At 38.0% G+C, this 56909-nt stretch carries 59 protein-coding genes and 1 pseudogene (1 of these 60 cut by a window edge); 37 read left to right on the top strand and 23 right to left on the bottom strand.

What is annotated here, in order from left to right:
* The first annotated feature begins 37 nt into the window (after nucleotides 1-37).
* The 3 genes and pseudogenes from LEP1GSC202_RS18895 to LEP1GSC202_RS18885 all read left to right on the top strand — a co-directional run bounded on the left by LEP1GSC202_RS18895 (nucleotide 38) and on the right by LEP1GSC202_RS18885 (nucleotide 1961).
* Nucleotides 38-540: pseudogene (locus LEP1GSC202_RS18895) on the top strand (chemotaxis protein CheD).
* Between the two features lie 5 nt (nucleotides 541-545).
* A complete protein-coding gene (locus LEP1GSC202_RS18890; RefSeq protein WP_015679286.1) occupies nucleotides 546-1400 on the top strand; it encodes an HDOD domain-containing protein in 855 nt (284 codons plus the stop codon).
* A 24-nt stretch (nucleotides 1401-1424) separates the two neighbouring features.
* The gene (locus LEP1GSC202_RS18885; RefSeq protein ID WP_015679245.1) at nucleotides 1425-1961 is read left to right on the top strand and encodes a shikimate kinase; all 537 of its coding nucleotides are present in this window, start codon (nucleotides 1425-1427) and stop codon (nucleotides 1959-1961) included.
* A 214-nt stretch (nucleotides 1962-2175) separates the two neighbouring features.
* On the opposite strand, the gene LEP1GSC202_RS18880 is transcribed toward LEP1GSC202_RS18885, so the two are convergent.
* Nucleotides 2176-3123, bottom strand: a complete 948-nt coding sequence (locus LEP1GSC202_RS18880; protein WP_244147780.1) for a TPM domain-containing protein — start codon at nucleotides 3121-3123, stop codon at nucleotides 2176-2178.
* A 50-nt stretch (nucleotides 3124-3173) separates the two neighbouring features.
* Between LEP1GSC202_RS18880 and LEP1GSC202_RS18875 the strand changes: the two genes are divergently transcribed.
* From LEP1GSC202_RS18875 to LEP1GSC202_RS18815, 13 genes are all read left to right on the top strand, one after another.
* Nucleotides 3174-4385 (top strand): hypothetical protein, encoded by a 1212-nt coding sequence (locus LEP1GSC202_RS18875; protein ID WP_015679308.1) that lies wholly within the window; start codon nucleotides 3174-3176, stop codon nucleotides 4383-4385.
* 193 nt (nucleotides 4386-4578) lie between these two features.
* On the top strand, nucleotides 4579-9156 hold the full coding sequence (gene gltB, locus LEP1GSC202_RS18870; RefSeq protein ID WP_015679246.1) for a glutamate synthase large subunit: 4578 nt from the start codon (nucleotides 4579-4581) through the stop codon (nucleotides 9154-9156).
* Complete coding sequence (locus LEP1GSC202_RS18865) at nucleotides 9149-10591, top strand: glutamate synthase subunit beta (protein WP_015679307.1); 1443 nt, start codon at nucleotides 9149-9151, stop codon at nucleotides 10589-10591. Before gltB ends, LEP1GSC202_RS18865 begins: the two co-directional genes overlap by 8 nt.
* Nucleotides 10592-10804: 213 nt before the next feature.
* On the top strand, nucleotides 10805-11773 hold the full coding sequence (locus tag LEP1GSC202_RS18860; RefSeq protein ID WP_015679215.1) for an LA_0442/LA_0875 N-terminal domain-containing protein: 969 nt from the start codon (nucleotides 10805-10807) through the stop codon (nucleotides 11771-11773).
* A 188-nt stretch (nucleotides 11774-11961) separates the two neighbouring features.
* Nucleotides 11962-13392 (top strand): cytochrome-c oxidase, cbb3-type subunit I, encoded by a 1431-nt coding sequence (gene ccoN / locus LEP1GSC202_RS18855; RefSeq protein ID WP_015679272.1) that lies wholly within the window; start codon nucleotides 11962-11964, stop codon nucleotides 13390-13392.
* Nucleotides 13392-14087 carry a cytochrome-c oxidase, cbb3-type subunit II gene (gene ccoO / locus LEP1GSC202_RS18850; RefSeq protein WP_015679343.1) on the top strand — a complete coding sequence of 232 codons (696 nt, stop codon included), beginning with the start codon at nucleotides 13392-13394 and terminating at the stop codon, nucleotides 14085-14087. Before ccoN ends, ccoO begins: the two co-directional genes overlap by 1 nt.
* 4 nt (nucleotides 14088-14091) lie before the next feature.
* A complete protein-coding gene (locus tag LEP1GSC202_RS18845) occupies nucleotides 14092-14241 on the top strand; it encodes a hypothetical protein (RefSeq protein ID WP_015679355.1) in 150 nt (49 codons plus the stop codon).
* Nucleotides 14242-14246: 5 nt separating this feature from the next.
* Entirely contained in the window at nucleotides 14247-14777 is a 531-nt protein-coding gene (locus tag LEP1GSC202_RS18840) for a c-type cytochrome (RefSeq protein ID WP_015679234.1), read from the top strand.
* Nucleotides 14778-14779: 2 nt separating this feature from the next.
* Complete coding sequence (gene ccoG / locus LEP1GSC202_RS18835; RefSeq protein WP_015679306.1) at nucleotides 14780-16099, top strand: cytochrome c oxidase accessory protein CcoG; 1320 nt, start codon at nucleotides 14780-14782, stop codon at nucleotides 16097-16099.
* Nucleotides 16099-16590 (top strand): FixH family protein, encoded by a 492-nt coding sequence (locus LEP1GSC202_RS18830; RefSeq protein WP_244147779.1) that lies wholly within the window; start codon nucleotides 16099-16101, stop codon nucleotides 16588-16590. The genes ccoG and LEP1GSC202_RS18830 overlap by 1 nt, the downstream gene beginning before the upstream one ends.
* Complete coding sequence (locus tag LEP1GSC202_RS18825; protein ID WP_015679253.1) at nucleotides 16587-19049, top strand: heavy metal translocating P-type ATPase; 2463 nt, start codon at nucleotides 16587-16589, stop codon at nucleotides 19047-19049. The genes LEP1GSC202_RS18830 and LEP1GSC202_RS18825 overlap by 4 nt, the downstream gene beginning before the upstream one ends.
* On the top strand, nucleotides 19031-19246 hold the full coding sequence (locus tag LEP1GSC202_RS18820) for a cbb3-type cytochrome oxidase assembly protein (protein ID WP_015679444.1): 216 nt from the start codon (nucleotides 19031-19033) through the stop codon (nucleotides 19244-19246). Before LEP1GSC202_RS18825 ends, LEP1GSC202_RS18820 begins: the two co-directional genes overlap by 19 nt.
* Nucleotides 19224-19913 (top strand): sulfite exporter TauE/SafE family protein, encoded by a 690-nt coding sequence (locus LEP1GSC202_RS18815; protein ID WP_015679374.1) that lies wholly within the window; start codon nucleotides 19224-19226, stop codon nucleotides 19911-19913. The genes LEP1GSC202_RS18820 and LEP1GSC202_RS18815 overlap by 23 nt, the downstream gene beginning before the upstream one ends.
* Nucleotides 19914-19931: 18 nt before the next feature.
* Here LEP1GSC202_RS18815 and LEP1GSC202_RS18810 read toward each other — a convergent pair whose 3' ends face one another.
* From LEP1GSC202_RS18810 to LEP1GSC202_RS18780, 7 genes are all read right to left on the bottom strand, one after another.
* Nucleotides 19932-20258 carry a hypothetical protein gene (locus LEP1GSC202_RS18810; RefSeq protein WP_015679381.1) on the bottom strand — a complete coding sequence of 109 codons (327 nt, stop codon included), beginning with the start codon at nucleotides 20256-20258 and terminating at the stop codon, nucleotides 19932-19934.
* Between the two features lie 108 nt (nucleotides 20259-20366).
* Complete coding sequence (locus LEP1GSC202_RS18805; RefSeq protein ID WP_015679220.1) at nucleotides 20367-20627, bottom strand: hypothetical protein; 261 nt, start codon at nucleotides 20625-20627, stop codon at nucleotides 20367-20369.
* Nucleotides 20608-21132: an RNA polymerase sigma factor gene (locus LEP1GSC202_RS18800; protein ID WP_015679231.1), complete on the bottom strand. Its 525-nt coding sequence runs from the start codon at nucleotides 21130-21132 to the stop codon at nucleotides 20608-20610. The genes LEP1GSC202_RS18805 and LEP1GSC202_RS18800 overlap by 20 nt, the downstream gene beginning before the upstream one ends.
* Nucleotides 21133-21135: 3 nt before the next feature.
* A complete protein-coding gene (locus LEP1GSC202_RS18795) occupies nucleotides 21136-21588 on the bottom strand; it encodes a Spy/CpxP family protein refolding chaperone (protein WP_015679449.1) in 453 nt (150 codons plus the stop codon).
* A gap of 91 nt (nucleotides 21589-21679) precedes the next feature.
* The gene (locus LEP1GSC202_RS18790) at nucleotides 21680-22060 is read right to left on the bottom strand and encodes a TIGR04452 family lipoprotein (RefSeq protein ID WP_015679414.1); all 381 of its coding nucleotides are present in this window, start codon (nucleotides 22058-22060) and stop codon (nucleotides 21680-21682) included.
* Between the two features lie 91 nt (nucleotides 22061-22151).
* Nucleotides 22152-22832: an SH3 domain-containing protein gene (locus tag LEP1GSC202_RS18785; RefSeq protein ID WP_015679330.1), complete on the bottom strand. Its 681-nt coding sequence runs from the start codon at nucleotides 22830-22832 to the stop codon at nucleotides 22152-22154.
* 37 nt (nucleotides 22833-22869) lie between these two features.
* The gene (locus LEP1GSC202_RS18780; protein WP_015679292.1) at nucleotides 22870-23217 is read right to left on the bottom strand and encodes a hypothetical protein; all 348 of its coding nucleotides are present in this window, start codon (nucleotides 23215-23217) and stop codon (nucleotides 22870-22872) included.
* Between the two features lie 71 nt (nucleotides 23218-23288).
* On the opposite strand from LEP1GSC202_RS18780, the gene LEP1GSC202_RS18775 reads away from it, so the two are divergent.
* The 3 genes from LEP1GSC202_RS18775 (at nucleotide 23289) to LEP1GSC202_RS18765 (ending at nucleotide 25835) form a co-directional block, all read left to right on the top strand.
* Entirely contained in the window at nucleotides 23289-24695 is a 1407-nt protein-coding gene (locus tag LEP1GSC202_RS18775) for an aspartate ammonia-lyase (protein ID WP_015679466.1), read from the top strand.
* 72 nt (nucleotides 24696-24767) lie between these two features.
* Nucleotides 24768-25166 (top strand): response regulator, encoded by a 399-nt coding sequence (locus LEP1GSC202_RS18770; protein ID WP_015679235.1) that lies wholly within the window; start codon nucleotides 24768-24770, stop codon nucleotides 25164-25166.
* Nucleotides 25167-25208: 42 nt separating this feature from the next.
* A complete protein-coding gene (locus LEP1GSC202_RS18765) occupies nucleotides 25209-25835 on the top strand; it encodes a lytic transglycosylase domain-containing protein (protein ID WP_015679269.1) in 627 nt (208 codons plus the stop codon).
* Between the two features lie 21 nt (nucleotides 25836-25856).
* Here the strand turns inward: LEP1GSC202_RS18765 and LEP1GSC202_RS18760 are convergent, their stop codons facing one another.
* Nucleotides 25857-27188, bottom strand: a complete 1332-nt coding sequence (locus LEP1GSC202_RS18760) for a hypothetical protein (protein ID WP_015679352.1) — start codon at nucleotides 27186-27188, stop codon at nucleotides 25857-25859.
* A gap of 101 nt (nucleotides 27189-27289) precedes the next feature.
* Between LEP1GSC202_RS18760 and LEP1GSC202_RS18755 the strand changes: the two genes are divergently transcribed.
* Entirely contained in the window at nucleotides 27290-29308 is a 2019-nt protein-coding gene (locus LEP1GSC202_RS18755) for a protein meaA (protein WP_015679425.1), read from the top strand.
* 87 nt (nucleotides 29309-29395) lie between these two features.
* Nucleotides 29396-30400: a P-loop NTPase family protein gene (locus tag LEP1GSC202_RS18750; protein WP_425256028.1), complete on the top strand. Its 1005-nt coding sequence runs from the start codon at nucleotides 29396-29398 to the stop codon at nucleotides 30398-30400.
* A 16-nt stretch (nucleotides 30401-30416) separates the two neighbouring features.
* Here LEP1GSC202_RS18750 and LEP1GSC202_RS18745 read toward each other — a convergent pair whose 3' ends face one another.
* From LEP1GSC202_RS18745 to LEP1GSC202_RS18715, 7 genes are all read right to left on the bottom strand, one after another.
* Nucleotides 30417-30842, bottom strand: a complete 426-nt coding sequence (locus tag LEP1GSC202_RS18745) for an acyl-CoA thioesterase (RefSeq protein ID WP_015679323.1) — start codon at nucleotides 30840-30842, stop codon at nucleotides 30417-30419.
* The gene (locus LEP1GSC202_RS18740) at nucleotides 30843-32483 is read right to left on the bottom strand and encodes a glycerol-3-phosphate dehydrogenase/oxidase (protein ID WP_015679426.1); all 1641 of its coding nucleotides are present in this window, start codon (nucleotides 32481-32483) and stop codon (nucleotides 30843-30845) included.
* A 4-nt stretch (nucleotides 32484-32487) separates the two neighbouring features.
* On the bottom strand, nucleotides 32488-33414 hold the full coding sequence (locus LEP1GSC202_RS18735; RefSeq protein WP_015679212.1) for a diacylglycerol/lipid kinase family protein: 927 nt from the start codon (nucleotides 33412-33414) through the stop codon (nucleotides 32488-32490).
* Nucleotides 33414-34055, bottom strand: a complete 642-nt coding sequence (locus LEP1GSC202_RS18730; protein ID WP_015679237.1) for a TetR/AcrR family transcriptional regulator — start codon at nucleotides 34053-34055, stop codon at nucleotides 33414-33416. The genes LEP1GSC202_RS18735 and LEP1GSC202_RS18730 overlap by 1 nt, the downstream gene beginning before the upstream one ends.
* Nucleotides 34055-35671, bottom strand: coding sequence for an FAD-binding oxidoreductase (locus tag LEP1GSC202_RS18725; RefSeq protein WP_015679254.1), 1617 nt, complete (start codon nucleotides 35669-35671; stop codon nucleotides 34055-34057). The genes LEP1GSC202_RS18730 and LEP1GSC202_RS18725 overlap by 1 nt, the downstream gene beginning before the upstream one ends.
* Before the next feature lie 80 nt (nucleotides 35672-35751).
* A complete protein-coding gene (locus LEP1GSC202_RS18720; protein WP_015679282.1) occupies nucleotides 35752-36204 on the bottom strand; it encodes a hypothetical protein in 453 nt (150 codons plus the stop codon).
* 41 nt (nucleotides 36205-36245) lie between these two features.
* Nucleotides 36246-36551, bottom strand: a complete 306-nt coding sequence (locus LEP1GSC202_RS18715; RefSeq protein ID WP_004788037.1) for an HU family DNA-binding protein — start codon at nucleotides 36549-36551, stop codon at nucleotides 36246-36248.
* Nucleotides 36552-36728: 177 nt separating this feature from the next.
* Here LEP1GSC202_RS18715 and LEP1GSC202_RS18710 point away from each other — a divergent pair, with 177 nt between their 5' ends.
* Nucleotides 36729-38006: an STAS domain-containing protein gene (locus LEP1GSC202_RS18710; RefSeq protein WP_015679407.1), complete on the top strand. Its 1278-nt coding sequence runs from the start codon at nucleotides 36729-36731 to the stop codon at nucleotides 38004-38006.
* Between the two features lie 457 nt (nucleotides 38007-38463).
* On the opposite strand, the gene LEP1GSC202_RS18705 is transcribed toward LEP1GSC202_RS18710, so the two are convergent.
* The gene (locus LEP1GSC202_RS18705) at nucleotides 38464-38991 is read right to left on the bottom strand and encodes a hypothetical protein (protein ID WP_039929611.1); all 528 of its coding nucleotides are present in this window, start codon (nucleotides 38989-38991) and stop codon (nucleotides 38464-38466) included.
* 87 nt (nucleotides 38992-39078) lie between these two features.
* Between LEP1GSC202_RS18705 and LEP1GSC202_RS18700 the strand changes: the two genes are divergently transcribed.
* Together LEP1GSC202_RS18700 and LEP1GSC202_RS18695 are read left to right on the top strand one after the other, a co-directional pair.
* A complete protein-coding gene (locus LEP1GSC202_RS18700) occupies nucleotides 39079-40581 on the top strand; it encodes an HDOD domain-containing protein (RefSeq protein WP_039929581.1) in 1503 nt (500 codons plus the stop codon).
* 2 nt (nucleotides 40582-40583) lie between these two features.
* Nucleotides 40584-40835 (top strand): hypothetical protein, encoded by a 252-nt coding sequence (locus LEP1GSC202_RS18695; protein WP_015679335.1) that lies wholly within the window; start codon nucleotides 40584-40586, stop codon nucleotides 40833-40835.
* 2 nt (nucleotides 40836-40837) lie between these two features.
* Here LEP1GSC202_RS18695 and LEP1GSC202_RS18690 read toward each other — a convergent pair whose 3' ends face one another.
* On the bottom strand, nucleotides 40838-41269 hold the full coding sequence (locus tag LEP1GSC202_RS18690; protein WP_015679424.1) for a Crp/Fnr family transcriptional regulator: 432 nt from the start codon (nucleotides 41267-41269) through the stop codon (nucleotides 40838-40840).
* Between the two features lie 110 nt (nucleotides 41270-41379).
* Here LEP1GSC202_RS18690 and LEP1GSC202_RS18685 point away from each other — a divergent pair, with 110 nt between their 5' ends.
* The gene (locus LEP1GSC202_RS18685) at nucleotides 41380-42450 is read left to right on the top strand and encodes an acyltransferase (protein ID WP_039929579.1); all 1071 of its coding nucleotides are present in this window, start codon (nucleotides 41380-41382) and stop codon (nucleotides 42448-42450) included.
* Here LEP1GSC202_RS18685 and LEP1GSC202_RS18680 read toward each other — a convergent pair.
* From LEP1GSC202_RS18680 to LEP1GSC202_RS18665, 4 genes are read right to left on the bottom strand one after another with little or no spacing between them, the layout of a single operon-like run.
* The gene (locus LEP1GSC202_RS18680; RefSeq protein ID WP_015679310.1) at nucleotides 42401-43003 is read right to left on the bottom strand and encodes an NADPH-dependent FMN reductase; all 603 of its coding nucleotides are present in this window, start codon (nucleotides 43001-43003) and stop codon (nucleotides 42401-42403) included. The two genes, LEP1GSC202_RS18685 and LEP1GSC202_RS18680, sit on opposite strands and share 50 nt — an antisense overlap.
* Nucleotides 43000-43650, bottom strand: coding sequence for a DUF1569 domain-containing protein (locus LEP1GSC202_RS18675; RefSeq protein WP_015679457.1), 651 nt, complete (start codon nucleotides 43648-43650; stop codon nucleotides 43000-43002). The genes LEP1GSC202_RS18680 and LEP1GSC202_RS18675 overlap by 4 nt, the downstream gene beginning before the upstream one ends.
* Before the next feature lie 7 nt (nucleotides 43651-43657).
* Entirely contained in the window at nucleotides 43658-44368 is a 711-nt protein-coding gene (locus tag LEP1GSC202_RS18670) for a ParB/RepB/Spo0J family partition protein (protein WP_015679223.1), read from the bottom strand.
* Complete coding sequence (locus tag LEP1GSC202_RS18665) at nucleotides 44352-45278, bottom strand: ParA family protein (RefSeq protein ID WP_015679370.1); 927 nt, start codon at nucleotides 45276-45278, stop codon at nucleotides 44352-44354. Before LEP1GSC202_RS18665 ends, LEP1GSC202_RS18670 begins: the two co-directional genes overlap by 17 nt.
* Nucleotides 45279-45451: 173 nt before the next feature.
* Here LEP1GSC202_RS18665 and LEP1GSC202_RS18660 point away from each other — a divergent pair, with 173 nt between their 5' ends.
* The 4 genes from LEP1GSC202_RS18660 to LEP1GSC202_RS18645 are packed head-to-tail and all read left to right on the top strand — an operon-like array spanning nucleotide 45452 to nucleotide 48931.
* On the top strand, nucleotides 45452-46522 hold the full coding sequence (locus LEP1GSC202_RS18660) for a putative porin (protein ID WP_156825432.1): 1071 nt from the start codon (nucleotides 45452-45454) through the stop codon (nucleotides 46520-46522).
* Nucleotides 46509-47183 (top strand): M48 family metallopeptidase, encoded by a 675-nt coding sequence (locus LEP1GSC202_RS19970; RefSeq protein ID WP_015679260.1) that lies wholly within the window; start codon nucleotides 46509-46511, stop codon nucleotides 47181-47183. The genes LEP1GSC202_RS18660 and LEP1GSC202_RS19970 overlap by 14 nt, the downstream gene beginning before the upstream one ends.
* A complete protein-coding gene (locus tag LEP1GSC202_RS19965) occupies nucleotides 47184-47657 on the top strand; it encodes a low molecular weight protein-tyrosine-phosphatase (RefSeq protein WP_015679348.1) in 474 nt (157 codons plus the stop codon). It begins immediately after the preceding gene.
* Entirely contained in the window at nucleotides 47654-48931 is a 1278-nt protein-coding gene (locus LEP1GSC202_RS18645) for an NAD(P)/FAD-dependent oxidoreductase (RefSeq protein ID WP_039929576.1), read from the top strand. Before LEP1GSC202_RS19965 ends, LEP1GSC202_RS18645 begins: the two co-directional genes overlap by 4 nt.
* Before the next feature lie 242 nt (nucleotides 48932-49173).
* Here LEP1GSC202_RS18645 and LEP1GSC202_RS18635 read toward each other — a convergent pair whose 3' ends face one another.
* Nucleotides 49174-49602, bottom strand: coding sequence for a hypothetical protein (locus LEP1GSC202_RS18635; RefSeq protein ID WP_039929610.1), 429 nt, complete (start codon nucleotides 49600-49602; stop codon nucleotides 49174-49176).
* A 92-nt stretch (nucleotides 49603-49694) separates the two neighbouring features.
* Between LEP1GSC202_RS18635 and LEP1GSC202_RS18630 the strand changes: the two genes are divergently transcribed.
* The 8 genes in view from LEP1GSC202_RS18630 to batB are tightly spaced (at most 2 nt apart) and all read left to right on the top strand, a layout consistent with a single transcriptional unit that may run on beyond the window.
* Nucleotides 49695-50555 carry an alpha/beta fold hydrolase gene (locus LEP1GSC202_RS18630; protein WP_015679270.1) on the top strand — a complete coding sequence of 287 codons (861 nt, stop codon included), beginning with the start codon at nucleotides 49695-49697 and terminating at the stop codon, nucleotides 50553-50555.
* Entirely contained in the window at nucleotides 50552-51094 is a 543-nt protein-coding gene (locus tag LEP1GSC202_RS18625) for a PaaI family thioesterase (protein WP_015679356.1), read from the top strand. Before LEP1GSC202_RS18630 ends, LEP1GSC202_RS18625 begins: the two co-directional genes overlap by 4 nt.
* Complete coding sequence (locus LEP1GSC202_RS18620; protein ID WP_015679453.1) at nucleotides 51091-52410, top strand: LIC20035 family adhesin; 1320 nt, start codon at nucleotides 51091-51093, stop codon at nucleotides 52408-52410. The genes LEP1GSC202_RS18625 and LEP1GSC202_RS18620 overlap by 4 nt, the downstream gene beginning before the upstream one ends.
* Complete coding sequence (locus LEP1GSC202_RS18615) at nucleotides 52401-53381, top strand: AAA family ATPase (RefSeq protein WP_015679412.1); 981 nt, start codon at nucleotides 52401-52403, stop codon at nucleotides 53379-53381. The genes LEP1GSC202_RS18620 and LEP1GSC202_RS18615 overlap by 10 nt, the downstream gene beginning before the upstream one ends.
* Before the next feature lie 2 nt (nucleotides 53382-53383).
* A complete protein-coding gene (locus tag LEP1GSC202_RS18610) occupies nucleotides 53384-54202 on the top strand; it encodes a DUF58 domain-containing protein (protein WP_015679207.1) in 819 nt (272 codons plus the stop codon).
* Nucleotides 54195-55034 (top strand): LB_053 family protein, encoded by an 840-nt coding sequence (locus LEP1GSC202_RS18605; protein ID WP_015679394.1) that lies wholly within the window; start codon nucleotides 54195-54197, stop codon nucleotides 55032-55034. The genes LEP1GSC202_RS18610 and LEP1GSC202_RS18605 overlap by 8 nt, the downstream gene beginning before the upstream one ends.
* Before the next feature lies 1 nt (nucleotide 55035).
* On the top strand, nucleotides 55036-55989 hold the full coding sequence (gene batA / locus LEP1GSC202_RS18600; RefSeq protein ID WP_015679447.1) for a VWA domain-containing protein BatA: 954 nt from the start codon (nucleotides 55036-55038) through the stop codon (nucleotides 55987-55989).
* Nucleotides 55989-56909, top strand: partial view of a VWA domain-containing protein BatB gene (gene batB, locus LEP1GSC202_RS18595; RefSeq protein ID WP_015679399.1) — the 5' portion only. Its footprint extends 723 nt past the window's final position; the window shows 921 of its 1644 coding nt (coding positions 1-921); the start codon lies at nucleotides 55989-55991; its stop codon lies off the right edge, out of view. The genes batA and batB overlap by 1 nt, the downstream gene beginning before the upstream one ends.

Here is a 56909-nt window from a genome sequence, read left to right as displayed (position 1 = left end):
ACCTAAATAACGGTTCCACTCTCTAGAAACAAGTAGAATGTCTATAAAATCCAAAATCATCAATGTGGGAATTGCTGACATTAAGGTCGGAAAGGATACGGATGTACTCCGCACGACTCTCGGTTCCTGCATCGGAATCGTCTTATACGATCCCGATCAAAAAATCGGTGCAATTTCTCATATCATGCTCGCAAAAGACCCAACAGGAAAAGACATGAGTAAGTTTCCTCATAAATATGGTGAATCCGCTCTTCCTATCCTCATCGATATGATGAAAAAAGAAGGTTCGAATATCGGACAGTATTCTTGTCGAATTTTTGGCGGCGCCTCCATGTTCAAAGGGATCAATTCCCAATTTTTACAAAACATTGGGGAACAAAACATTGCCATTGTCAAAAAGTACATGGAAGAAAAAAAATCCCAATCATTGTTGAAGATATAGCGGGTAATGAAGGTAGGACAATCAGCCTCTATTGTGATGATGGAAGAGTATTGTTAAAAAAAGCTGGTATGGAAAAATACCTTTATAAGGTGCGTTAGGCGATATGCTAAAATCAAAAGTTGATGAAGTATTACAAGACGTAAACAAACTACCGGCCATCTCATCGGTTGTTTCTCAAGTACTGGAGAAATTACAAAAACCAGATGTCAATATTGCCGACCTAGCCCAGGAAATCTCCAAAGACCCTGCGATCACAGCCAATGTGATTAAACTATCGAATTCTGCTTATTACCGGGCTTCCAAACCCATTCGTACAGTCCAAGAAGCTTTGATGACACTTGGGATCAAAACTGTTAAAGAAATTGTATTATTAACGGCGGCAAAAGGTATTTTAGCCCAAGACTTAAATAGTTACCAACTCGAAGCTGCACAACTTTGGACAGCCTCCTTACTTGTTGCCGAACTATCGAGTAAAATCGTACAACATAAAAAATTAAAAATCGATAAAGACCTGGCTTTCACTTCAGGGCTTCTTTGCAGTGTTGGTAAAATTGTTTTAGCACAGTTTTTTAGTCCAGTGATGATGCAAATCAAAACAGATTTAAAAAACAACCAAGAACCATTCCCTACTTTAGAGAAAAAATACTTTGGATACACTCATATGGAAGTTTCGGAAAACTTGTTAAAACGATGGAACTTCCCATCAGAACTAACAGATGTTGTGGCAAACTACCTCACACCTGAAGCTTCCAAAGTGAACCCTCTTCTTACATCCGTTGTCCACATTGCAAGTATACTTATTGTTGTCTCTGGAATTGGAATTGATATAGGTGGAGAATCGGTTCCCATTTCACCGTTTGCTCTTAGCCAAACAGGGGTTACAGATGCTGACATTGAAACATATTTTGTTCATATCCCTGACTTACAAGCTGGCCTTGCTGATTTGTTGAATGTGTAGTTCTGACCTTTTGTTAGTTTTCAAATGAACATCATTTTAATCGGTGCAAGGGGAGCTGGAAAATCAAAAGTTTCCCGCTCTCTATCCAAACAAACAGAAATCCCTGTCGTCTCTACTGATTCTATCGCGGTTTATGAGGGAGGAGGATTGCCTATCCCTGAGTTTGTAGAGAAAAACGGATGGAAAGTATTTAGAGAATTAGAATATTCCATCCTTCAGAAATTGGAACATGCAAATGGGATCATTTTGGACTGTGGTGGTGGAATTTTATTTGATTTGGATGACTCTGGGAACGAAGTTTTAAGTACTAGGAAATTAGATTTACTCCGAAAGATCGGAAGGATTGTGTACTTAGAACGAGGCATTGACGAACTTGTGGAAAAAGTAAAGGGAGATAAAACTAGGCCCGACCTTTCCAAAATCACTTCTTACCGCACCATTTTAGAAAAAAGACTCCCAGTCTACCAAGAGGCCGCGCATTTTAAATTGAACCTATCTAAACTTTCCAAAGAAGAAGCCGCCGAACGAATTTTGGACTGGCTCGGAATCAAATCTAAATGATTTTAGACAATTTCTTACTTTATACATCGCATTCAGACCTAGAAATTTTTTTTTAGCGTTTGCAGATTGTTTCAGTTTACACATTCACAATGAAGTGATTCATAGATTCTTATGATCATACTTCATTTGACCCGTATGATTTTCAAACGTATCTAAAATGACAAAGGAATCCCGCACCCAATGATTCCTTTAAGACTTTGCCACCTTCCTCAATTCACCAACTCCCACTCGCACCACCTCCACCAAAACTCCCTCCTCCCCCACTGAATCCACCACTAGAACCACCTGAAGACCCACTCCCACTTCGACCTGAAAACCCTCCAGAGGAAAAGTGCACATTGTCCGTTACTTTTTTAGCCATTTTTTTCACCCAATTTAATTGATTCCTAGTTAGGCGAACAAAAATAAATCCAAAAATGTATGCCAAATTACATCCCAACCAAGCATAATACCCAAAAAACATGGTTGGAACCCATTGGAAAAATACCAATACAAAGACAAACATCCCAACTCCTTGGTCTTCATAGTGAAATGAAGTAATGAATCCAAACAAAAATAAAACAGAAACAAAAATCATACCGACTGGGTATAAAAACAAATTTCCTTTGAAATCAAATCCTCTAAAGGATTGGAACTCTTCGAAAAAAGAAGGTTCTTCGGGAGTGATCCCAAGATCTGCCGTTTCCAGTAACTCTTTTAATCCTAAACGAAGTCCTTCTTCATAATCACCATTTCGAAATTGTGGGATAAAAAAATCTCGAATGACGCGCTTGCAATAAACATCTGTTAAGACTCCTTCTAAACCATATCCTACTTCAATGCGAACCTTTTTATCCTCCGTTGCAAGTAAGATCAGGACCCCATTATCAATTCCTTTTTGTCCCAGTTTCCAAGTTTCCGCTACCTTCAGGCTATATTCTTCTAAAATTTCTCCTTCTAACGAATGTACGATGAGAATCGCAAACTGATTGGAAGTTTTTTCTTCATATTCCTTTAATATGTTTTCCAAAAAGTCTGCTTCTCTGTTTGAAATGGTTCCTTCTTCCCAGGTCACTCTCCTTTCCAAACTGGGAATCTCCTTTGCATCCAATCCCAAAAGAAAGAAATACAAAAAGGAAAGTAGAAAGATTCCGAAACAAAGTTTAGAAAATATAAATTTCATCGCCATAGGGTAGTTGACAAAAATAAAAAATCAAAGATTTTTTTTACGCTGTGGAAACAACTTTTTTATCGGATGCAGTTTTGGTGAAAGCCACTACCTTTAGTAAACACCTATTCCTTTCTGGAATTGTGATTTGGATCCTTGTTGCATTCTCTGGAATATGGATTTGGAAACGAACACCAATTGGCAAACTTGGGTTTCTATTTACTTTGGTTAGCTTTCTTCCCTTTAGTTATCTCTGTTACCAATCTTACGAAGAAAAAGAGGAATTTGTTTACCAACTGAAAATCGAACCATCCAAAAACCATCTTTATTTTGGAGATTCTATTGAACCAGATATTGATTTGCAATTGGAAGGAATTCTGTCTTATCAAATCAAATCGGAATCAGAATCAAAAAAAGATGGTACGAGGTATACTGATACCATTTACTTACATCACAATTCAGGTTTGTTACTTCCCGTTGCAAAGGTTTCTGTGAAACGGCATAAGGATTCTAATGATGAATTCAGTCGCTTTGCCGCACTGTCTAGGGAATTGAAAAAATGGTTTCGTATCCTACCTCTCCCTGTTGAAACGGAAACCGGAAAACCATTTCAGGGCCTTCTCGTCAAACCAGAGTTACCTAAACAAACGGGACCAATTGTCCATTCTTTACCAAATCCAAAAAATAGAAAAACCGATGGAGCATCAACAAAAACACCACCTAACGAAAAAGATTCGATCAAATTCCCCATCATCTGGAACCATAAAATTCTGAATGCAAATTGGTATGTTTCATTTTCCTTCCTGGCAATTGGACATCTCGGGGTGATGATGTTTGTTTTCAACTACCGAGAAGGTACCAAAAAGAACATGGTTTGGGGGATTCTCATCCTCATCCTTGGGTATCTTTCGTTTGTTTCTCAGGTTTACTTTTGGATTTTGCCCAAATCAAAAACCGAATATCGAATCGAGTCGTTTGGAAAAGGATACCGGTTTTATTCTGTATACGAGGGGAGAAACAATCTAGAAGGGGAATGGATGCCAATCTCAGAGAAAATCGCTTTTTTGGAATTACCAGAGAAGACCCTCCACATCCAAACCAAAATTGCTTATGAAAAAACAAAAGCCTTGGTGGATTCGTTGGAAAACCCATCTGAGGGGATAGGTGATGCCTACCAATTGGCAAAACAAGCTTACGAAGCCTCTGATGGGGAGCGCTGGGATTTAAGCGATCTTCCTATGGAAGTTGCAGTTCGCTTCTTTCTTGTACTGCCTTAGTTTTCAGACTGAATCTAAATTTGTTATTTATATATACATATTTATCATGTTATAGTCAGAATGTACCGATTCTGTGCATTCTTTTGACTTTCATTTTGCCTAAAAATAAATCATTTTGCTGAAAACAAAATAATTGGACAGTACACCCGTTTCCGAAAACAAGGTACAGTAATTGCTTTAGTGTAGGGTACGTATGTCAAAATCTAACCAACCACCCATCCTTCCGCCGCTCGGCCCACAGGCCCAAGGTATGTATGATCCTGCCATGGACAAAGACTCCTGTGGTGTTGGTTTTATCGCAAATTATAAGGGCAAACGTTCCCGTGACATCGTAGACAAAGGGATCCGCCTAATGTGTAACCTCGAACACCGAGGAGCAGAAGGGGCAGACCCAAAAACAGGAGACGGTGCAGGGATTATGATCAATATCCCCGATGCGTTTTTCCGTAAAAACCTACCCTTCACCCTTCCGAAAGAAGGTGATTATGCTGTTGGATTTTTATTTTTACCACAAAACGCAGAAGTAAGAGCTGCCATTGAAAACGTAATCGAAAAAATCATCATCGATGAAGGGGAAGAATTCCTCGGATTCCGAGATGTGCCAGTGAACAAAGAATATGCGGGTGTAGTGGCTTCTAAAACCATTCCTGTCTTCAAACAAGTGTTCATCGGAAAAAAATCCAAAAAAATCAAAACCTCTGATGATTTTGAGAGAAAACTATTCCTGATCAGACGACTCATTGACAGACGAATCCGTGCGGAACTGAAACTGGATCGTTCCCAATACTACGTACCAAGTTTTTCTTCCCGAACCATCGTATACAAAGGGATGTTACTTGGTGACCAAGTGAAAAAATTCTATGAAGACCTCAAGTCACCAGACCTTACTTCTGCGTTCTGTTTGACTCACACAAGGTTTTCCACAAATACCTTCCCTACTTGGGACTTGGCTCACCCTTATCGTCAAATTGCTCACAACGGTGAGATCAATACTTTACGTGGGAACATGAACTGGATGGCTGCTCGTCAGATGGTGATGCAATCTCCGTTATATGGAGATGAACTGAAAAGAATGCTCCCGATTGTTATGGAAGGCCAATCGGATACTGCAACATTTGATACTGTCCTTGAACTACTCGTGATGGGAGGAAGGTCATTGCCACATGCGGTGATGATGATGATCCCTGAAGCGTGGTCAAAAAACAAATCCATGGACGCCGACAGACGTGCGTTTTACGAATACCATGCAACCTTTATGGAACCTTGGGATGGACCTGCTGCAATCGCATTTACTGATGGAAGGATCATCGGTGCCACTCTTGATCGGAATGGACTAAGACCGGCACGTTACATTGTCACAAAAGATGATGAAGTGATCATGTCATCAGAAGCTGGGGTCTTAAACTTACCGCCGGAAGAAGTACTTGTCCAAGACCGACTTCGCCCAGGAAGGATGCTCCTCATCGATATGGAAAAAGGGCAAATCCTCGACGACGAAGAAATCAAAAAACAAATCTCAACGCAAAAACCATACCGCAAATGGGTAGAAGACAATATGATCCGATTGGGATCATTACCAGATCCTGAAAACGTAAAACAGCCGCAACACGAAACCATTTTGGAAAGACAAAGGGCATTCGGTTACACACACGAAGATGTGTTCACTCTCATCAAACCAATGGGAGTTTCCGGTGAAGAACCAGTGGGATCAATGGGTGTGGATTCGTCACTGGCAGTCCTCAGCGAAAAACCACAACCGCTCTTTCGATATTTCAAACAAAACTTTGCGCAAGTAACAAACCCTCCGATTGATCCGATCCGAGAAGAACTTGTGATGGAACTCACAACTTACATTGGACCAGAAGGGAACCTTCTATCGGAAGAACCAGAACATGCCCATAGGTTGGAGTTGGAACACCCCATCCTTACCAATGAAGATTTTGAAAAGATCAAACAAATCAGTGAGGGCCATTTCAAAGCAAAAACCTTTGAAATCTTATTTGATCCATCCAAAAAACATGATATGCGTAACTCCCTCGATCGCGTTTGTGCCGATGCTGCCAAAGCGGTCAGGGAACAAGGAGTAAACCTCATCATCTTAACCGATCATGGTGTGGGAGAAAAGAAAGCAGCGATTCCATCTCTACTTGCGGTAGCGGGACTCCACCACTACCTCATCAGAGAAGGCCTTCGTACAAAAGCCGGGATCGTTTTGGAATCTGGGGAACCAAGAGAAGTTGCCCACTTTGCTTTGTTATGCGGATATGGTGCCAATGCCATCAACCCATACCTTGCATTTGAAACCATTGCCGATTTATCCCTTCAAGGGCTTTTACCGGAAGTCCCTGACTACAAAGAAGCAAAGAAAAAATACATCAAATCCATTGGGAAAGGACTTTTCAAAGTGTTCTCAAAAATGGGGATCTCCACATTACAATCGTATTGTGGTGCGCAAATCTTTGAAGCAGTAGGTCTTGATTCAGAACTTGTAAACACTTACTTTGCAGGAACACAATCACGCATTGAAGGCCTTTCTCTAGAGATGTTGGAAGAAGAAACCGTTCGCCGTCACAAATCGGCTTACGACCCAACTTTTTTCCCAAATAACTTAGAACCAGGTGGAGTGCATTATTACCGTAAAAATGGTGATAGCCATCTTTACACTCCGATCACAGTTCATAAATTACAAAAGGCAACACAAGAAAACGATTACAAAACCTTCAAAGAGTTTTCAGCTCTGATCGACAACCAAAATGAAAGAGCAATTACACTCCGAAGTTTGTTCCAATTGGATTTTGATGGTTCCAAAGCCATCCCAATCGAAGAAGTGGAATCTGTAAAATCCATCCTAAAACGTTTCCAAACGGGAGCGATGAGCCATGGTTCCATTTCTTGGGAAGCACATACAACTCTTGCCATTGCCATGAACCGCATTGGTGCCAAATCCAATACAGGTGAAGGTGGAGAAGATCCAGTACGTTTCAAAACCTTACCAAACGGAGATAGCATGCGTTCGGCGATCAAACAGGTTGCTTCCGCAAGGTTTGGTGTTACAATGGAATACCTCACCAATGCTGATGACATCCAAATCAAAATGGCACAGGGCGCAAAACCAGGAGAAGGTGGGCAGTTACCAGGCCACAAGGTAGACAAATACATTGGTTGGTTACGTTACTCCACACCAGGTGTGACTCTCATCTCCCCTCCTCCTCACCATGACATTTATTCGATTGAAGATTTAAAACAGCTCATCTTCGATTTAAAAAATTCAAATCCAAGAGCTCGTATCTCCGTCAAACTCGTTTCGGAATCGGGTGTGGGGACAGTGGCAGCAGGGGTTGCAAAAGCACATGCGGATCATATCCTCATTGCAGGGCACGAAGGGGGAACAGGAGCAAGTCCAATTTCTTCCATCCACCATGCGGGAACTCCTTGGGAACTGGGACTTTCGGAAACCCACCAAACACTCGTTGCAAATGGTCTTCGGGATCGTGTTTACCTAGCCGTGGATGGAAAACTCCTTACGGGAAAAGATGTGGTTGTAGGAGCCCTTCTCGGTGCAGAAGAGTTTGGATTCTCCACTTCCGCACTTGTGTCAGTGGGATGTATCATGATGCGGAAATGCCATCTCAATACTTGCCCAGTGGGAGTTGCTACCCAAGATGAATTTTTAAGAAGTAAGTTCACTGGAAAACCTGAGTACGTTGTGAACTTTATGACCTTTGTTGCGGAAGAAGTGCGTGAGATCATGGCAAAACTTGGTTTCAGAACGTTCGAAGAAATGATTGGCCAAGTGGAAAAAATCAAATTCAAACGACCACACCACCACTGGAAGGCACGTGGTTTAGATTTTAGCAAAGTGCTCCATAGACCAAACCCTGTTTTCCCAACAGGTCTCTATCGTGCAAAAGAACAAAACCACCACTTGGATGAACAGATTGATAACGAATTGATTCGTAAATCCCTTGCGGCGATTGACCACAAACAACCTGTAAAAATCCAAACATCCATCGTGAACCTAAACCGTTCTGTGGGAACAATGCTCAGCCACGAAGTCACGAAAAAATATGGTGTGGATGGACTCGCAGAAGATACAATTGACATCGAATTCACCGGGACCGCAGGACAGTCGTTTGGTGCATTTGTGACCAAAGGGATGACACTTCGACTCATTGGAGAAGGAAATGATTATGTTGGGAAAGGACTATGTGGTGGAAAACTCATTTTCCAAACTCCAAAATCGGCTCCTTACAAAGCCGAAGAAAACATCGTCATTGGTAACACTTGTTTTATCGGGGCAACTGGTGGACATGCTTATGTGAACGGGATGGCTGGCGAACGATTCTGTGTCAGAAATTCTGGAGCCCATGTCATTGTGGAAGGAACGGGAGACCACGGTTGTGAATACATGACCGGAGGACGAGTGATCATCCTTGGTGAAATCGGACGTAACTTTGCCGCGGGGATGTCTGGTGGGATTGCTTACCTTTGGGATCCAAAGAAAAACAAAGAGGCTCTCATCAACAAAGAGATGGTCGACTTAGATCCGTTAACCGACACATCTGAAATTGCTGAAATCAAAAAGATGGTTGAAGACCATAAAAAATACACAGGCTCCAAACGTGCAGAAGAAGTTCTAAACAATTGGGATGAAGTGGTAAAACAAATGATCAAAGTGATTCCGAGAGATTACAAAAAAGCCCTAGAAAAAATGGCTTCTGAAAACGGATCGGGAAAACAAAATAAAGAGGGGGTAACAGCTCGTGGGTAAACCAACAGGATTTTTAGAATTTAAAAAAGAATACCTTCAAAAGATTGAACCGAAGGAAAGGGTCAAAAACTACAAAGAGTTTGAAAAACCTTTCCCTGAGGCTGTTGCCAAAGACCAAGGGGCTCGTTGTATGGACTGTGGGATTCCATTTTGCCATGGCGATACAGGTTGCCCTGTAGATAACTTAATTCCAGAATTTAATGACTTTGTATACAGGGGTCGTTGGAAGGAAGCTTGGGAAAATTTATCCAAAACCAATAACTTCCCTGAGTTCACAGGAAGGTTATGCCCTGCTCCTTGTGAATCAGCTTGTACCCTGGGAATCATTGAACCACCAGTTTCCATTAAGTCCATTGAAAGGACCATCATTGACCGTGCATGGGAAGAAGGATGGGTCATCCCACAAACTCCCGCATCCAAATCAGGCAAAAAAGTTGCTGTTGTTGGTTCAGGTCCAGCGGGACTTGCCGCAGGACAGCAGTTAGCTCGTGCAGGTCATACAGTCACGATCTTTGAAAAAAATGATCGGATTGGTGGCCTACTCCGTTATGGAATCCCTGATTTCAAAATGGAAAAACGACATATTGACCGCCGCATGAAACAAATGGAAGCGGAAGGTGTTACGTTTAAAACGAATGTAAACGTAGGTGTTGATATCACCGCAAAACAACTTTTAGCTGACTTTGATGCAGTGGTTCTCGCTTGTGGTTCTGAAGTTCCAAGAGACTTACCAGTAGAGGGACGTAACCACAAAGGTATCCATTTTGCTATGGAGTTTTTAACCAAAAACAACAAACACGTTGCAGGTGATGCGATCGATATCATCAACGCAAAAGACAAACACGTGATTGTGATAGGTGGTGGTGATACTGGCTCTGATTGTGTGGGAACTTCCAACAGACATGGTGCCAAATCAGTCACTCAAATTGAACTTTTCCCGGAACCACCAAAGGACCGCGACAAGTCCACTCCTTGGCCTTTGTATCCAAAGATGTTACGGACTTCCACTTCTCATGAAGAAGGTGTGAGCCGCAAATGGGCTGTTTCGACAATGGGTTTTAAAGCCAATGAGAAAGGTGAAGTCACCGCCATTTATGGATCCGAAGTCAAAGAAGAAAATGGAAAGTTCATCCCTGTTCCTGGGACCGAATTTGAATGGCCTGCTGATCTTGTCTTTTTAGCGATGGGATTTGTGAACCCTGTCAAAGAGGGATTACTTGCTGACCTACAAAAAGAAGGTTTAGAGCTGGATGGTCGTGGGAATGTGAAAGCCGAATTTGGAACAAAAGCAGGATCATTTGCGACCACCGTTCCCAAAGTCTATGCTTGTGGTGACGTCAGACGAGGACAATCCCTCATTGTTTGGGCGATTTCGGAAGGACGTAAATGCGCCGACCAAGTGCACCAATTCCTCACATCGGAAGTAGAAGCGTAAAATTAAGATCGATCTACTAGGACCCACATTTGGAACAAACTTTCTCGTAACAAGGATAATTTGTTTCCAACTGTGGACTTTGTTTCAGTTTGTCTTTGGCAAAAAAATTCTTGCCTAACTTCCAAATTGATAAAATCATTGGAGAGACCAATTGGAACGTAGCAAGTAACACTATAAATATTGTTAGATAATATTCCAACATTTGAGACTCCCTTGAAACTAACTGTAAAACAAATCCTAAAAATCGCAACACTTTTGGTAATCCTTTCCTCTGCCCTTTCTGCGGAGAGTATCCTTCTCAAAAAAGGTGGCACCATCAAAGGAAAGGTCATCGAACAAGACCAATACAAACTCAAAGTCCGAAAGGAAGATGGGACAACGATTGTTCTGAATAAAACTGAAATCTTAAAAGTAGTTTATAAAGAAAACTTAACTGCTGCCGAAGAAGAAAAACTCCGAAAAGCAGAAGAAGAAAAAGAACGCATCAAAAAAGAAAAAGAAGAAGCCGCTAGGCTTAAAAAAGAAGCGGAAGAAGCTGCACGTTTAGAAAAAGAAAACGCTAAAAACAATGCAGCATTGGAAGCGGAAGCCAAACGAAAGGCGGAAGAAGAAGCAAAACTCGCAGAAGCAGATCGTAAAAACCTAACGAGAAAAGGAGCGATGTGGCGTTCTGCGGTTTTACCTGGATGGGGGCAATGGAAACAAGGAAGGAAAGTACAAGCAATCGTTTACCCTTCCATCATTGCTGTAGGTCTCTTTTTCACTTATGACAAACATCGCATGTATCTCAATGCCAAAAGAGATTATAATAATTTAGAAAATCCTTATACAACAAATGGTCTTGTCCGAGCGGCGTTCACTCCACAATCTGCAGCAGTTTCTCCTGCAGAAGCAGTTGTTGCAAGCCAACTTGGACCTTTTAAAGGCCAAAGGGAGTCAGTAGAAAGGCATTACCAAGAAATGCAATACATTGGAATCGCCACCTTACTCGTGTATGCTTGGAATATCTTTGACGCTTATTATTTCCACCCAACTGGTTCAGGACTTAGTATGGATGATACAAGAAAAGAAAAGTTTTTCCTCACTTCAAGTGTGGACCGAGTGGGTTACCACCCAACAGCTCTCGCAGGAGACAGAGGACTTGAACATCGTACACAATTAGGATATGAAGTCACCTTCTAACGCAGATTAGAGGGATCCAACCATCATATTATTTTAGATTAATTCTAAATCTCAAATCCTCCCTTGACAAATATCAAGGGAGGATCTCACACTCACTCCCCTTTTTTTCTTTCTTTTCTTCGTCTTCTTTGTATAAAGGATTAAGTTCTCTATATACATGGAACTGATAAAGATTAAGGAGAGAAACATTGGCTACGGAAAAAACTCAATATGACGATTTTATCGTAAAAGGGTTTATCATTTCAGCGTTAGTCTGGGGCGTTGCTTCTATGACATTTGGTGTCATCATTGCGTTCCAACTTGTGTATCCACAGCTGAATTTGGAATTACCTTGGACGAGCTTCGGAAGATTACGACCTCTGCATACAAATGCTGCCATTTTTGGATTTGCATTAAGTGTGATCTTCGCCACTGCTTATCATACAGTACAAAGACTTTGTCGCACAAGAATGTGGAACGACACTCTTTCCAAACTGCATTTGGCATTATACAACTTATCAATTGTTTTAGCTGCAATTACCTTACCACTTGGTTACAGCCAATCCAAAGAATATGCTGAGTTAGAATGGCCGATCGACTTACTGATTGTTGTATGGTATGTTATCTTTTTTGCAAACTACCTGATGACGGTACTCAAACGAAAAGAAGAACAAATGTATGTGGCCATTTGGTTTTACATTGCTTCCTTCGTAACGGTTCCCCTACTCTTCATTGTGAATAACATTGTGATCCCTGCTGGTTTCTTAAAATCCTACTCGGTTTATGCAGGAGTATTTGATGCCAACATCCAATGGTGGTATGGTCACAATGCCGTTGCATTCGTTTTAACCACTCCATTTTTGGGACTTATGTATTACTACCTCCCAAAACACATCAAACAACCAATTTACTCTCATAGACTTTCCATCATCCACTTTTGGTCTCTCATCTTTATTTATATTTGGGCAGGCCCTCACCACTTATTGTATTCCCCAATCCCTGAGTGGTTACAAACAACTGGTATGGTGTTTTCCATCATGTTATGGATGCCATCTTGGGGTGGTATGTTAAACGGATTTTTAACACTCACCCAGGCAAAAGACAAAATCAAGGTAGATGCAACCCTCAAAATGATGTTAGCTGCCGTAACGTTTTATGGTATGTCAACGTTTGAAGGACCTCTCCTTTCCATACGAGCAGTGTCTGCTCTTGGACACAACACAGACTGGATCATCGGTCACGTTCACTCTGGTACTCTTGGTTGGGTTGGATTTATGTCAGCCGCTGCCTTGTATTACTTAGTCCCTAGACTTTGGAATGCAAACCTTTATAGTGAAAAGTTGGCGAATGTCCATTTCTGGTTAGGAACACTTGGGATATTACTCTATATCATCTCGATGTGGGTGTCTGGTATTACAGAAGGATCTATGTGGAGAGCCGTAGGTGAAAACGGGGAACTCGTTTACAAAGATTGGATCGAAATCGTTGAGTTCTTAAAACCATTCCGTTTATTCCGAGCGATTGGAGGTACACTCTATTTAACAGGGATTATCCTTATGGTGTATAACTTTATCAAAACCATTCAAAACAAAGACAGTGGTTTTGTAGAACAAGACTTACGTATAGGAGTGAAATCATAATGTTTGGTTTTAATAAATTCTTAGATTGGTTTTCCGAAATTGCTGACCGTTGGGACACAAAAGGAGTAAAGTTTACCATTTATACAACCATCGCAGTTGTGATCGGTGGACTTTTTGAGCTCATCCCTCCGTTTTTTTTAACAAAAACGGTCACACCGATTTCCACTGTGAAACCATATTCCGCATTGGAACTGGCAGGTCGTGATACCTACCAAAAAGAAGGATGTATTGGATGCCACACACAGATGGTTCGTCCTTTCAAATGGGAAGTGGATCGTTTTGACCCAACCAAATCCTATGGACGCACTGGGTATTCTAAAGGTGGTGAGTTTGTTTATGACCATCCATTCCTTTGGGGTTCCAAACGAACTGGTCCAGACTTAGCACACGAATCTCAAATGTTACGTTCTGATGAATGGCATAAAAACCACCTCATCAATCCAAGAACCGTTGGTGGTGTTCCCAACTCAATTATGCCAGCCTATCCTTGGTTATTCGAAGACTCACACAAAGTGGATGTAGAACAAATCGTTGCGAATATGAAGGCACTTAGATCCATCGGGGTCCCATACACGGATGAAGATTTGGCCAATGCACCATCGTTACTCAAAGACAAAACTGAAGGTGATGCACTCGTTGCTTACTTACAAAAACTTGGTCGCGACTCCGCTGAGTTACAAAAAGGAATGAAGTAAGTGTATGAATGACGCAGACCTTCTTCTCATTTACAAAAGTTTGCGATTGCCGGTCCTTGTGATCGCAATTGCCTACATCACCTACTACGTTTATAAAAAACGTACGAAAGAAGAAATGGAAAAACCCAAGTATCGAATGCTTGAGGAGGATTAATACGAATGAAAGAACCAAAAGAAGTAGACGGAATCTTCCAAGCCGACAATCCCATGCCACCTTGGTGGAAAATGGTGTGGCTTATCAGTATCATAGTATCCATCGGTTATGTTGTATACTTTCACTGGTATTCAGAATGGCCACAAGAAGTTGCTTTTGAAAAGGAAGTGGCAGAACATGAAGCCCAATTCCCAGCAAAACAAGCCATTGTCGCCAATACAGAAGATGGATCAAATCCATACCGCGACGACGCAGTTGCCATCAAAGAAGGGGAAGGAACTTACAAACAAATTTGTTCCGCTTGCCATGGCCCCACTGCTGAAGGTGCTGTTGGTCCAAGTTTGGTTGATAAGGAGTGGATTCACGGAAATACGGATAAAGAAGTATTCCATAACATCATGAAAGGGATTGGACCTGAAAGGCAAAAACTCAACCGAGGTGGGATGCCCGCTTGGGAAGGGTTAGGTGCTGAGAAGGTATATGCAGTGATGGCATGGCTTGCAACTAAGAACAGTACACTCGTGAAGGCAAAATAAAGATGATCATTTCAAGACCACAATCAGGAAAAGTAAGGACACGTAGAAATATCGTTATGAGTTTTCTCGTGGGATTATTCCTAGTTGCTCCATGGGTGGTGTTACCAGACGGTAGCCCTCTCATCCGACTGGACATCCCGAAAAGGATGTTTCACCTGTTTGGTGGTCTTTTTATCCCACAAGAGGGACTCATTTTATGGTTTTTCCTTCTCACAATGGGACTCTCCCTTTTCTTTTTCACCTCCGTCATTGGCCGTGTTTGGTGCGGATGGGGGTGCCCTCAAACCATTTATACCGACTTATTTGATCGAATTGGTCGGTTTGTTTTAGATTCCAAATATGGGAAAAAAGACGCATCCATAATCGGCAAATACACAGTATACTTGTTGTGGATCGTCATATCATTTATTGCATCATTCCATTGGATTGCATACTTTGTCAGCCCCTATGAAATGTTAGCTGACTACCTAAATCTATCAGCTTTCTCAGCAACCTACTTTTATTTTACCTTATTTTTTACCGCTGCGATGTTTATCGATATCGGTTTTATCCGTGAACAATTCTGTCGTTATGCTTGTCCCTATGCAAGGTTCCAAACCCTCCTTATGGACGAACATTCATGGAATGTCACATACGATTTCAAACGTGGGGAACCCAGGCGAGATGGGAAAACAAAAATCGGAGATTGTATTGCGTGTAATATGTGTGTGGTGGTATGCCCTACTGGTATTGACATCCGCGACGGCTTACAAGTTGGATGTGTGGCATGTGGGAAATGTGTGGATGCTTGCACATCCATCATGGCAAAAGAAAACAAAAAAACTCTCATTGGGTATTTTTCATTAAAACAGATTGAAACAGGGGATAAAATCAAATGGATTCGGCCAAGAACTGTCATTTATGCAATTTTACTGACAGTTGTGCTTTCAGGAGCCACGATCCAACTTCTCACAAGGATTCCAATGTCTATGATTGCAGCATCAAACAAATCGATGCCACCAATCCTAATTCCAGATAATAAAATTAGGGCCTTTGTCGCTCTCCGCATTCAAAATATTGCGCCAGTGGAAAAAGAATTCCAACTTTCGGCATTTGATACAAGGCATGGCAAAGAAATTTTAATTCGTTCAGGAGAGGAAAACAACCAATTCAAATTGGGCTCCGGGGAAATCAAAAGTTTCTCAGTGGTTTTAGAAACCCAAAGCCTCACAGAACAAGAATTAAATGAAGGTTACTTACCAGGCTCTATCGTATTAAAAAATACACAAGACCCAGATGAAACATTAGAGAAAAAACTATCACTCTCTCTACCAAGGAAATGATGATGTTCAAAGACTTACACCCAAGCCTCAGAAATGCAATGTATGTAGTATTGTTTAGTTTTACTGCACTTGTTGCGGCAACGTTTTATACCATAAGATTAACCTTTCAACATTTTGAACCGGTGATGGACAAAAACTATTACGAAATTGGTTTGAACTATGAAAAGGCAATCGAAAACCAAAAAGACTTATTAAGTCAAGGTTATCAACTTACCACCAATTGGGACAATACCACCCTCCTCCCCCTTGGAGAATCAAATTTAACAGTTTCTCTTAACCAAAAAGGAGTATTGGCAAAAGCGGATTCAATCTACATTGTGTTAGAACGGAATGCAACTACCAAACATACAGCCAGATACGACCTAACTCCATCAAATCTTAGTTTTACGGGAAAAATCTCTTTAAAAGAAACAGGAACTTGGAATCTCCGAATTATTTCAAGTATCAACGGTAAAACGTTTGAAAGAGAAGGAAAAATTACGGTTCGATGAACGAAACAAGCTCACAAAATACAAAAACTGAATGTGATCATTGTGGAAATCCTATACGTTTGGTAGCGATAGAATCAAAACTTGAAAATGAAACAAAGGTTTTTTGTTGTGAAGGCTGTGAAACTGTTTATTCCATCATACACTCATTAGGTGGAAGTTATTATTACCGCCTAAAAGGGAACACCAAACTTAGTCCCGTCGAAATTGAAGAAAATGATGCGGACATAGAAAACGAACTTGTTTACCAAAAGTTTGTTAGGCCTTCTGGCGGATTTTCCGAAGTTTCTATCCAAATCACAAATATCCATTGTTCCGCTTGTGTTTGGATCAATGAAAAAGTTCTTGGTGAAGAAAATGGAATCCTATCTGCACAAATCAACTTTGCTTCTGGCCGAGCAAGAATTCGTTTTGATGCATCCAAAATCAAAATTTCGAGAATCCTTTCTCTCATTCGTGCCATTGGTTACAAACCCATACTATTCTCCCCCACTGAAGGGAACTTACAAAAATCCAAACAATTAAAAACTTTGCTCTTACGTATTGGTGTGGCCGGTTTTTGTTTTGGTAATATCATGATCTTGAGTGTTGCCTTATATTCAGGTTATTTCACAGGAATCGACCAAAGTCTCAAACGAATGTTCCATTACGCATCATGGGTATTTGCAACACCTGCTTATCTGTATTCGGGATTCCCTTTTATGTCTGGATTTATAACAAGCATACGAAGGCGCACTCTTTCTATGGACTTTCTATTGTTTTTGGGAATTTCCATGGCTTACTTCTATTCCGTATATGTAACGTTAACCGATAGAGGGGAAGTGTATTTTGATTCTGTTGCGATGATTTATTTTTTTATTTTGATAGGTAAATACTTTGAAGAAAAAGCAAGGGTTTTTGCCTCTGATAAATTAGAATCCATCCTTTGTAAACTTCCAGAAACTTCAGTTCGCATCACAGAGAATGGTGAAACTACCATCCCTAGTAGTGAAATTAAGTTAGGTGATAGAATCCAAGTCGCACCTGGAAAACGAATCCCTGTGGATGCAATGCTTTTATCAGAGGAAACTTATGTGGATGAGTCCTTTCTCACGGGAGAATCTGTTCCCATCCGCAAACTAAAAGGAGATTCCATCTTGGCTGGGTCTCTTTCCATCGACAACCCAGCCCTCATCCTTGCGAATTCCGATTACCATGCATCTACCTTATCTTCGTTAAAACTTCGCTTAGAGGAAGCTCTCCATCTTAAACCAAAAATTCAAATTCTAACAGAACGGATTGCCTCTTATTTTATTTCTGTTGTTTTCCTCTTAGCTTTTGTTTGTTTTGGAGTTTGGATGTTTGTGACCTCGGGTGATTTGGAACAAAGCCTTGTCACAACAATTTCAGTGCTCATTGTCGCATGCCCTTGTGCTTTGGGAATTTCTGTACCAACAGCTTTAGTCACAAATCATATTTTGAATGCAGAAAAAGGTGTGCTCTTAAAAAATCCATCGGTGGTAGAAACCTTAGCAAAAGCAGATACAATCTTTTTGGATAAAACTGGAACACTCACAGAAGGAAAATTTCTTGTTCGTTTGGTGACTGTGAATGAAGACCAACTACCGTTTGTTTATCGAATTGAGAAAGAAATCAACCATCCACTTGCTAAGTCACTTGTGAAGTATTTGACTCCCTTTCAATCTGTCAAAGAAAAAGCTAGTGCAATGGAACTCACCCAATTGCAAAATATCCCAGGGCAAGGTGTGAAAGGAACCATCCAATGGTTAGGGAAGGAATATTTGGTTTTTATTGGTAACCAAACTCTTTTGCAAAACCAAAACATCCCTATTGAACCACTCCCTAACAAAGAAGGTTCTCTCATCCTAGTTGCAATTGATGGTAAGATGGTAGGACAATTTGTACTAGCAGATGAAGTGAGGCAAGGTGCCCATTCCTTTGTGACCCTCTTAAAACAAATGATTCCTAAAATTGCAATCCTTTCTGGAGACAGATTTCCAGCTGTGAAACGAATTGCTGGTGTACTCGGTATTGATCAATACTACTCCGATCTTTCTCCAGAAGAAAAAGCAAACATCATACAAGATTCTCAAAGCAAAGGGAATGTGGTGATAATGGTGGGAGATGGTATTAATGATAGTTTATCCCTTGCAAGGGCCAATGTTTCGATCTCACATACGGAAGCAGAAGACATGTCTTTAGAAAGATCAGACGTGGTTCTTACTTCTGGAAATTTAAATGGACTTGTCCATAGTTTACTCTCTGCTAAAAAAACGAGAGAAGTCATCTTACAAAACATAATCATTTCTTTTTGTTACAATTCGATTATGTTACCTCTCGCCATGTTTGGTCTTATGTTACCTGTAATCTGTGCTGTGTTTATGGCTTGTTCTAGCTTGACAGTGTTACTTAATTCTTTATCAATACGTTTAAGGATACCAAAATGGAAGCCCTCTATTTAACGATTCCGATGGCAATGTGCATTGCTGGTTTCTTTTTGTATGTATTTGTTTTGGCATTTCGAAAAGGCCAATTTGAGGACATCGAATCTCCCAAGTACCGAATGTTTTTTGAAGAAGAATACCCAGTCCAATCGAATATTGAAACTTCCGATTTAAAATCCAAAACGAAAGAAGATGGACCAACTAGCAAATCTTAGTTTTTTTGGCTCCATTTTGGTGTATGGTTTTTTCAGCAGTTTTCACTGTGCTTTGATGTGTGGGCCTTTTGTTTCTCTTTTACAAACAACAAATCCTTCTAAACAAACTCCTGTGATTCTATACCATTTTGGTAGGATGGCATCTTATAGTTTTTTAGGACTTGTTTTAGGTATGCTTGGAAAAGGAGCCAATGCTCTTGGAGAACTTTCCACCATACAAGGGTTTGCTGGAATTTTTACTTTTTTGTTTTTAGTTTTTTTTCTCATTCGTATGTTTATGGGTCCATCCAATGTCAAATTTGGAACCCTACCAAAAGGGATCTCAAACCTAATGCAATCCATCAGAAAAAGAACATCTCATAATGGATTGGGATTTGGAATTGGAATATTGAGTGCCCTACTACCTTGTGGGGTTTTGTACCCAGCGTATGCGGCATCGTTTGCAACGGGAAGTGCTTTCACAGGTGGAATCGTTATGTTTACTTTTTATATGGGAACAGTTCCCGCGTTAACAGGCCTTAGTCTTGTTATGGGAAAGATTCGGAAGCACATCCAACCCAAATGGTTCCCAGTTTTCGGAACCATATTAGTACTCACTTCTCTTGGATTTTTACTCTTCCGAATTTTTTTCCATTCACATGGAGAGTCTTGCGACCACTTGTTATAAAAATCGAAATGTAGGCAGTTACCCTCTGCGTCGAAAGTACTTTTCTTGGAAATGGCTGACAAGGTTTGGATTGATTTTAGTTTCCAATGTCCCACCAATCACCGCGATGAGTTTTTTAGCCAAAACCCGGTCGTGGTTCGCAAGCCATCGGCGGTATTCGGTATTTAGGCCGGTTTCCCCCACAAGGATCACTTCGCTTGGAGAATCCAATGTTTTTGTGATTTCAGCAAAATCCCATTTGTCTGAATCTCTTTGTTTTTCCCAAAACTTGGATTCCATATGATCTGATTCTAACTTGATCATCTCAATTCGTTTGTTGTTTAAGTAGAGAATGCAAGCGTTCATTTTCATTTGTCCTTTTCTCAAATTTGACGGAACAAATGTGAAAATCATACTCCTTTCTGTACATTGTGACTCTTTCTTGTACTGATATTTATCAATGACAAATATCAATCAAAACGAAAAACTCACAACCGTTTCTGAACTAAGTTCTTCAACCAAATAACTCACGTTACTCATCATTTCGTTTGGCTCAATCACCCATTGGTTGATCGTGACTGTCACTAACAACAAGATAAGGAAACCAAATGAAACAGCTATATTCCGATTCCTCCTTTGTTTTGCTACGCGTGTTGTTGTTTTCCTTACTATTCGCGATTCAAAATCAGAATCATTCAATAATTCTTCCCATTTTTTAGGATTCTTGGAATTCATTTTTCACTCCTGGCAATGTTTTTCGGATCCACTCCTTGGTTCGGAACAATCTAGACTTCACGGTTCCTTGTTTGATTTTAAGTTCAGTTGCAATCTCTTCCATACTTTTCCCTGAAAGATACAAACGTAAAGTTTGGCGGTACACTTCTGGAATCGTTTCCAATAATGATGCAATCCAATCTTCTTTGATAAGTGAGTTGTTTCCATCTGCTTGGAATAAATCGGATTTGTTTTTTTGCAGATACCGTTTTGCTTTTTCCTCTTCACGTAGACGTTTTTCATTCATACGAAGGGATTCGTTTTTTGTGATTGTATAAATCCAAGTAGAAATTTTTGACCTTCCTTCAAACCCACCCTTTTCAAGTGATTTGAATACACGAAAGTATACTTCTTGCACAACATCTTCTGTGGCATCGTCAAAACGATCGATGAGGGTTTCACCGATCGTTTTTAAAACCAAGTATTTGGTTTCTTTGACTACAGTTTCGAAGTCAAATGTAACCATTGTTTACTCTTCAGGTGGTTGGTGACGGGAAGCAAACTTTTCCACGAGTTCTGCAAACTTTTCCCTTTGTTCTGGCTTGAGTACAGCATGGAATTCAACAAGTTTTGTTTGAAAAAACTTTCGCATTTCTTGGTGGCGAGTTTCTCTTTCCAAACTCATTTTATCGAGTAGTTTTGTATCAATTTTTTCAGAACGAATTTGAGTTGCCATTTCCTTCGCCCACGATTCATGTTTTGGTTTCATTTCCTTGTGTTTGGCAATGAGTTCTGCTTTGATACTTTCTAGTTTTGCTTTTTGGGCATCGTCCAAATCCAATTTCGAAGTCAGTTTGGAGGCTACCCATTCCATACGTTTTTCGAAGTCTTTGTGACCACGGCAGTTTCCAAAGGCAAAAGCCATCGCGGAAACAAGAACGATTGTCGTTGTGATTTTGAGAGCTTGTTTGAGAGAGATCATAAAACCTTCCTGTTTTGTTTTGAGAATATGACCCGGAAGATTTTGTTTTGGTTCCCTGCCCTAAAAAAAAGAGCAGGGAGAAGACAAAAGATTAGAAACTTGGGAACGGTTCTCCAGTGATGTAACCATCAGAACTAATGTCTTGGCAAGAGATGATGTTTGTAATCAAAGATCCTAAAAGATATCCTTTAAACCCTTTGATTTCATTTACACATGCGTCGACATCAGATTTGATATAGTATTTGTCGGATTCAATTTTGGCGATCTCAGGTGCAACTAAACTAAAGATGGAGATACTCCCTCTTCCAGTCAAAACGACAGAATTAATCAAATCTGTTTGAATTGCAGCATCAGTAATACGAGAAGCGGCTTCCGAACCTTTTTCACGATCGAGTGAAGCACCTGCTGGATTTAAGACCAAACAGTTTGTTAGCGAAATCGCTAATAATAGAAATACAATTTTTTTTAACATATATGTTCCCTTGGATATGGTTTCACCTAATCTAAAATTTCCCGAATTCTGGTTCAAGAAAAAACTGATTTCGTTTTAGATTTAACAAGGATCAATCGCCCGCAACAAAGATCGCGAGCATCCATTGGCCTTTGCGTTTTTCAAAAAATGCTCTGTAGTCAAGAGGACTACGAACAAAACGATCACAAACAAAACCTGGTTTTCCTTGTGGGGTACAAATTTTTTTCCAATTACAATTACTTTCTTTTTCCAACCTACGACCATCCAAGTCATCGGCTTCCGAACGCACAATTTGGTAACTGAGTAAAGCAAGAGATTTAGAATCCTTGGATGCTTGTTCCCTTACATTTACATTTTTACCAATGACTAAGTAATGAGAAAAAGGATCGAATTCACTTGGGAAGGTTTCAAAAAAATAAGGAGCAACCATTTGGCCTTCTTGGTTTTGACGGAAACCCAATTCGATGGTGTTCGATAACAATTCCCAAAAATCAGATTCATTTGGTTTTTCTGTTAGTTGGAATGATTTTAAAAAATCTTTTTTCCCGGATTCTGGTCCAAAACTAAAATGAATATCCGATGCAATCAAAGGCTCAAGTGCCTTCCGGTCTTTCGATTTTAAAACCTTTTGCAATTTTGTTTTGAATTCCATAAAACTTTTGTCTTTCGACGAATGGTCAATAGGTGACAATGATTTGGAAGCGAATGGTTCGCATGGCAATAAAACCATGGGAGTGATAAACAAACAGAGTGAAAAAATGAACTTCAACATAATTCTTGCAATAAATTTACAAAATTGGGACCAGGAATCAATTCTTTTTCGTTGGGTTTGGAAGAGAATTACATTGTTTGGTTAAACCCAAATTTTCTTTGATATCATCCAGTGAACGTTTTTTACGTTTCAGTTCACAAACCTTTAAAAACAAATGATTGTATTCTTTGTCCAATTTTTCACCTTCTTCATCTTCTTCTGTTAAAACAAGTTTGGCAATTTCTGTACAGGATCTCTCTGATTCAGGCAGCAATTCATATATGGTTTTTACTGTTTCTTCTTTTTGTTTGCAAGTTGTTGGGGTAACTTCCTTTTCATTTCCAAACAGAAACAAAGGGGAAAAAACAAAGAAAAAAAGGTAGAAAGGCAATTGGATTTTCTTCATGCAGAACATAAATCTTCTTCCCTTTTCCTTTTGGTCGAGTATCTTTCGTCTTGATTTGGAGAAATTCTGGAATGACAAAACCCAATGTTCGCACTGAACACGACCTACTTGGCGAAAGAGAGATTCCGAGCGATGCTTATTGGGGGATCCATACCTTACGTGCCTTAGAAAATTATCCTATCACTGGCAAAACCATTGGAACCTACCCTGATTTAGTCCGTGCCTTGGCCCATATCAAAAAAGCATCCGCTTTGGCCAATTTAGAATTAGGACTCCTCTCAAAAGACAAAACCAAATTCATTTCGGAGGCCTGTGATCAAATTTTAACTGGCAAATTCCACTCGGAATTTGTTGTGGATGTGATCCAAGGGGGAGCGGGAACTTCTACGAATATGAATGCAAATGAGGTCATCACAAACATAGCCTTGGAACTCTCAGGCCATCCAAAGGGTGACTATCGTTTCCTCCATCCTTTGAATGATGTGAACATGTCACAAAGTACAAACGATGTGTATCCTTCTTCAATTAAATTGGCTGCTGTATTTTCGATTCGAGGGTTACTGCAAGCTTTGGGAAGTTTACAATTGTCTTTTCGAAAAAAATCAGAAGAATTTAAGGATATATTAAAGATAGGACGAACCCAATTACAAGATGCAGTTCCTATGACATTGGGGCAAGAATTTTCAACTTATGATGTAATGTTAGGTGAAGATATCTCACGCCTCAAAGAAGCAACTTCTCTCATTGGTGAAATCAATTTGGGAGCCACCGCCATTGGGACGGGTATCAATACTGACATTCGTTATTCGAAAATTGTCACAGAGATCCTTGCCAAACAAACAGGTTTTGATTTGAATGCGGCACCCAATTTAATCGAAGCCACACAAGACACAGGTGCCTTTGTGCAGTTGTCTGGAGTGTTGAAACGAATTGCTACCAAACTTTCAAAAGTATGTAACGATTTACGTTTATTATCCAGTGGGCCACAAGGCGGTTTCAATGAAATCAATTTACCTGCGAAGGCAGCAGGATCTTCCATCATGCCTGGCAAAGTAAACCCAATCATTCCGGAAGTTGTCAACCAAATCGCATATGAAGTGATTGGAAATGATATCACGATTACCATGGCAGCGGAAGCCGGGCAATTACAATTAAATGCATTTGAGCCAATCATCGCTCATAGTTTATTCAAAAGCATAGAACATCTAACAGCTGGTTGCAAAACATTAGAAACCAATTGTGTTTCAGGTATCACAGCAAACAGAGAGTTGTTGGAATCTCGGGTGAAAACTTCAGCAGGTCTTGCTACGGCACTAAATCCTTACATTGGGTATGAAAATGCAACTCTTGTTGCTAAACGGGCACTGGCTGAGAATCGATCAGTGGAATCCATTGTTCTTGAACTTGGTTTACTCGAAGAAAAAAAATTAAAAGAGATCCTAAGACCCGAAATTTTGACTTCGCCTCACTCTCTTTAAACTTAGTTAAATGGGATTTAATGGTTGCTTCTTTTTCGTAGATTAGTAACTTCTAATAGGATTTTTCCAGATATGATGAACCAAGTGCCCAAAGTGTTTTTAATCGAAGATGATTTGGTAACAACTTTTCTCATCAAAACCCTAATGGAAAAGTTTTCCTTCGCATCAGAAATCTGTACCTTCGCAAACGGGGCAGATGCCTTAGATGCCCTTCACAAATCACAAAACTTCCCTGATTTTTTGTTTTTAGATTTAAATATGCCCATTATGGATGGTTGGCAATTTTTAGAGGCCATGCAAAATAGCCCCCACCTATCCAATATCCCAACCTATATCCTCACCTCCTCCATTGATCCAAATGACAAATCTAAAAGTGAATCCTTCGCCAATGTCAAAGGGTATCTCACAAAACCCTTAGTCTTAAAGGACCTAGAGGCCATCCAAACTTCCTACCATTCGAAAGAGACATAATTTTTTGCTTTAGTTTTCTGCAATCCAACCGATGGTTTTACTGTGAGACTCACTGACATCCCTTCTGTTTCTTCGGTTCTCGGCCGAATGGAATCACTCACCCAGTTGGCAAAAGACCCAAAGTCTCTTGTGTCGTTTCCTGATCTTTTAGAACGGGAATTTGCCAAACACTCACAAAACCAAACCATTTCAGACGGAAAAACACAGAACATAGATTCCGCCAAATCCACCTCACTCGAGCCCAATTTCAAACCGAACTCTATGGACCAATTGGGTGCCAACCGGAATGGGTCACTGATGGAAACCATTGAATCCATTGCTGAATCCCAAGGGATGGATCCCAATTTAGTAAAAGCCGTGGTGAAAGCTGAATCAGGATTTAAGGCCAAAGCAGTTTCTCCCAAAGGTGCCATGGGTCTCATGCAACTCATGCCGGAAACCGCCGAAAGTTTGGGTGTAAAAGACCCGTTTGATCCAGAAGAAAATGTGGCCGGTGGTGTGAAGTTTTTAAAAGGACTGATGAAAGAATTCAAAGACCCGGAAAAAGCCATCGCCGCATACAATGCAGGTCCTGGCGCCGTGAAACGATACAAAGGGATCCCACCTTACGAAGAGACAAAACAATATGTATCGAAAGTGAAACGGTTTTACAAAGACTTTAGTTCCTAACAAAGAACTTATAACAGAGTATTAATAAAAACTCAAATACCCAAATTTTTTCTGTAAACTAGCTGTATACTCGTCAAACGGACGTTTTGTGGGAACATTACTCCAAGCTTCGTCTACTTTTTTGAATATAAAATTCAAATTCTTTTCGTTTTTAATCCGATCTGATGTGGTTTTTTGGATGAGAACATCATCCTCACTCAGTGGAACAATACCAATGGAACGATTGGATTTTCGAAATAAACCAGATTTTTGAACCAATTGGATATCTTGGTTCCAAATCCCTTCTACATACAAAAATGATTTGTCTGAAAGATTCGTTTCTTTTAAATATTTTGTTTTGGTTCCAGTTTGGAAATACAAAGCAAACGAAAACTCTTTTGGTAGATAAATTGGATCAGATTTTAGAATCAATGCTTGCCCAAAGGATTTGGTAAGATTTTTGGTTTGCGTTTCCCAAGGTTCAACACCACTTGCTTTTAAATCTCTAAAGATAAAATAAATAGAAGTGAGAATCGCAAGACCTAACACCACTGATGCGGTGATCGTATTTAGTTCTTTTTCTGTTTTTAGCAAAATATGCCCGATCCCTATTGTTACCATAGGAAGTAGTATCACAAGTGAAGTTTGGTACCATGTTTTGAAGAGATAGGATACGGATGCCTGCCCAAAAAAATTGGAATAAGAAAAATATACCAAAGAGATTACAAAAAATGCGAGATACCCAAGTAAAAATAAAAACGGTACATTTTTCTTTTTATAGAATACAGATGTTTTTTGAGCTGCCTTTCTCGATCCGCGAATCCCTGTGAAGATCACAAAGAATGTGAAACCTAAATAGAACATGATGAAACTAGAGAAAAAAGCAAGGAGAGTGAACGTAGGAAAGATGAGTAAGTCCGACATCTTCTCCAAACGAAAAGTTAAAAAAACGAGTAATAAAAATACCAAACAAAGTGTTTCCGTAAAGTAAGATGTAGGGAAACCATAGGAAAAAGGAAGAAAGGCCGCTAGATAAACAACAAAATAATGATTCCGTTTCCATTCAAAGTTTCTAAGGAGCAATAGAAACAAATGTAGGAATGAACTGTAAAAAAAGCCAGCTAACGCAATGAAGGATGGGATGTAATTGGAACCAAAGATTTTTTTCCAAGTGACCACAAACCAAAAAGCCAGTGGTTCTCTTGCTGAAACAAGCCCCCCTTCTTCCGTTGCCGACTTCACATTTGCCAAAAACTCCCATTCTGATTCCGTCGTTGGGAAAGGGCGAAAATACGAGAACAAGGCATAACCCAAACTTAAGAGTAAGATGCTAAAAAAGAAAGGAATTGGGGAAAAAGGTTTAGGTTCGCGCATCTTGGAAAAGGCTTAAATTGCCTAGTCCTGTATAAATTTTTAGGTGAAAATATTCCAGAAGATTTTCAATTATACATAGAAATTATAAAACGAGGCAAAGAATGTCCGCCGAAAAAAAAGATTACCTTCTCGTTGACGAGAATGGACAGGGAAAACCTGACAAACCATGGATTTTTAGGACCTATGCAGGGCACACCAATGCAAAAGCCTCCAATGAGTTGTACAGAAAGAACCTTTCTAAAGGCCAAACAGGGCTTTCCATTGCATTTGATTTACCCACTCAGTGTGGTTATAGCTCTGACCATGAAGTTTCGCGGCCAGAAATCGGAAAAGTGGGAGTTCCCATCAACTCACTTGAAGACTTCCGCATCTTATTTGACCAAATCCCGATCGAAGAGATGAACACCTCCATGACCATCAATGGAACCTCCATGTGGTTGTTATCTCTGTACGTTGCACTTGCAGAAGAACGGGGAGTGCCACTTGAAAAGTTAAATGGGACCACCCAAAACGATCTCATAAAGGAATACCTAGCTCGAGGGACATACATTTATCCACCAAAAGATTCGATGAAAATCATCGTGGACATGTATGAATACTGCCTCCATAATATTCCGAAGTGGAACCCTTCTAACATTTGTTCGTATCACTTACAAGAAGCAGGTGCAACCCCTGTCCAAGAACTTTCATTTGCATTGGCCACAGCAATTGCCGTACTCGATGCCATCAAAGAACGAAACTGTTTCACCGCAGATGAATTTGAGCAGTGTGTGGGAAGGATCTCGTTTTTTGTCAACGCAGGGATTCGTTTTATAGAAGAGATGTGCAAAATGCGTGCATTCTCTGAGATGTGGGAAGAAATCACAAAAGATCGTTATGGTGTGAAAACGGCAAAGTACAGAGTGTTCCGTTATGGAGTACAAGTAAATTCACTTGGTCTTACAGAAGAACAACCGGAAAACAATGCTTGGAGGATTCTCATCGAAGCGTTGGGAGTAACACTTTCCCGAAATGCAAGATGCCGCGCTTTACAATTACCAGCATGGAACGAAGCACTATCCCTACCAAGACCTTGGGACCAACAATGGTCCCTTCGTTTGCAACAAGTGCTCGCTTACGAAACAGACCTTCTCGAATACCCTGACATTTTTGAAGGATCCAAAGTAATTGAAGCAAAAGTGAAAGCCCTAAAAGAAGAAGCTAAATTAGAAATCCAAAAGATTCTCGATATGGGTGGGGCCCTCGTTGCCATTGAAAACGGTTATATGAAATCACAACTTGTGAAATCACAAACCGAAAGACTTTCCAAAATCAATTCCAACGAACTAGTGATTGTTGGTAAAAACAAATGGACTGACGGAATCAAATCACCTCTTATGACCGACTCTGACGGAGGTATCTTTAAAGTAGATCCGAAATCCGCCGAACAAACATTAGGAGTGCTTGCAGAAGCCAAAGGTCGTAGGAATGCGGAACTTGCGAAAAAATCTTTAGAAGACCTCAAACAAGCTGCAAAAGATGGAAAAAATCTTATGCCTTACTCCATTGCATGTGCGAAAGCACTTGTGACAACCGGAGAATGGGCAGATGCTCTCCGAGAAGTGTATGGCGAATACAATCCACCGACTGGTGTGGATGGCCAAAAACTTTTCCTATCCGATGACAAAGTAGCAACAGTTCGTGGGAAAGTAGAAGCCTTTACAAAAGCACATGGACATAGACCAAAAATCGTTGTAGGTAAACCTGGACTTGACGGTCACTCCAATGGTGCCGAAATGATTGCTGTTTCAGCTAAACACAGTGGATTTGATGTGATTTATTCAGGGATCCGCCTTTCTCCAGAAGAAATCGTGCAATCTGCAGTGGAAGAAAATGCAAATGTGATTGGACTTTCCATTCTTTCCGGTTCTCATAAAGAAATCGCCAAACAGCTGTTTGATGAACTGGCTCACTACAAGGCTAACATTCCTGTTGTGATCGGTGGTATCATCCCTGAATCCGACTTTGAAGAACTAAAAAAAATGGGAATTCGAGAAATCTTCACTCCAAAAGATTACGATCTAATGTCGATTATGAACAAAATCATCGACATCATTTCCGTAGAACCCGCTCTCGTTTAAGAGAAGCGAAAGATATCAAACCTTCACAGTAGATCTATTAGGATCTGTTGTGAAGGTTTTTTATAAAGTATCATGTATTCATTTTAAATGGCAAATTCCTTGATTGATTCCACAGAAACATTATCCCAATTGGTATCCGAATCCTTACTCGGCGAAAAGTTCCCAATTGCCAAAATCATTTCAAAAATTGAAACAGAAAACAATTTAGAATTTCGCAGATTATTATTTCATGAAATCCAAATACAACAACCAAATGCCAAAGATGGACTCACAATTGGAATCACCGGTACACCAGGAGCCGGCAAATCTTCGTTACTCGGAGAACTTTGTCGAATGTTCCTTGATTTTGCACCAGACAAAAAAATGGCAATCGTTGCCATTGACCCCTCTTCCAATGTGAGTGGAGGTTCAATCCTTGGTGACAGAACTCGTGTCACTCTTCCCAGAAGAGACACTAGAATCTATTTTCGTTCGCAACCTTCTCAACTAGAACTTGGTGGGCTCAATCCTTATACCTACCATGTCATTCGTTTTTTAAGAAAGATATTTGACTATGTTTTCATTGAAACTGTGGGAATAGGACAAAATGAAATTTCTGTTTCACTGATTTCTGATATATCATTCCTTGTGATGCAACCTTTGGGTGGTGACCAAGTTCAGTTTATGAAATCAGGTATCATGGAAGTTCCTGAAGCATTTATCATCAATAAATGTGATGAAGAATCACTTGCTAATTCTAGTTATTATATGCTTCAATCTACACTGGAATTTATCAAAGACATCCTACCAGACCAGTCCCTTCCCCCTATCTTCAAAACTTCTGTTACGAAAAGGAAAGGAATCGAAGAACTTTTAAGTTATATCTTAAGTTATCCAAAACGTAAAGATAAAAATGTAGAAACAATGACACAACTTATGCAATGGATACGCAATGAATACGGTAGATTCGGAATTGGGATATGGAACCAAATGGAATCAAATTCATGGAACCAAGCTGTTAGGCTAAGTCCGTTAGGAGGGATACATAAACTCAATTACGAAGATGAAGAAATCAAATTTGTTTCCCTTATCCAAAAAAAACTTTCTCAATAAATTGGCATCCATTCACTTACTCCCTAATGGCTTTTAAAAAAACATCAGGGATCGAACATGCTTTCCGTTCCGTATAATCAAAAAATACGATCGCTGTTTTTGCCCGAGCGATTTCTTTTCCATCATGTTTATGAGTGATCACATAAACCATGTCTAATGATTTTTTTGCTATCTGATCAACATACAATTTCATTTGCAAATCGTCAGGGAAAAATGCTTCGGATTTATATACAATCGCAACATCAGAGACGACAATCCCCTTCCCTACCACATTGATTTCTGTCCATCCATGCGCATGGAAAAATCGAGCCCTACATTCATGGGTTAAAGTTAAAATCGCATCGTGGGCCAAATGGCCGGCAAAGTTGATATCAGAAATCCGAACACTTAATGATGTTTCGTAAACCAATTTGGTTGGGATATCGATAACAATTCTTGGCATCTAATCAACAAACCATTGGTAACGTTCATCTACTTTTTTACTTTCTTCTTTCAGACGTTCCGTATTCCAACCAAGTAACTTTGCTATTTTTTTATCTAATCTGTTTCGTTCGGATGAATCTAATTTCCCAACCGTACCAACGCCTGACCTTCTGAAATAAAAATCCGTTAGATGAAGGATATCCTCATGTAACACAATGTATTCCACCTCTTCCTCAAAATACAACTCACCGTTAGAGATACGGTAAACATCCGATCCTTTCCCTTGTAAAATTCGCCAAGTGGTACTTCCATACCGCCTCACTAAGGTATCAATTTTTTGGCCAGGAACCTGTGGGTGTTTGAATTGGATCTCATTCACCAATTCTTTTAAATTTTGATACCGACCACCAAGAAGAGGAGTGAACTTTGTGGCAGAAGGTGTTTCATTCCCTTTTGAAAAAAGATCAATTGCGTTTACTAAACTTTCAGCTACTGCCCTACTCGTCGTGTATTTACCACCTAACGCGGAGAAAAATCCAGGAAAACCTTCCTTTTCATAATGAAAAATTTCAGATTTTCGGGAGGCCGAATAAGTACCTTCTGTACTGCCTGGATCTTCAACAAGAGGCCTCAATCCACCATAATAATATTCTACATCTTTTAACGTTAATTTTGCGAATCCAAAACTATAATTCACTTCGTCAATTAGATCGACAATTTCCGATTGTTTGACTTTAAATTTGTCTGGGTCATCTTCATAAGCAGTGTCTGTGGTTCCAATGATGGTTTTTCCTCGCCAAGGGATGACAAAAAGGTGTGATCCATCACGTTTCGATAAAACAACACATTCATTCCCACAGATATTCCGAACCACTGCATGGATTCCTTTAGATCTTACTAATTTTTTTTCTGCAGTGATCCCTGCCATGGATTCAATCAAATCGGCCCAAGGCCCTGCTGAATTCACAACTATCTTTGCAGACACCAAAACTTTTTTGCCAGTAATTTCATCAGTTAAACCAACCGTATAACCACCGCTATTTTGTTTTTTTAAGGTACTAACTGAAAGGTAGTTAAAAGCATGGGCACCTTTTTCTTTGGCAGAAAGAATAAACTCCGTTGTATGTTTTTCAGGATTGGGGTTGGCATAGTCATAATATTGAAAACTCCCTTTCAGAAACTTTCTACTGAGACCAATCACTTTATAAATAGTTTCAGCAAGAGAATTCCATCTATATCTGGGAAGTTGTACATCAGGATCAATATCTTTATTTCTGTCATATGAGAGTAAATTGTATAACTCCATCCCTAATAATAGTTGGATCCTTTGGAACCAGGATCGAATGGGAATGATAAACCCCATGGGCCGAACCGCATGAGGAGAAATTTTTGCCAAATACCGCCTTTCCGATAAAGATTCCCGAACAAGCCCTATTTCAAAGTTTTTTAAATAGCGAAGTCCACCATGGATCAGTTTGGAAGTAGCTTGGCTTGTACCGGAGGCATAATCATTTTTTTCTGCAAGTAGGCAATTGTAACCTCGTAAGGTCGCATCCCATAGTACATTGGCTCCAGTAATCCCACCACCAATGATGAGGATATCATACTCTTTCTTAATGTGATTGAGTCTCGAATTTTCTTGTTTGGTGCTGTTTTTCATAAAATTAACATTTGATCGGTAAAACTTTAGGTAGGACTTTAAACTCTGCTGGGAGTTGGCCCATATTTTCTCCGTCTACATCGATAAATACATCTTCATCCGATTCTGCTTTAAGTTCAGATATCTGTTTGGAAATCACCTTTGCATCATTAGATAATTTTCCTTGGTAAAGATTTCCAAACTTACGTAAGGTTTCAAATACGGACACATCTTGGATGGCTAAAAAATCCATTTTCCCATCATCTAACTTTGCCTTTGGTGCAAACCACATACCACCACCGGCATATTCACCATTTGCACAAACTATCAACCTACACTTATTGGTGATTTTCTCAAATTTGGATAAAGTAAGTGTAATTTTTTTGTTTGTATAAGAAAAAAGACAAACCACTGTATAAAACAAAAAAACGGCTTTCCCACCAATAAACCTACCTAACTTGGATTGATTCACTCGGTATACAACTTCTCCACCCATTCCAAAATCAGCCAAGTTCAAACAAAGATATTTACCTTTCGATTTATCTACCTTTGTATATGTAACATCAATTAAATCGATTAACCTTTCACTACCTACTAACACTTGTTCTAATGCTTTCACGGGATTTTTAGGAACTTTTACTGTTTTGATAAAGTCATTTCCCCTTCCTGCTGGGATAGGACTAAAAATTACATTTTTGTTAATAATTTTTCCATTTTCAAAAAGGCCATTGATGATGTTGGAAAAAGTCCCATCACCACCAATCCCCACGATCCAGTGATATCCCTGTTTGACGGCTTCTTTGGCAATGTCTTTGGCCGCTTTTTCTTTTGTAGTGGCTTCATACGAAAAAGGAATTCCCTTTTGGATGAGGACAGGTTCGATTTTTTTCCATACTTTTGCGGAAAGGCCTCCACCCGAAACTGGATTTAAAATCACCTTTATTTTTCTCATCACGTTTCTCCTTTATTTCCACCCGAAAATAAACCAAAAAATAAAACATGTTCAATTGTATCTAAATAAGCTTTTTCACTTTTGATTTCATTTTGGAAATGGCCATCAAGGATCACTTCCACAGCTCCGCGAATCATTCCCCATGCAACTGCTACATTAGGATACGTGCCACGAGAATTAATCAAGTTCTCTTGTTTTGCTTGTTTGTAAATTCTTTCTAGAAGAGACAACCGATTTGATCTTTCTTCTGTTAACATCTTACGCAAATCTTCAGATACATTATCGATATTTAAATTGACCCCACATTGTTTTGCGACAACATACATGTGTTTATCGCCAAGACAATGTTCAATGTAAGCTCTAATGGCACGTCTAGACATTTCAATTGCTGTTTTTTCATCCAATGCCATTTCTAAACGTTTCCGTAACCGCACGTAGTCTTCATATTGAATACGCGCCATCAAATCATCTTTACTTTTGAAGTGAAGGTAAATCGTGCCACGACCAATTTCTAGATGTTTGGCAATATCATCCATTTTGACAAGGGATGGATGTTTTGTACGAAAAAGTTCAATCGCACAACTTAAAATGTCATCTTCTCTTTTCGCAAACTCTCTTTTTTTTCGTTCCGAAACACCCATTATTTCAATCCTAACAGTCCACCTGGATTCATAATTCCTTTTGGATCAAAAGTTTTTTTCAATGATGAAAGAATGCGAAGTCCTTCTTTTCCTACTTCTTTTTCCATCCAAGGTGATAACATCCTTCCAATACCATGATGGTGAGACAATGACCCACCATTTTCATGGATATGATCGATAATTCCTTTATGGAACTTTATGAAATTTGATTCTTCACCGGTTACACTCATCGGGCTAATAAAAATAAAATATAAATTTGCTCCGTTTTCATATGCATGTGATATGTGCACCATACAAGATGTGTTTTCAAAACTTTTGATGTACCCTCTCGTATTTTCCCATAACGTATGTAAATTTGACCAACTCACTGCGGTCTCTAAAGTATCAATACGTATCCCTTCATCCATCAAATAATCACGGAGATAGGCACTCGAATACCTTTGGTGTAACCATTTATTCACTGGGGACTCACCTGTTGAAAATCCACCGTTACGTTTTGCTATCTTTTTGATTTTTTTAAACACTTCTTTTGTATAAGCTGGATCACCATCGATGATGATATGCATAAGAGATCGTTGCATTGGTTTGTATCCAATGAATCTTAAAAACAGATCTTCTTTCCCACCATGTAATCCACTCATATGAAAGGAAATATCGGTTTCTTCTGGATCTTGAATTCGAAAGAAATGTGGTTTCCCAAATCCACCTTGCATCACTTCGCGCATTGTCTCCACTGCCTTTTCAAAATTTTTGAAAATGAAAGATCCTTTTGCAGAGTTCTCTGAGTGGTACTTCCGAATTTTTAAAGTGGCTTTTGTTATGACTCCGAAACTTCCTTCCGTACCCAGAAACAAACGAAATAAATCGGGTCCAATAGATGCCGCAGGATACGCTTTTGTTTCAAACTTGCCGGAAGGTGTAATCGCTGTGATACTAAGTAATATATCTTCAATTTTCCCATAACCGGTAGAAGCTTGCCCAGCACCTTTGGCAGCAATCCATCCACCTACCGTCGAAAATTCAAATGATTGTGGAAAATGACCACAAGTGTATCCTCTTTCATTCAAATGTTTTTCAAGTTCTGGTCCATAAACACCTGCTTCCACTGTGACAGTTGAATCAATCGCGTTAAATTCTAAAATCCGATTGAGTCTTGATAGATCGAGAGAAATGCCACCTTTGGGAGCTTGTAAAGCTTTTGTCACTGTTGACCCTGCACCAAAGGGAATGACAGGAATTTTATTGGAATTTGCGAGAGTGATAATCTCTTCGATTTCTTTTTCATTTTTTGGAGATACAACGACATCAACTACATCGTTTACTTCACCAAACCTTGCTTTGAAAATTTCTGTATAAAATTTGCCAATGGAATGCCTTGCCCTACTTCCATCATCTAACGAAACATTGGCGTTCCCAACAATTTTTTTGAGTTTTGTTAGAACTGCCTGACTCAGTTTTGATTTTTTAAGTGGTTTTAAAGGTAATTCCCCTTTTGGCAAAGATGATTTGAATTCTTTTGATACTGGGAATTGATTGTTTAAAAAATCTAACGTGTGTGAGGGGGGTTTTTCTTCGACTTCCGGGGATCCCCATTTATAAATGCTTCGAGTTTGCATAGTAATATCCAATTGCTTATTTGCACCAATTTTTGAACCAAGTTCATAAATTGACAAGCAAAAAAATTTTAGAGTTTGTTTTAACCTCGGAGTTCTTTAAAGTACTCGGCCCGTACAGAAGTCAAAAATTCAAGATTCAAGTTTGTTCCAAATAACAAAGACAAGGTTTCGCGAAGCACTTCATCTAAATCGAATCCCGTTAACAGCCATTCGATGAGTTCAAAAGTAATATCAACAGATGGATCTGGGTTTGCAGTTGTTTTTCCTTTCGCAATGCTTAGCAGTAAGGTTGGAATCTCGGAACTGCGATTTTCTGCGATTAAATTTCGAATTTCGGTTGGATAAGACACCATTAACTTTTGTTTTACGGCATTTGGCGTAAAAACCAATTGGTCTTCGTTTAAATTGAGCGCAGCTAAAAGGTGGTCTTTTAAATTTTTTTCAGAATGGTGGCTTTCTTGCCAAACAAAGAGAATCTTCTCTCCTACGAGAGAATCTTCAAATGGTAAAAATGGATATGGTTTTTTATCCATAGTATCCCCAGGTGGTTGTCCTCCTGGGAGAAACAGTTACATTATTTTTTAGGCGGAACAACAGCGTCTTTACAAGTTTTTGAAAGAGTAAACTTCACTACTGTTTTTGCAGGAATGACAATCGCTTCGCCAGTTGCAGGGTTTCTTCCTTTACGTTTTGGACGATTCCGTTTCACCAATTTACCAAGTCCAGGAATGACAAACGCGCCATTTTTCTTTGTTTCTTTGTATGCGAGTTCAACAAAAGAGTCGAGAAACGCTGCTACATTCTTTTTGGTCATACCAGTTGTTTCTGCCAATTCACTTAGCATTTCAGACTTTTTCATTGGGGTAGGAGTTGTTGCCATACTTTGATTTTCCTCTAAACCATTTAACGGTTACACATTATTTACAAAACTACCTGTTTTGGTACAAGATTAAATTGATTTTGGATACAATTTTTCTTAGAATTTCCTAAGAAAAACGTAGTTTTTTGAAAAAAACCTTTATTTTCCTAAGGAAAATGGGAATTTCTTCCAAAACTCATGGCTTCTCTCAAGTATAAGAAGATCGTCGTCGTATTCAAACGTACTAAATACGAATTGGATTTGGAAACTTATGGGTCCATCCAATCCTATAAAGAAGTCACAAAACAGAATCCAGATGTATTCCAAAGGACATTTGAATCACACGAAAGGCAGATTCGTTCCAGAGACTACCTAAAAACTCATGTATTCCCGAAGGCCGACTTTGTGTTTCGGGAACAATTTGAACCAGAAGGAGGATTGGATTATGATTTGGTCATTGCCCATGGAGGAGACAACCACTTCACCTATGTTGCTCATTTAGTAGGGAATACTCATCTTATTGGCTGTAATTCCGATCCAGATTCATCTGTTGGGGCACTACTTGGTTTTACAGCAGAAGAATTAGGAGAAGCAGTCCGAACAAATTTCAAACAAACAAAATTGGAGTCTTGGTCTTTACTTGATACCGAAATCATTTATCCAAATGGAACAAAACTTAAGACTGTACCTGCTATTTGTGAACTTTCCATTCGCAACAACAGTCCTGATTTAACTTCAAGGTTTTGGATTTCTTATTTGGACAAAAAGGAAGAACAAAAATGTTCTGGATTACTTGTGTATACTGGAGCAGGTTCCACAGGTTGGATCAGTTCCTGTTTCCCTAAAAAATTCCCTCCTTTTTCCAAACATGAGCCTTTTTTCCATGTATATTCCCGAGAAATACGAGTCAAATCTCGAGAAACAGAGTTTTCCTTGGCAGATTTTAGGGCTTTGGATCAAGTGGAAGTTATTTCCGAAATGAATGGTGGTTTGGCCGTGGATTCTCTCACTGAGAGGCATTATCCGTTTCCACCATATGCAAAAGCGATGATCCGATTATCGCCTGAGAAATTATTTGTAGTTGTTCCACTAAAGAGAGGGGAATCCATGCAGGACTTACCATACGAAATAGAACAAAAACGCATCAATGGAACTGTCATCGTTCAAATCAAAGGACGAATGGAATCAGGTCCTCTTGATCGCATCACACAAACGATCTTAGATGAAATGGTTGGTGCAGACCGCAAACATCTGATTTTAGATTTTTCTGAACTACGTTACATCTCTAGTTTGGGAATCAGAATGATATTAGATGTTAAGATGAACCTTCAAAAACGAAATAAAGAAATGGCTTTAGTAGGTGTAACAAGTTCCATTTTACAAGTATTCCATTTATTGGGTTTATCAAATGCTTTCCAATTTTACCCAGATCGAGAAGAAGCGTTGAAGTCTTTTGAGGAGCCATCTAATTCCTAGATGACTCCACGAACTTCCGTTTGGATTTCCAACTCGGTTTTCGTTTCCTTTTTGGTTCTTTCTATATTTTATTCTTTGGTTCACTTTGAGAATCTATTTCTGCGAGAAGAATCTTCTACACTTGTAGACGAAAAACATAGAAGTTTTGCAAGAGTGCAAGAATTATCCAGGATCAAAAATCAGTTCCCCATTGCATACCAATGCCATTATAGTTTTGGATTGAGCAATGGCTCACTCTTTGAATCCACAGAAAAGATACCTTATTCCATTTACAAAAAACTGAGATTAGGTGATTCGATTGAAATTTATAAAAAAGAGATTTGGATTTTAGGCAAAAGAACTGCCATTTCTAGAATTATGGGGAATGATGAACCACTCCCCTTACTTGAGAACTTAGAAAAATATTTTCAGTATAGTTTCTATTATTTTCTTGCTCTAACAGTTGTTTTTCTGACTATTAGGGTTTCGGGATGGTTATTTCAAATTTATCCTTCCCAGCAAAAACAAGTTGAGACTGACGCGATTGCTGTAAATAATTCTCAGGATTCACATCGAAAGTAACAAAACACATATATTTATCATACTTAACCACATACATAAACTCCATATAGTTTAAGTGAGTGTTTTGAGTCATAAATCCACGTAACCATTTACTTTCCCGGTAAACTCTTTCGTATTGGATATTGGTTGCATCGATTTTTTTGATAGATTCTGCGGATTCTTTTGAGTAATCTCGGCTCATGATTTCTTTTTTGAGCGTCTTAATCAAGTTATACTCAAGTTTAGCTTTATTAGGTGGTAAATTTTCAGGACGTGTTTTATAATAGTACTCGAATAACTCTTTATCTTGGCCTTCTTTGGCATCGTGATTTTCTTGGTTCACGTCAGTGGGAGTTGTTTGCGGTTTTGTGTCCTGGGCAGAGATTGAAACAACTGCTAAACTGAACACAAGGGAAAATAGAAGGGATTTTTTCGAGAGTTCCATAGTTACTATTATCGGTTTTTTTAAGTAATTTTCAAAATAAAATTTTCGGTTTTCAAAAAGGGAAACAAGGTTCAAAACAGTTTTATCATGGCGATTCCCCCACTCATGACTTTCCAGGAGGACTTCCTATCTGGAAAATTGATCAAAAAAGAATACGTTCACTTTTCGGAGATTGATTGTCCCGAATTGGACGTATGGATTGGTCGTGTGGTGAGGAGCATTTCCCTCGAATTCCTTCACGAAATACTTTTTACGATTCTCAGTGAACTTTTGGTCAATGGATGTAAGGCAAATGGGAAACGTGTTTTCTTCTCCGAACAAGGGTTAGACTTATGGAATGAAAAGGATTATGCCAGAGGGATTGCGTTATACAAAGACGAATTTGGGCACAACCGAAAACGAGTCTTTTTAGCCTTAGAAAAATCAAAATATAATATTTCCTTAAGTACCAAATACCAAGAAGATTTTATCGAATTTCGAGTTCGGAATAATGCCAAAATCCTTCCGGAAGAGAAAAACAGGATTCTAAAACGGGTACAAGCCTCCATCAAATACAAAAATATCAATGATGCGTACAGAGAGTCAGTTGATAACGAAGAAAGCTCTGGACTAGGAATCGTGCTCATTCACATACTCCTGCGAAACTCAGGCATTCCCAATCAATTTTTTGAACTAGTGACTGAGGATGAATATACTGAAGTCATCATTCGGATCCCAAAACAGTTAATTCCGAAAGAGAACCAAACACGAATCAAAGAACTTTTGATTCGGGAAGTAAACTCACTTCCTCCTCTACCCTCTCAGATCAGCAAATTAATTTTAATCGCAAAGAAAAAAGATGTCACTTTTCTAGAAATTGCCTCGGAAGCAGAAAAAGATCCTGCCATTGCAGCAGAAATCATCAAAATTGCAAATTCCCCATTATTTGGAGTTCATAAATCAATTGTTTCCATTGTAGAAGGAGTGAAAAGAATTGGACTCAAGAATTTGGAGTCAATTTTTCTAACTTTGGGGGCTAAAAAAATACTTAACTCTCGTTATGCGAAACAAGTTCTAGTTTGGACACATTCCTTTAAAGCTTCGATGTATGTGAAATTCCTTTTGGAAGAAAAACGGAAACACATCCAATTATTAGAAACTGCCACGATCGCTGCTTTATTACATGATTTGGGTAGGATGGTTTTGTTATCTCTTGATTTGAGCCAGGTGAACCAGATACGAGTACTAAGAAGTGATGACAACACGGAAATATCAGAATGGGTAGAAGAATATACGGTAGGAACAACACATTCTGAAATTGGTTACTTAATTTCCGAAAAATGGAACTTCCCTGAAGAAATTTTAGATGTCATACGATTCCATCATAAACCATGGCAGTGCAAATCCAGAAACAATATCCTTTGCCAAATCATATACCTTGCTGACATTTTAGCAAATATTGGAAAAGGAAAGGGTAATTATTTTACTGTTGAACCAGAAGTATTGGATTATTTTGAAATCCATTCAGAAAAAGAATTTCGTGAAATGCAAGATCGGTTTAAACTAAAATTCGAAGAACATAGGGAAGAGTATCAAAATCTCTTTATATAAATATGGAATGGAAACAACTACTCAGTTTAGATGAAAAAGAATTGGAAGACCCAAACTTGGCCGAGGAATTTAATTTAGTAGGACATCCAGAATACCCTTATATATCCAATTTGCCACCTGAAGAAACATTAGAAATATTAAAAGAATTTGTGATGGCAGAAGGACATCAGGTAAACTTAAAAAATCTATTAAGTTATGCTCCTATTTTAGAGATTACATTAATCAAAAAAAATCTACCTTCTATCTACGGATAATATCAACCAGTCGCTCCAACATCCGATTTTAAATCACCGCCTAAATCCGTACTAAACTCAATCTTTTTTGCCACCGCTTTTTCCATACTACTGATTAACAATTCATTTGTTTTAGCAAGACGATCCGCCATAATCGAAACCATTTTCGCAGCGAATTTTGGATTTTTAACTAAAAAATTCTCTAGTTGTTGTTTGCTTTCGATGACTGCTAGTTCGCAGTTTGTAATTGTCCTCGCAGTAGCACTTCTAGGGTTCGAACTGAACAAAGCCATCTCTCCAAAAAAGTCACCAGGTTTCATCAAAGCGAGTCTCGTTTGACTATTATTCACTGTGAAATATATTTCCACATTCCCTTGCAAAATGATGTACATGGCATTATTCAACTCCCCTTCTTTGAAGATCCTCTGGTTCGGTGGAATGTTGAGTTTGCTCATAAAATGGTGACTCCTATATCTATTTTTGGTCTTTTTGACTAAAATCTGAATTCATTTTCCTTTCCTTAGAGAAATATAAAAAGAAAATGTTCAAAAAGGGCAAATGCATTATGGAATGGGAATTACTGGGGATCTCACTAGCTGGGCTTATATCATTTACACTTTATTTCTTTAAAATCCCTATCGAATTTCCAGCTCCAAGTGATTCTAAGGAAAAACGAGAGATTCGATTCGATATATTAAGAGGATTTGCAATGATCGGAATTGTAATGATTCATATACATTCCTATTTCCAATTTTTCCATCCAAATGACTACCTGGTGATCAAAAGTACCCTATTTTTATCTAACTTATCTAGGTTTTCGGTGCCTCTTTTCATTTTGACATCTGCCGTATTTTTAAAGAAGAAAAGTGGATACTGGACATCGAAATTTAAACATTTGATTTTGCCATATTTCTTTTTCTCTGTTTTTGGTTACTTTATCAAATACAACGATCATAGTGTTTATGAATTCCTTTATTTTTTATTATTCGGAAAAGTATTCACTCCTTTTTACTTTGTTCCTCTTCTCATACAATTTTACTTACTTTTTTATATCATGAACTCAATTTTCTCACACGAATCTTGGAGATATCGAATTTTAATCATTTCATTTTTTATTAATTTAGTCTCAAACTTAGGAATTTTTGATCCTTATTTACCAAAAGATTATCATGCAATTTCAATTTTGAATTACCTATTTTTCTTTGTCTTAGGTTTGTCAATCGGTACATCCAAACCCTCTACATCTAGTACCAAACCAGAGAGAAATTACATTCTAAACATTTTTTTACTTTTAATTTGCACAATTGTATTCATTTTTAGTTTTTCATTTCAAACCGATTTTAAAAACCATCATCTCTTCTACCCTATCTTTATGATGATTTTTGTTTGGAATCACTTATTTTGCTTCAGCGCGAAATTCAAAAATGCAATCAGTTACATAGGCAAACAAAGTTTATACATATTTTTGTTACACCCGTTTATCATTCATTTTATGCATAGTTTTGATGCATATACATTCGGAGGACCAATAACTGGTTATTTGATTACACTTATATTAAATGTAGGTATTCCAATACTTGCATCCTTTATAGTCCAAAGGGGTATGATTTTATATCAATCACGCCACTATTCCTGATGGAAACAAACGCCTTACCATACTCAATGAGTACTTTTAATACATAGTTCAAACGACCGCGGATGTATTCATCATCTTTTGAAACGGATGTTTCTCCATTTAAAACAGATTCTACATGTCTCACAATCACATGGTCAGGGATATAAACAATCCTTGTGTTTTTGTAACTCGACATTCGAAGTTCTGCATTTGGGTAACTGCCTCCCATTCCACTTGAAACTGTAATGATCAAACCAGGTTTGTGAGAAATATCTCCACCAGATAAATACAAAAAGAAATTCTTTAAAGCAGGACTTGCCATTCCTGCGTATTCTGGTGAAATGAAAATATAGGCATCAGACTCAGCCAATCCTTTGCTATAGCCCAACCAAAACTTCTTTAATTCTGAATCCTTTTCCCACATGGATGGGTCCCAAACAGGTAAAGGATGAGTTCCCAAATCAATGAGTCGAATTTCTATACCTTGTGATTCTAAATTATTTGATAAAAATTTAGCAACTTTAAGTGATTGTGAATTTTTTCTATGGCTACCGGCGATAATCGAAATTTTCATTTAGGGCCACCACCCTGGTTTTTATTTCCTCTATAGTGAGATTTCTTTTTGTTTTTCCATTTTCTGCTATTATGTCCGCTAGGTTTCGAATCGCCCCTATCTTCTTTTTTCTTTTGTCCTTGCTGATGGTGGTGCTTTTTTTCTGCGAAATTTTTGTCTTTTTTGTTTTCTCGATCTTTTAAAAATCTTAATTTTTCATCGCCAAACAGTTGTATGTAGCCAAAAAGATATGTCGCAAGAATACTGTGCACCCTTTCCCATTGTTTTTTGTCCAATTCTCCAAATACTTGATGATCTGCGAATGGGCCTGAATGTAATTTGAATGCTGTTAATGAAGTTTTTAATCGTAGTTCTGCGGCTTCCGCATCTCCTAAATCCTTTGGAGGAAATCCAGGAATTTGGTTTGCCTTAGTGTAATTTCCTGTGGAAATCAATTTTGCAAATTTGTATTTTCCCAAAAGTTTATTGATGGTTGTCCTCTTCTTATTATAACTGATTCCTTGAATCGACAATTCAATTGATTCAGCCAAAAAATCAAAAACTTGTGATAATGTAATATCTGATTTTTGTTTTTTCTCGCATGCAAGAATAATAGTTAATTCTTTTTCGATATCATCTATCGTCTTTAATTTCAAACTTGATTTCATTTTTCCTCTACTCGCTGATACCGTATTTCTTCTTGAGAGATGCTAAATCCTTTAAGAAACTCTCTCTTAATTTACCACTTAGTTTTCCAACGTTGATACTAATCTTATTTTGGATTGAACTGTTCCGAGGTGAAATCGTTTCACCCCCCCTATTCTCTTTTCTTTTTAAAAGTTCTTCTAAATTTTTTACCGACAGTGGTTTTCCACTAATTATTAATTCCATTACCGACTTTTGGTCTAAACGGGCAATACTACTAAGCTGCTTTACATATCTTTCACTATAACCCAGTAATATCGAAACTTCATCAGCAGTTTTCTTTTTCTCCTTCCTAAGGAATTGTATCGCTTTCCCAACTTCCCAAGGATTTAAGTTCTTTCTTTTTTCATTTTCTGCCAATGACATCTCATAACAGACATCTTCATTAGCATCAGTTATGATTGCTGGAATCTCTTTCCATCCTAACTTAAGGGCTGCTCGATACCTGCGTTCACCAGCAACGATTAAAAATTTACCCTTATCTTTTCTAACTAAAATTGGTTCAATCAGTCCCAATCTTTCCATAGAAGGTAATAAATCAGAAGTATCTTCTCTACCAATTAATCTAGGTTGAGTTGGATTTGGTGATATCTGATTTAAATCTAGATGAGAAGGATTCTTTTTTTTCTCAGAGTAAGCTGAGATTAAATCTAAAGCTTGAAATTCAGTTTTTTTCGACATTGATTTTTTCCTTAACTTCTGCGGCTAGTTCACGAAAGTTTTTCATAGTGGTAAGATCAATTTTTGCCAAAAAACTCATCTTTGCTTGTGCCTGTGGAATAGATTCTCTTCTTTGAATCACAGTTTCAAAAACTGGAAAATATTTTTTCACTCCTTCGGCCAATCCAGCCAATGCTTTTTGTCCTTCAAACTGATTTAAAACTGCACCAAGTAATTTTAACCTTTGGTTAGCCTTCCTTTGAATTTTTATGATCGTTTCATGAAGGTCCCTTATTCCTTGGAGACTAAAGGCCCTAGTTTGTATAGGTACCAAAATAAAATCGGCGCATATCAAAGCATTTTCTAAGATTAATCCTAAGGAGGGAGGGCAATCGATAATGATATATTCATAACTTGATCGAATAGGCAATATCGCTTCTTTTAACAATTCAAAGTCATCTCTTTCATATGGAGTAGTTAAATTTGCAAGTTCTAATGTGGAAGGTAATAAATCAAAATTCTCTGAGACGTTTTTAATTATAGGCATGATATCTTTTGATTTTTTACCTCGATACCCCAGATAATCCATAATAGATGGAATATCATCATTTAAAAAAAGCTGAGTCGCATTTGCCTGCGGATCCCAATCAATTAATAATACTTTATGATTTTCCGCAAGAGCTTCAGCCAAATACAGACTAATAGTAGTTTTCCCTTCCCCACCCTTTTGATTGGAAATTGCGATTACACTACTATCATAACCTTCTTCGGAATTTACCTCAAAATATTTTGATAAAATTGACCTTTTAAATTCCCCTGTTTTCCAACCTGGAATTTTAAGTTCAGAAACTTTTCTCTGAAAGTCAACGGGGCTAAGGCCTACATATTTTGAAGCCTCTTCCAGATCAAAAACCGTATCTGTTTTACTCATAAACTTTCTTTACCCTCATACTTGCAAATCAGATGTCAATTTAATTATGTCTCCTAGGGGTGAAATCATTTCACCCCAATGTTTTCTGGACCAAAGAACTCTCTCCTAGCTAAGAAAAGAGTCAATCTAACCAAATAACGAATTTACAACATTTAGGTAATTTGGAACTTAAGTTGGTGCCCAAATTTTCCAAAATTTCCTTTTTTTTCATCGTTTTACTATTCTTTAACCAATCCCTTTTTCCTGAAGTTATTTGGGGACCTTCCATTGAAAAATCTGGAGGTGAATATATATTTGAAACAGGAAACAAGTTCCCTAACTTATCTGGTATCAGAGGTGGATCAAGGATCTCATTCCCAAGAACTTTTACATTATTCGGAATCCAAGGAATCTATATAAAAGACAAATGGGAAATCAATGGAAAACTGAAAACCACAGGTTGGAATCAAAAATCAGGAGAAGCAAGAGACGAAGATTTCCTTTTAGGAACGATTTCTATCGAAAACACAACGAACATTGCAACTAGAGAATGGAGTTATAGAGACTCTGCGACAGTTTATTCCGGTAGCCGCAATTTTGCCGATGGAAAAGGAAAATCCACAATAGTTGAAAATAGATTCGAAATTTACGGTAGATATTATTTCCAAGATGCAAGTCCAGATTATTGGAAAGATGGCTCCGGATTTTTTCTATCTACAGGTGTCCGATATTCATACTTCAAATATCTTTTTTATGATGTGAATCAATTCATAGATTCAACTCCAGTAATTTATACTCCAATTGGAATAGGCTTAAGTTTCTCAAATGATTTGTGGGAAGTATTTTACGGAGGTGGTTATCGATTTTCCAAAGGAGATATTTATTTTGATCTAAATTTTATGCCATCAATTGGAAGAATCAAAACCAGAGATTTCCATATTCAAAGAAATATCAATTTTTTCTCGGACAACTATGGATTTGGATGGTCATCCAAACTAGAGATTGGTTATAAATTTTATCCAAACTGGCTTAGTTATTTTCGATTGAATCATCGAAGATTTTTCTCAGAAGGTCGATTCACCTCACAGGGTGGGTTAACTGTCTCAGACTTATCTTCAAACTTAGTTTCAGGGTTTAAATCACACATCAACATAAAAGATTATTCCATTGAAATAGGAGTACTAAACAAAATAAACTGGGACAATAATGCTGAAACGGAACCAGATACTACAAAAAATAAACCAGAGATTAATGAAACAAATTAACATCGAAAGGAAGATTACAAAAGGTAGGAATTTATCAATAACTGTTTACCAAAATGGGCGAGTCGTTTTAAAACATCCGGCCAGGTATCCAAAACACCAGATAGAGAGTTTTTTAACCGAAAAAACTGAATGGATACAAAAAAAACTCCAAAGTATACCAAAAGACATTCCAAATAAACTTAATTTTGCAGAAGGAGAATCATTCCCAATCTTCGGCAAATTGTATCCAATTTTAAACATAGAGAAAGGATGTTATTGGGATCCAGAAAATGGTTTTTTTATCCAACCTCTTGACCAAGTTTTAATAAGACAAAAAAAAGCGAAATTGATTCTTAAATCTTTACTCCAAAATAAAGTTAATCCAATCATAAAAGAATATGAAAGAACTCTTAACACAAAAGTAAACAAAGTATCCTATAAACCGATGCGCTCACTTTGGGGAAGTTGTAATTCAAAAAACGAAATTTCAATTAACCTGAGTTTAGTTCATTGTCCAGATTTTGTAATTGAATATATCGTCGTACATGAAATGGCTCATACTCTACAACACAATCATTCTAAAAAATTTTGGGAGATCGTGAATTCGCAAATTCCAAATTACAAACTTGTTGAAAAATGGTTAAAAGACATAGGGAAAAAATATATTTATTACTTAAATTAAATGGAAAATAAAATCAAAATATTGTTTATTTGCTTGGGAAATATCTGTAGATCGCCTGCAGCAGAAGGTGCATTTAGGAATTTAGTAATAGAAAGAAATTTAGAATATAAATTTGAAATCGATTCATGTGGTACATCTGGATACCATGATGGAGAACTCCCTGACCCCAGAACAAGAAAAGTAGCACTCAAAAGAGGTATAGAACTTACCCATAGGTCCAGAAAACTCAGACAAAGTGATTTGGATAATTATGACTACTTACTCGTAATGGATGATCAAAACTTTAGAGAAGTAATCAGTCTAATAAAAGAGGATTCCGTAAAAAACAAAGTCTTTAAATTTGCAAAATTTAGATCCGATTCTGGATCAGATATAGTTCCAGACCCCTATTATGGAACAGAAAAAGATTTCGAGTCAGTTCAAAATTTAGTGGAAGATTGTTCCATTGGATTTCTTAAATTTTTAGGAGAATGATTGTGTCCAAACTAAAAAAGAAAGTAGTTATCATCGGTGCCGGTTTTGGTGGGTTACAAGTTATTAAATCCTTAGCGAATCATCGTGATTATGATATAGTTGTTGTAGATAAAAAAAATCACCATTTATTCCAACCACTTTTATACCAAGTTGCCACAGCAGTATTGTCACCGGCAGACATTGCAATCCCAACACGGTCGATCACTACGAAATATAAAAATGTGAAAGTACTATTTGGAGAAGTATCAGATATCAATTTTGAGAAAAAGGAAATCGTTTTCCAAAATAATACAGAATCTTATGATTACTTAATCCTTGCTACTGGAGCCAAAACAGGTTACTTTGGGAATACCCAATGGCAAAACAAAACATTAGGATTAAAAAACTTAAAAGATGCTTTGTCTATTCGAAGACAAATATTATTATCTTTTGAACAAGCAGAGCTAATCGGTGATTATGAAAAATCAAAAAGTTTGATGCACTATGTTATCATAGGTGGAGGTCCAACTGGAGTCGAACTTGCTGGCTCAATTGCGGAATTGTCTCATAACATTATCCGCAAAGATTTTCGAAACATCGATTCTGGAATGACAAAAGTTACTTTGATTGAAGCTGGTCCAAGGTTATTAAACGCTTTTAGCGAGTCCTCCAGTCAATTTACAAAATCAAAACTCGAAAATAGGGGAGTAGAAGTCTTAACCAATTCACCAGTTTTGGATATCACCGATACAGGTGTTGTTTTAAAAGACAGAGTCATCGAATCTAAAACGATCATATGGGCTGCGGGAGTAGAAGGTTCCGATTTGGCAAAGAAATTACCACTTAACAAAGATAAGTCGAATAGAGTTTTGGTCGACGAACATTGCCGATCCATTGATTACCCGGAAGTTTTTGTGATAGGGGATGCTGCAAATTTCAGTAAAGGATTATCGAAACCATTGCCAGGAGTTTCACCAGTAGCCATGCAACAAGGTCGGTATGTTGCCAAATACATTCAGAACCATGACAAAAATAGGGATATGCCACCCTTCCAATACTTCGATAAAGGAAATATGGCAACAATCGGAAGGACTGATGCCGTTGCAGAATTTGGCATCTTTAAACTCAAAGGAATATTTGGTTGGTTAGGATGGTTATTTGTTCACTTAGTTTACCAAGTTGGATTTAAAAATAAAGTGAGCACTTTACTAAGCTGGGTATGGAGTTACCTTACTTTCAGAGCCGGATCAAGACTCATCCAGGAAGAAGTACCAGACTTATCAATTAGACCTTAAGTTAAATTGGTTTTTTTTCGATTCTGAAATGCATTTTTGATAAGTAATTTCAGTGTTTCCAACCCAGTATAAAGAATTCGTTTCATTGACTCCATTTGTAGCATGCCTTTGTAATAAAGGAATCATATACAGATAACTATTACTTCGAGTTGTGTCACATTCTTCCCTAATCTGATCTTCTCTGGAAATTTCCGAACAGCCAATGAATATCACAATGAATGCAGAAAAAATATTTTTATATATCATTGCGAATTGTGATGCAAAGTTTTCAGTTCTTCAATTTGTTTTTTCTGATCTTCCGAACAAAGGGAAATATTTTTTTCTAAAAACAAAAGATCTTCTTCCGCTTTCTTTAGTTGAGTGACTTTATACTCAGGTTTATGGCTTACTTTTAATACAATTTCTCCAGTATAACCAGTTTCACCATTTGCTTCAAGGATGATGGCACGGATTTTTTTTAGATACATTGGAATCAGTAATTGCAGATTTACATCTTTAGAAAATTCCTCAATACCCGTTGACAGAAAAGTGATTTTTTTTCTATGAATCGATGTTAAGTCTGCTTTTTTTTCGCATTCGATAAGTGAATTACATGGAAGTTTTGTTTTAGTTTCCCCATTAACAGCAAAAGAAACCAAAACAATTGCAATGAACAATTTATATACTTTCATACCAAAAATAGAATCAAAACCAGAAAAAGAATCAAGCGCAAATAGTGAAGATAAATGTTTACAATGAAAAGGTTTCGAAAAACCTTTAGAATATGTTGCCGATTTCGATTCGCACAAAATTCCACACGATCGAGGGATTGGAGTGGGGGAATCCACATGGTGTTCCGGTCTTATGTTTTCACGGATGGTTGGATAATGCCAATAGCTTTGCTCCCCTGGCAAAATTTTTCCCTGACTATCGGTTTCTATCTTTTGATTTTCCAGGCCATGGTAAGTCAAGTCATAAGCCAGAAAATTCTATTTATTATTTTGCAGAATATGCACTGGAAATAGTTTCCATTGTTCAAACTTTAGGAATCGAAGATTTTATTTTAATGGCACACTCAATGGGTGCCGCTATTTCTACGTTAGTTGCTGGAACCAATTTACTTAAAATTAGAAAATTGATTTTAATTGAGGCATTAGGCCCAATTACAAATGTTTCCCAATCGGCTCCAGACATTATGGCAGAAGCCATAAAACAGGTATTACACCCAAGAGGAAAAAAAGAGACTTATTTCCCCAACATGGAATCCGCAGTCGCCATACGACTTAGAGCAGGGGATATGCAAGAAAACTCTGCATCAATACTTATGGAACGAGGAATCGAAAAAACTCCTCGAGGTCTCAAACCAAGAAGAGATCTCAGATTACACTTTAATTCCTTTTTCCGTTATACGGAAGAACAAGTTGCATCTTTTTGCGAAAGGATAGTTTGTCCTACATTACTCATATTAGGCGACAAATCAAACTTTCCAATAGCAAACGCGTATCCAAACAGAAAAGCAGCAGTCAAAAACCTAACAGAAATTACCCTCAGCGGCGGGCATCACTTACATATGGATCATCCAGAAAAGGTGGCGCATGTCATTTTACAATTTTTAAACGATCAGAATACAAAGGAAAATTCATGACTTCACCAATCGAAAATCCATCTCGGCATGGTTTTGAAATTCACCACGACACTTGTTTTGGCTGCGGCAAAGAAAACCCACTTGGACTTGTTGCTGATTTCACTTTTCATGATGAAACAGGAGAAGTGAACTTTACTTATAATTTTAAAAAATTATATAACGGAGCGCCTGGTTTTGTACATGGAGGCATCTTATCTACCATGTTAGACGAGGCAATGGGAGGCTTATGTTTTCACCTTGGTTACATAGTTATGACAGATACCATGAGTTTTAAATTCCACAAAGCCACACCAGTCGAAACAGAACTGCTCATTCGTGCATGGCCAATCAAAAAAGCAAAACGCAAAGTATTTTTGGAATGTGAACTCACTTCTCTGAACGGAGAAATTCTTTACGTCAAAGGAGAAGGAGCTTTCCACATCTTGCCACCTCGATTTTTCTCAGAAAAATTGACTGGGGGAAAAATAGCGATTGCGAACGAATTATTATCTGTTAATAAATTGAAAAGAGCACATCTCTTTGACAGGATAGAAACATGAATCGAAAATTTTACGCAGCATTGATCACTACACTACTCATCCAATGTTCTGGTGCATCAGTGAAAGATGGGTCTGGCGACCAGGAATTTGAATTAAAATTAGCAAAGGGAAAATGGATCCGCACAGAAAGATTTAAAAATTCTGGCGGAATCCGTGCTGTCGGAGAAGTGAAAGCCGAGTGTGGTGGCACAAAATGTACAGAAGACCAAGTAGCTAAGTTTGCCCCACCTAAAATTAAATCGTTACCAAAACATGGCATTTGGGAAGAATACATCCAATTTGAACAACCAGGTTCCACTCCTGAAAATCCAAAATTCAAGTCAACTCTCGATCAAGTTGGCGAATACATAGACGGGAAAAAAACGGGAATTTGGAAAAAACCCGACCCAGAAAATCCACAAAAATTCATTGCTGAAACCCCTTGGACTGACGGGAAAAAAGAAGGTGTTGCGAAAACCTTCGACAAACAAGGGAATGTGACATCGGAAACCACTTACGTTGATGATAAAAAGAATGGGCCTTACTTTCGAAAAAATAGTAAGGGTGAGTGGATTGAGAAAGGGAACTTCAAAGACAATGAAGAAGAAGGGGAGTGGTTATACCACTTCGTAGGAGCCGATGGAAACGGAATCAAAACAAAAGTTTCATATTCTAACGGATTAAAAAATGGTTTAGAAATTAATTATTATAAAGATGGTGTCGTTGAATCACAAGGGAATTACGTTTCAGATGTGCGCACAGGACCATGGAAGATGTTCGGTGGAAAGGGTAATCTATTAGCAGAAGGAAACTACTCTAAAAAAGAAAACTCAGAAAATTTAGATATCAAATATGAAAGATCAGGGATATGGAAAGAATATTATCCAGATGGAAAACTATTTGGCCAAGGACCTAGAAAACATACACGCACTGGTGAATGGAAGTTTTATTATAAAAACGGTCAAGTTGCTTATCATGGTAATATGGCAAATGAAAGTATGTTAGAAACTGCTAAAGTGTATGACCAAACTGGAAAAATTTTAGGTGAAGGAAAATTATTTTTCTCTCTTGTAAAAATTGACGAAGAACTCCAAGACTTAAAATTAAATTACAAACCAAGTATACCTTTTACTTATTTTTATCCTTCCGGTAAAAAGAGAATGGTCATCAGATCCACAGAAGATGCAACAGAATATTCTGAAGATGGAAGAGAATTAGGAAAAGGCCCTGTAGAACCACAAGGAAGAAAAATGGGATGTTGGACAATCGGTGGTAAAACTGAATATTACATGATTGATAAACCAATGCCAAAAATGACTGCTTCACAATGCAAATAAACCAAGAACAAATCAAAGAAATCTCTGACCAAATCAAATTGATTCGGTCAGAATTAGCAGAATCAATCTCTGGGATGGAAAACGTCATCCAATCGTTGTTTGTTGGCCTCGTTGCCAACGGACATGTTCTTTTGGAAGGGATGCCCGGGCTTGCAAAAACCTTATTAGCAAAAAATTTAGCATCCATCATTGATGCAAAATTTTCCCGAGTTCAATTCACACCTGACTTATTACCTGCCGATCTTATAGGAACAAATATCTTTAATCCAAAAACTTCATCCTTTGAGATAAGGAAAGGCCCCATTTTTACCAATGTATTGTTAGCGGATGAAATCAACAGAGCACCTGCGAAAGTTCAGTCCGCATTACTACAATGTATGGAAGAAAGGCAAGTGTCGATTGCTGACCAAACTTTTGATCTGGATCCACCTTTCTTTGTAATCGCAACCCAAAACCCGATTGACCAGGAAGGGACCTATCCACTTCCAGAAGCGCAATTGGATCGATTTTTGTTCAAAGTGAATGTTGGTTATCCAAATTTTGATGAAGAAGTCGCTATTCTACACCAACATGGCAACGTTCATTACCAAAAAAAATCTCCAAAAAAATCGATGAATCCAAAGGAAATCCAAAAGATTTCTGAAATCTCGAACCATGTTTTTGTAGATCCAAAACTTTATGCTTATATCGTCAATCTAACGAGAAATACACGCCCAAATTCAACTAACAGTGCAGAGCTGAAAACTTATATCCTTCACGGTGTAAGCCCCAGGGCAAGTTTAGCCTTACTAAAAGTTAGTCGAATCAACGCTTTGTTGGAGGGGAGAACTTTCGTAATTCCTGAAGACATCCAAAGGTTTTTCGCAGAAATCGTCAAACATAGAATCCACCTTACCATTGATGCTATCAGCGAAGACATAAGTACAGATTCCATAGTCAAAAGGATATTATCAGTAACGGAAGTCCCCTAAATATGCTAAACCCAGAGTTAAAAAGACTGCTGCAAGTTTTGCAATGGGAATCAAAAAAGAAATTTGCTTCAAACAGGAAAGGGCTTTTATTCACTGCTGACCGAGGCAGGGGTTTAGATTTTAAAGAAGTAAGAAACTACCAGTTCGGAGATGACATTCGTTATATCGACTGGAATGTTACTTCACGAACAGGAGAGTTACATACAAAAGAATTTTTTGAAGAAAAAGATGCAACGATCATTCTCTTCATCGACAAAAGCTTTTCAATGGATGAAACAAAATCCAATTCAACGTTTCAAATTGCTTTATTTTTATCATTATTCCATATACGTCTAGGCAATCGTTTATTCATTATTAGCTTCTCCGACCACATTTTCTCTTCAGGAAAATGGTTTAAAACAGAAACAGAAGTTTTGACTTTTTTTGACCAATTAAAAAAACAAAAAGCAGGTGTTGAAACCAACTTTTTGGAAGCTTACCAATATGCTTACAAAATCCATCCAAAATATGCAGTTAGCTATTGGCTGAGTGACTTTATGAATTTGTCTTCATGGGCAAAACAATTCACCTTTCCTAAGTTATGGGATCAATACGGGATCTGGATCAAAGATGCAATTGATGATATAGATATGCCATTTTCTCTTCGATTCTTTCGAACGATCTCACAAGAATCTAAATCAATGAAAGAAAATAAATCAACCTACAATAAAGATTTATTTATGGCAAAGTCAATTTTTGGGAAAAATCTAATTCAAATTGATCCCAATGCAAAACTCCACAACCAAATACTACCTTTGTTCAAAGTGCACAAAAATGTATAAATTGATTCTTGTATACTCACTATTCTGTTTTGCATTATTTGCATCACCCAAGGAATCAATCACCAATGATCGAATATTTGTTGGAGATAAAGTCCAATACGAAATTAGTTGGGACAAAAATACAGTGACAGATGTTATTTTAGATTCAGGAGAACTTTATGAAGACGAATCTTTACCAGTTTTAGAAATCTTATCTGTAGAAAAAAATGAAACCAAACTAACTGCCACCGTTATCTTTTTTATGGCGGGAGAGTTTTATTTGCCTACCGTTTGGAAAGAAAATGGAAAAGAGTTTAAATCAAAACTTAAAATCGTTGTTTCATCCAATTTAACTGGACAGGAATCGGATATTGAAGATCTCGATCCACCTCTCGTGTTTTCTGGACCGTATTTATTCCGGCTTTTTGGGCTCATCATCTTTTTTTGCATCAATTTATATGTATTGTATGCTCTATATTTGTATTGGAAATCAAAGCCAAAAGTTGTAAATGCAATTTGGGAAAAAAATCCAACGTTACCTGAATCAACAAAACGCCTTCGCAGTTTAGAACAATACCTACAATCTGATTCCATTTTTGAGAAAGAACTAACGTTTAAAATAAGTGAATACCTAAAAGAAGTGTATTCAGAAAAATTAAATGAAAACCTTCTCGGACAAACAGATTCAGCGTTTCTTTCCACAATTCATGACAAAACGCATATCCCCGATGCATTGATTCGTGAAATTAGAATGTACTTTAGAGAATTAAAATACAATCAAAGTGATGTAATCCTTTCAAAAGAAAAAGCAAACGAGATTTGGAATAAAATCAAAAAGGACTTTTTAGTATAAGATGGACCAACTCCAAAGACCTTATCTACTTTTATTAATCATTCCAACTGTTTTAGTTTATCTTTACCAATGGAGAAAAAATCCATATGGCCCACTTTTTTTATTACAATCAGATCGATTTGAAAAACCTAAACACAAACTTCTTACAAAAATAAGAACAATCGCATATTTTCTTTCTGAATTTTTAGTGTATCTTGCTCTCTTATTTTTAATCATTGCAGCGGCAGGGCCAGGAGAAAATTACAAACTCACTCCCGACACCACTAAAGGTGTGGATATCATGATTGCTCTTGACATTTCGGGTTCTATGGTCAATTCTTATGATTTTTTACCAAAAAATAGATTAACTGTTTCCAAAGATTTATTAAGGATCTTCATTCAAAAGCGAATCTACGATCGAATCGGAATTGTATTATTTGCTGGAGCTGCCTACTTACAATCTCCTCTTTCTAACGATCGATATGCTTTAGAAGAACTGATTGCTGAAACATCAAGCGAAGATATTGAAGAACAGGGCACGGCAATTGGAGATGCCCTTGTTTTATCCACATACCGCTTAAAAAATTCAGAAGCAAAATCTAAGGTGATCATACTTTTGACTGACGGTGTTTCTAATACGGGAAAACTTGATCCGGAAACAGCAGCTTATGCTGCCAAGTCCATTGGAGTGAAAGTGTACTGTATCGGCATTGGAAAAGAAGAAGGACAATATGAAGTCAATTACGATTCCCTTGCCAAAATTTCGATGAATACTAATGGACGTTTTTTTAGAGCAGAATCTCCAGAGGTATTACAAGAAGTTCTAAATGAAATCAATAGTCTTGAAGTTGTTGAATTGCCGTCTAAACCATTAGAAATCCATGAAACACATTTCCCAAAATTCGTTTTTTTCTTCTTTCTATCTTTGTTCATCTACTTACTTCTAAAACTATATCCCTTACCCGAGAAAATTTGATGGATACAAATACAATCATCATTTATGGCATCATCACATTGGTATTGGGGGTAATGATCTCAGTTTTAAAACTATTCATCAACCACTCAGCAGAAAAAATAAAATCGGATCTTCCTTCTCTTAAAAATAGAATTCAATCAACGAATTCGATACTTTTATTCGTTAGATCAATGATATTCTTATTGGCATTGTTTTTTGCCATTGAGTCTCTTTACAAAGTCAAATCTGTAGATGCTGAAACTACTAAAAACTTTGAATCAAGTGATATCCTTTTTGTTGTCGATGTAAGCCTGTCTATGAATGCAATCGATGTTAAACCAAATCGATTAAAACGATTTCAAGATTTAAGCTTACGTTTGTTACCTGAATTAAAAGGAAATCGCATAGGTATGATTGTTTTTGCAGGCCAATCCTTTTCCTATTGTCCACTCACCTCCGACGTTACAGCCGTTTCCGATTATATCAAATCACTCGGTGTAGAAATGGTTGGTGCAAAAGGAACTAATTTAGGAAAAGCTTTAGAAAAAGTAGAATCCGTTAGAAAAAAAAGTAAAAATCTACAATCAATGTTAACCGTCATTGTCACGGATGGAGAAGACCATGAAAAACAGACACTTCCCAAATTAGAAGGGGAAGTTGTGGTTTGGGGAATCGGGACAGAAGAGGGAGGACCCATCGAATTCCGAGATCCAAGCACTGGTAAAGGTGGTTTTGTTACATATGATTCAAACTTAGTTGACTCACCTTATTCTGACAATGTTATCACTTCAAAGTTAAATGCAGAACTTTTATACAATCTTGCAGATAAATACAATGGTCAATATACCAATGTATCCTTTTATGAAGATGGAGCATATCAGCTGCTTGATAAAATCGATTCAATGAAAAAAACGAAAACCGAACGATTAGAACGGTTTAAA

The organism is Leptospira yanagawae serovar Saopaulo str. Sao Paulo = ATCC 700523 (genome assembly GCF_000332475.2).
Classification (GTDB): domain Bacteria; phylum Spirochaetota; class Leptospiria; order Leptospirales; family Leptospiraceae; genus Leptospira_A; species Leptospira_A yanagawae.
Note: the sequence above shows the minus strand (reverse complement) of the source record. Positions and strands in the feature narration are given on the sequence as shown.

What these genes read in the sequence shown, in the direction of transcription:
- LEP1GSC202_RS18735 (WP_015679212.1), bottom strand. Translation starts at nt 33,414, where the DNA reads ATGAGAAAAATAAAGGTGATTTTAAATCCAGTTTCGGGTGGAGGCCTT.
- LEP1GSC202_RS18625 (WP_015679356.1), top strand. Translation starts at nt 50,552, where the DNA reads ATGACTTCACCAATCGAAAATCCATCTCGGCATGGTTTTGAAATTCAC.
- LEP1GSC202_RS18750 (WP_425256028.1), top strand. Translation starts at nt 29,396, where the DNA reads ATGGCAAATTCCTTGATTGATTCCACAGAAACATTATCCCAATTGGTA.
- LEP1GSC202_RS18840 (WP_015679234.1), top strand. Translation starts at nt 14,247, where the DNA reads ATGAAAGAACCAAAAGAAGTAGACGGAATCTTCCAAGCCGACAATCCC.
- LEP1GSC202_RS18795 (WP_015679449.1), bottom strand. Translation starts at nt 21,588, where the DNA reads ATGATCTCTCTCAAACAAGCTCTCAAAATCACAACGACAATCGTTCTT.
- LEP1GSC202_RS18880 (WP_244147780.1), bottom strand. Translation starts at nt 3,123, where the DNA reads ATGAAATTTATATTTTCTAAACTTTGTTTCGGAATCTTTCTACTTTCC.
- LEP1GSC202_RS18630 (WP_015679270.1), top strand. Translation starts at nt 49,695, where the DNA reads ATGTTGCCGATTTCGATTCGCACAAAATTCCACACGATCGAGGGATTG.
- ccoG (WP_015679306.1), top strand. Translation starts at nt 14,780, where the DNA reads ATGATCATTTCAAGACCACAATCAGGAAAAGTAAGGACACGTAGAAAT.
- LEP1GSC202_RS18775 (WP_015679466.1), top strand. Translation starts at nt 23,289, where the DNA reads ATGACAAAACCCAATGTTCGCACTGAACACGACCTACTTGGCGAAAGA.
- LEP1GSC202_RS18715 (WP_004788037.1), bottom strand. Translation starts at nt 36,551, where the DNA reads ATGGCAACAACTCCTACCCCAATGAAAAAGTCTGAAATGCTAAGTGAA.
- LEP1GSC202_RS18760 (WP_015679352.1), bottom strand. Translation starts at nt 27,188, where the DNA reads ATGCGCGAACCTAAACCTTTTTCCCCAATTCCTTTCTTTTTTAGCATC.
- LEP1GSC202_RS18830 (WP_244147779.1), top strand. Translation starts at nt 16,099, where the DNA reads ATGATGTTCAAAGACTTACACCCAAGCCTCAGAAATGCAATGTATGTA.
- batA (WP_015679447.1), top strand. Translation starts at nt 55,036, where the DNA reads ATGGACCAACTCCAAAGACCTTATCTACTTTTATTAATCATTCCAACT.
- LEP1GSC202_RS18790 (WP_015679414.1), bottom strand. Translation starts at nt 22,060, where the DNA reads ATGTTAAAAAAAATTGTATTTCTATTATTAGCGATTTCGCTAACAAAC.
- LEP1GSC202_RS18610 (WP_015679207.1), top strand. Translation starts at nt 53,384, where the DNA reads ATGCTAAACCCAGAGTTAAAAAGACTGCTGCAAGTTTTGCAATGGGAA.
- LEP1GSC202_RS18820 (WP_015679444.1), top strand. Translation starts at nt 19,031, where the DNA reads ATGGAAGCCCTCTATTTAACGATTCCGATGGCAATGTGCATTGCTGGT.
- LEP1GSC202_RS18665 (WP_015679370.1), bottom strand. Translation starts at nt 45,278, where the DNA reads ATGAGTAAAACAGATACGGTTTTTGATCTGGAAGAGGCTTCAAAATAT.
- LEP1GSC202_RS18755 (WP_015679425.1), top strand. Translation starts at nt 27,290, where the DNA reads ATGTCCGCCGAAAAAAAAGATTACCTTCTCGTTGACGAGAATGGACAG.
- LEP1GSC202_RS18605 (WP_015679394.1), top strand. Translation starts at nt 54,195, where the DNA reads ATGTATAAATTGATTCTTGTATACTCACTATTCTGTTTTGCATTATTT.
- LEP1GSC202_RS18620 (WP_015679453.1), top strand. Translation starts at nt 51,091, where the DNA reads ATGAATCGAAAATTTTACGCAGCATTGATCACTACACTACTCATCCAA.
- LEP1GSC202_RS18810 (WP_015679381.1), bottom strand. Translation starts at nt 20,258, where the DNA reads ATGAACGCTTGCATTCTCTACTTAAACAACAAACGAATTGAGATGATC.
- LEP1GSC202_RS18695 (WP_015679335.1), top strand. Translation starts at nt 40,584, where the DNA reads ATGGAATGGAAACAACTACTCAGTTTAGATGAAAAAGAATTGGAAGAC.
- LEP1GSC202_RS18690 (WP_015679424.1), bottom strand. Translation starts at nt 41,269, where the DNA reads ATGAGCAAACTCAACATTCCACCGAACCAGAGGATCTTCAAAGAAGGG.
- LEP1GSC202_RS18815 (WP_015679374.1), top strand. Translation starts at nt 19,224, where the DNA reads ATGGACCAACTAGCAAATCTTAGTTTTTTTGGCTCCATTTTGGTGTAT.
- LEP1GSC202_RS18675 (WP_015679457.1), bottom strand. Translation starts at nt 43,650, where the DNA reads ATGAAATCAAGTTTGAAATTAAAGACGATAGATGATATCGAAAAAGAA.
- LEP1GSC202_RS18740 (WP_015679426.1), bottom strand. Translation starts at nt 32,483, where the DNA reads ATGAAAAACAGCACCAAACAAGAAAATTCGAGACTCAATCACATTAAG.
- LEP1GSC202_RS18645 (WP_039929576.1), top strand. Translation starts at nt 47,654, where the DNA reads ATGATTGTGTCCAAACTAAAAAAGAAAGTAGTTATCATCGGTGCCGGT.
- LEP1GSC202_RS18615 (WP_015679412.1), top strand. Translation starts at nt 52,401, where the DNA reads ATGCAAATAAACCAAGAACAAATCAAAGAAATCTCTGACCAAATCAAA.
- LEP1GSC202_RS18785 (WP_015679330.1), bottom strand. Translation starts at nt 22,832, where the DNA reads ATGTTGAAGTTCATTTTTTCACTCTGTTTGTTTATCACTCCCATGGTT.
- ccoO (WP_015679343.1), top strand. Translation starts at nt 13,392, where the DNA reads ATGTTTGGTTTTAATAAATTCTTAGATTGGTTTTCCGAAATTGCTGAC.
- LEP1GSC202_RS18800 (WP_015679231.1), bottom strand. Translation starts at nt 21,132, where the DNA reads ATGGTTACATTTGACTTCGAAACTGTAGTCAAAGAAACCAAATACTTG.
- LEP1GSC202_RS18745 (WP_015679323.1), bottom strand. Translation starts at nt 30,842, where the DNA reads ATGCCAAGAATTGTTATCGATATCCCAACCAAATTGGTTTACGAAACA.
- LEP1GSC202_RS18780 (WP_015679292.1), bottom strand. Translation starts at nt 23,217, where the DNA reads ATGAAGAAAATCCAATTGCCTTTCTACCTTTTTTTCTTTGTTTTTTCC.
- LEP1GSC202_RS18845 (WP_015679355.1), top strand. Translation starts at nt 14,092, where the DNA reads ATGAATGACGCAGACCTTCTTCTCATTTACAAAAGTTTGCGATTGCCG.
- LEP1GSC202_RS18685 (WP_039929579.1), top strand. Translation starts at nt 41,380, where the DNA reads ATGGAATGGGAATTACTGGGGATCTCACTAGCTGGGCTTATATCATTT.
- LEP1GSC202_RS18825 (WP_015679253.1), top strand. Translation starts at nt 16,587, where the DNA reads ATGAACGAAACAAGCTCACAAAATACAAAAACTGAATGTGATCATTGT.
- LEP1GSC202_RS19970 (WP_015679260.1), top strand. Translation starts at nt 46,509, where the DNA reads ATGAAACAAATTAACATCGAAAGGAAGATTACAAAAGGTAGGAATTTA.
- LEP1GSC202_RS18730 (WP_015679237.1), bottom strand. Translation starts at nt 34,055, where the DNA reads ATGGGTGTTTCGGAACGAAAAAAAAGAGAGTTTGCGAAAAGAGAAGAT.
- LEP1GSC202_RS18885 (WP_015679245.1), top strand. Translation starts at nt 1,425, where the DNA reads ATGAACATCATTTTAATCGGTGCAAGGGGAGCTGGAAAATCAAAAGTT.
- LEP1GSC202_RS18700 (WP_039929581.1), top strand. Translation starts at nt 39,079, where the DNA reads ATGGCGATTCCCCCACTCATGACTTTCCAGGAGGACTTCCTATCTGGA.
- LEP1GSC202_RS18710 (WP_015679407.1), top strand. Translation starts at nt 36,729, where the DNA reads ATGGCTTCTCTCAAGTATAAGAAGATCGTCGTCGTATTCAAACGTACT.
- gltB (WP_015679246.1), top strand. Translation starts at nt 4,579, where the DNA reads ATGTCAAAATCTAACCAACCACCCATCCTTCCGCCGCTCGGCCCACAG.
- LEP1GSC202_RS18770 (WP_015679235.1), top strand. Translation starts at nt 24,768, where the DNA reads ATGATGAACCAAGTGCCCAAAGTGTTTTTAATCGAAGATGATTTGGTA.
- LEP1GSC202_RS18720 (WP_015679282.1), bottom strand. Translation starts at nt 36,204, where the DNA reads ATGGATAAAAAACCATATCCATTTTTACCATTTGAAGATTCTCTCGTA.
- LEP1GSC202_RS18680 (WP_015679310.1), bottom strand. Translation starts at nt 43,003, where the DNA reads ATGAAAATTTCGATTATCGCCGGTAGCCATAGAAAAAATTCACAATCA.
- LEP1GSC202_RS18670 (WP_015679223.1), bottom strand. Translation starts at nt 44,368, where the DNA reads ATGTCGAAAAAAACTGAATTTCAAGCTTTAGATTTAATCTCAGCTTAC.
- LEP1GSC202_RS18635 (WP_039929610.1), bottom strand. Translation starts at nt 49,602, where the DNA reads ATGAAAGTATATAAATTGTTCATTGCAATTGTTTTGGTTTCTTTTGCT.
- LEP1GSC202_RS18705 (WP_039929611.1), bottom strand. Translation starts at nt 38,991, where the DNA reads ATGGAACTCTCGAAAAAATCCCTTCTATTTTCCCTTGTGTTCAGTTTA.
- LEP1GSC202_RS18805 (WP_015679220.1), bottom strand. Translation starts at nt 20,627, where the DNA reads ATGAATTCCAAGAATCCTAAAAAATGGGAAGAATTATTGAATGATTCT.
- LEP1GSC202_RS18725 (WP_015679254.1), bottom strand. Translation starts at nt 35,671, where the DNA reads ATGCAAACTCGAAGCATTTATAAATGGGGATCCCCGGAAGTCGAAGAA.
- LEP1GSC202_RS19965 (WP_015679348.1), top strand. Translation starts at nt 47,184, where the DNA reads ATGGAAAATAAAATCAAAATATTGTTTATTTGCTTGGGAAATATCTGT.
- LEP1GSC202_RS18890 (WP_015679286.1), top strand. Translation starts at nt 546, where the DNA reads ATGCTAAAATCAAAAGTTGATGAAGTATTACAAGACGTAAACAAACTA.